39 protein-coding genes (2 of these 39 cut by a window edge) are annotated in these 57,671 nt (G+C 43.7%); 21 read left to right on the forward strand and 18 right to left on the reverse strand.

Going from position 1 to position 57,671, the window contains the following annotated elements; translation table 11 throughout:
• Positions 1 to 707, reverse strand: the 5' portion of a protein-coding gene (recF, locus tag CJD36_RS20495; protein WP_105041073.1) for a DNA replication/repair protein RecF. Its footprint begins 454 nt before the window's first position; the window shows 707 of its 1,161 coding nt (coding positions 1-707); the start codon lies at positions 705 to 707; the stop codon falls past the left edge of the window.
• Between the two features lie 60 nt (positions 708 to 767).
• Here recF and CJD36_RS20500 point away from each other — a divergent pair, with 60 nt between their 5' ends.
• From CJD36_RS20500 to CJD36_RS20520, 5 genes are all read left to right on the forward strand, one after another.
• On the forward strand, positions 768 to 1,952 hold the full coding sequence (locus tag CJD36_RS20500) for a Kelch repeat-containing protein (RefSeq protein ID WP_105041074.1): 1,185 nt from the start codon (positions 768 to 770) through the stop codon (positions 1,950 to 1,952).
• Between the two features lie 186 nt (positions 1,953 to 2,138).
• A complete protein-coding gene (pdhA, locus tag CJD36_RS20505) occupies positions 2,139 to 3,131 on the forward strand; it encodes a pyruvate dehydrogenase (acetyl-transferring) E1 component subunit alpha (RefSeq protein ID WP_105041075.1) in 993 nt (330 codons plus the stop codon).
• Positions 3,132 to 3,290: 159 nt separating this feature from the next.
• Complete coding sequence (locus CJD36_RS20510; RefSeq protein WP_105041076.1) at positions 3,291 to 3,986, forward strand: tetratricopeptide repeat protein; 696 nt, start codon at positions 3,291 to 3,293, stop codon at positions 3,984 to 3,986.
• Between the two features lie 245 nt (positions 3,987 to 4,231).
• Entirely contained in the window at positions 4,232 to 4,891 is a 660-nt protein-coding gene (locus CJD36_RS20515) for a hypothetical protein (RefSeq protein WP_133162738.1), read from the forward strand.
• A 9-nt stretch (positions 4,892 to 4,900) separates the two neighbouring features.
• The gene (locus tag CJD36_RS20520; RefSeq protein ID WP_105041078.1) at positions 4,901 to 5,500 is read left to right on the forward strand and encodes a hypothetical protein; all 600 of its coding nucleotides are present in this window, start codon (positions 4,901 to 4,903) and stop codon (positions 5,498 to 5,500) included.
• Between the two features lie 103 nt (positions 5,501 to 5,603).
• Here CJD36_RS20520 and CJD36_RS20525 read toward each other — a convergent pair whose 3' ends face one another.
• The 7 genes from CJD36_RS20525 to rpsU all read right to left on the reverse strand — a co-directional run bounded on the left by CJD36_RS20525 (position 5,604) and on the right by rpsU (position 28,685).
• Positions 5,604 to 13,715: an FG-GAP-like repeat-containing protein gene (locus CJD36_RS20525; protein ID WP_161499400.1), complete on the reverse strand. Its 8,112-nt coding sequence runs from the start codon at positions 13,713 to 13,715 to the stop codon at positions 5,604 to 5,606.
• 348 nt (positions 13,716 to 14,063) lie between these two features.
• Positions 14,064 to 24,167, reverse strand: a complete 10,104-nt coding sequence (locus CJD36_RS20530) for an FG-GAP-like repeat-containing protein (protein WP_105041080.1) — start codon at positions 24,165 to 24,167, stop codon at positions 14,064 to 14,066.
• A 366-nt stretch (positions 24,168 to 24,533) separates the two neighbouring features.
• Complete coding sequence (locus CJD36_RS20535; protein ID WP_105041081.1) at positions 24,534 to 25,595, reverse strand: prolipoprotein diacylglyceryl transferase; 1,062 nt, start codon at positions 25,593 to 25,595, stop codon at positions 24,534 to 24,536.
• Positions 25,596 to 25,780: 185 nt separating this feature from the next.
• The gene (locus CJD36_RS20540) at positions 25,781 to 26,956 is read right to left on the reverse strand and encodes a PQQ-binding-like beta-propeller repeat protein (protein ID WP_161499401.1); all 1,176 of its coding nucleotides are present in this window, start codon (positions 26,954 to 26,956) and stop codon (positions 25,781 to 25,783) included.
• 154 nt (positions 26,957 to 27,110) lie between these two features.
• A complete protein-coding gene (locus tag CJD36_RS20545) occupies positions 27,111 to 27,419 on the reverse strand; it encodes an HPF/RaiA family ribosome-associated protein (RefSeq protein WP_105041083.1) in 309 nt (102 codons plus the stop codon).
• A gap of 28 nt (positions 27,420 to 27,447) precedes the next feature.
• Entirely contained in the window at positions 27,448 to 28,341 is an 894-nt protein-coding gene (locus CJD36_RS20550; protein ID WP_105041084.1) for a tyrosine-type recombinase/integrase, read from the reverse strand.
• A 92-nt stretch (positions 28,342 to 28,433) separates the two neighbouring features.
• The gene (gene rpsU, locus CJD36_RS20555; RefSeq protein WP_317047180.1) at positions 28,434 to 28,685 is read right to left on the reverse strand and encodes a 30S ribosomal protein S21; all 252 of its coding nucleotides are present in this window, start codon (positions 28,683 to 28,685) and stop codon (positions 28,434 to 28,436) included.
• 210 nt (positions 28,686 to 28,895) lie between these two features.
• Between rpsU and CJD36_RS20560 the strand changes: the two genes are divergently transcribed.
• The 4 genes from CJD36_RS20560 to CJD36_RS20575 all read left to right on the forward strand — a co-directional run bounded on the left by CJD36_RS20560 (position 28,896) and on the right by CJD36_RS20575 (position 32,773).
• Positions 28,896 to 29,450, forward strand: a complete 555-nt coding sequence (locus CJD36_RS20560) for a hypothetical protein (RefSeq protein ID WP_133162739.1) — start codon at positions 28,896 to 28,898, stop codon at positions 29,448 to 29,450.
• A gap of 13 nt (positions 29,451 to 29,463) precedes the next feature.
• Entirely contained in the window at positions 29,464 to 30,075 is a 612-nt protein-coding gene (locus tag CJD36_RS20565) for a riboflavin synthase (protein ID WP_105041086.1), read from the forward strand.
• 223 nt (positions 30,076 to 30,298) lie between these two features.
• The gene (locus tag CJD36_RS20570) at positions 30,299 to 31,678 is read left to right on the forward strand and encodes an NHL domain-containing protein (RefSeq protein ID WP_105041087.1); all 1,380 of its coding nucleotides are present in this window, start codon (positions 30,299 to 30,301) and stop codon (positions 31,676 to 31,678) included.
• 51 nt (positions 31,679 to 31,729) lie between these two features.
• Positions 31,730 to 32,773 (forward strand): T9SS type A sorting domain-containing protein, encoded by a 1,044-nt coding sequence (locus CJD36_RS20575; RefSeq protein WP_105041088.1) that lies wholly within the window; start codon positions 31,730 to 31,732, stop codon positions 32,771 to 32,773.
• Between the two features lie 101 nt (positions 32,774 to 32,874).
• Here CJD36_RS20575 and CJD36_RS20580 read toward each other — a convergent pair whose 3' ends face one another.
• The 4 genes from CJD36_RS20580 to CJD36_RS20595 form a co-directional block, all read right to left on the reverse strand.
• On the reverse strand, positions 32,875 to 33,429 hold the full coding sequence (locus tag CJD36_RS20580; RefSeq protein WP_105041089.1) for a calcium-binding EGF-like domain-containing protein: 555 nt from the start codon (positions 33,427 to 33,429) through the stop codon (positions 32,875 to 32,877).
• 70 nt (positions 33,430 to 33,499) lie between these two features.
• Positions 33,500 to 34,075, reverse strand: a complete 576-nt coding sequence (locus CJD36_RS20585) for a calcium-binding EGF-like domain-containing protein (RefSeq protein ID WP_105041090.1) — start codon at positions 34,073 to 34,075, stop codon at positions 33,500 to 33,502.
• A gap of 70 nt (positions 34,076 to 34,145) precedes the next feature.
• The gene (locus tag CJD36_RS20590) at positions 34,146 to 34,700 is read right to left on the reverse strand and encodes a calcium-binding EGF-like domain-containing protein (RefSeq protein WP_105041091.1); all 555 of its coding nucleotides are present in this window, start codon (positions 34,698 to 34,700) and stop codon (positions 34,146 to 34,148) included.
• A 208-nt stretch (positions 34,701 to 34,908) separates the two neighbouring features.
• Positions 34,909 to 35,757 carry an N-acetylmuramoyl-L-alanine amidase family protein gene (locus CJD36_RS20595; protein WP_105041092.1) on the reverse strand — a complete coding sequence of 283 codons (849 nt, stop codon included), beginning with the start codon at positions 35,755 to 35,757 and terminating at the stop codon, positions 34,909 to 34,911.
• A gap of 110 nt (positions 35,758 to 35,867) precedes the next feature.
• Here CJD36_RS20595 and CJD36_RS20600 point away from each other — a divergent pair, with 110 nt between their 5' ends.
• Both CJD36_RS20600 and ypfJ read left to right on the forward strand, forming a co-directional pair.
• On the forward strand, positions 35,868 to 38,510 hold the full coding sequence (locus tag CJD36_RS20600) for a putative LPS assembly protein LptD (RefSeq protein ID WP_133162740.1): 2,643 nt from the start codon (positions 35,868 to 35,870) through the stop codon (positions 38,508 to 38,510).
• A 175-nt stretch (positions 38,511 to 38,685) separates the two neighbouring features.
• Positions 38,686 to 39,549, forward strand: coding sequence for a KPN_02809 family neutral zinc metallopeptidase (ypfJ, locus tag CJD36_RS20605; protein ID WP_105041094.1), 864 nt, complete (start codon positions 38,686 to 38,688; stop codon positions 39,547 to 39,549).
• Positions 39,550 to 39,599: 50 nt separating this feature from the next.
• On the opposite strand, the gene CJD36_RS20610 is transcribed toward ypfJ, so the two are convergent.
• Positions 39,600 to 40,547: a hypothetical protein gene (locus CJD36_RS20610; protein WP_105041095.1), complete on the reverse strand. Its 948-nt coding sequence runs from the start codon at positions 40,545 to 40,547 to the stop codon at positions 39,600 to 39,602.
• 139 nt (positions 40,548 to 40,686) lie between these two features.
• Positions 40,687 to 41,622, reverse strand: coding sequence for a malate dehydrogenase (gene mdh, locus CJD36_RS20615; protein ID WP_105041135.1), 936 nt, complete (start codon positions 41,620 to 41,622; stop codon positions 40,687 to 40,689).
• Positions 41,623 to 41,802: 180 nt separating this feature from the next.
• On the opposite strand from mdh, the gene CJD36_RS20620 reads away from it, so the two are divergent.
• The 4 genes from CJD36_RS20620 to CJD36_RS20635 all read left to right on the forward strand — a co-directional run bounded on the left by CJD36_RS20620 (position 41,803) and on the right by CJD36_RS20635 (position 47,850).
• A complete protein-coding gene (locus CJD36_RS20620) occupies positions 41,803 to 42,648 on the forward strand; it encodes a dienelactone hydrolase family protein (protein ID WP_105041096.1) in 846 nt (281 codons plus the stop codon).
• Positions 42,649 to 42,821: 173 nt separating this feature from the next.
• Positions 42,822 to 43,043 carry a VF530 family protein gene (locus CJD36_RS20625; RefSeq protein ID WP_105041097.1) on the forward strand — a complete coding sequence of 74 codons (222 nt, stop codon included), beginning with the start codon at positions 42,822 to 42,824 and terminating at the stop codon, positions 43,041 to 43,043.
• Positions 43,044 to 43,531: 488 nt separating this feature from the next.
• Positions 43,532 to 47,026 (forward strand): DUF4175 family protein, encoded by a 3,495-nt coding sequence (locus CJD36_RS20630; protein WP_105041098.1) that lies wholly within the window; start codon positions 43,532 to 43,534, stop codon positions 47,024 to 47,026.
• A gap of 359 nt (positions 47,027 to 47,385) precedes the next feature.
• Positions 47,386 to 47,850 (forward strand): hypothetical protein, encoded by a 465-nt coding sequence (locus CJD36_RS20635; RefSeq protein WP_105041099.1) that lies wholly within the window; start codon positions 47,386 to 47,388, stop codon positions 47,848 to 47,850.
• A gap of 43 nt (positions 47,851 to 47,893) precedes the next feature.
• Here CJD36_RS20635 and CJD36_RS20640 read toward each other — a convergent pair whose 3' ends face one another.
• Both CJD36_RS20640 and CJD36_RS20645 read right to left on the reverse strand, forming a co-directional pair.
• On the reverse strand, positions 47,894 to 48,427 hold the full coding sequence (locus CJD36_RS20640; RefSeq protein ID WP_105041100.1) for a hypothetical protein: 534 nt from the start codon (positions 48,425 to 48,427) through the stop codon (positions 47,894 to 47,896).
• A 14-nt stretch (positions 48,428 to 48,441) separates the two neighbouring features.
• The gene (locus tag CJD36_RS20645; protein ID WP_105041101.1) at positions 48,442 to 49,038 is read right to left on the reverse strand and encodes a hypothetical protein; all 597 of its coding nucleotides are present in this window, start codon (positions 49,036 to 49,038) and stop codon (positions 48,442 to 48,444) included.
• A 179-nt stretch (positions 49,039 to 49,217) separates the two neighbouring features.
• Here CJD36_RS20645 and CJD36_RS20650 point away from each other — a divergent pair, with 179 nt between their 5' ends.
• Positions 49,218 to 50,759 (forward strand): GH3 family domain-containing protein, encoded by a 1,542-nt coding sequence (locus tag CJD36_RS20650; RefSeq protein WP_105041102.1) that lies wholly within the window; start codon positions 49,218 to 49,220, stop codon positions 50,757 to 50,759.
• 57 nt (positions 50,760 to 50,816) lie between these two features.
• Here the strand turns inward: CJD36_RS20650 and surE are convergent, their stop codons facing one another.
• Entirely contained in the window at positions 50,817 to 51,605 is a 789-nt protein-coding gene (gene surE / locus CJD36_RS20655; protein WP_105041103.1) for a 5'/3'-nucleotidase SurE, read from the reverse strand.
• A gap of 232 nt (positions 51,606 to 51,837) precedes the next feature.
• On the opposite strand from surE, the gene CJD36_RS20660 reads away from it, so the two are divergent.
• The 4 genes from CJD36_RS20660 (at position 51,838) to ribH (ending at position 55,121) form a co-directional block, all read left to right on the forward strand.
• The gene (locus tag CJD36_RS20660) at positions 51,838 to 52,569 is read left to right on the forward strand and encodes a type III pantothenate kinase (RefSeq protein WP_105041104.1); all 732 of its coding nucleotides are present in this window, start codon (positions 51,838 to 51,840) and stop codon (positions 52,567 to 52,569) included.
• Positions 52,562 to 53,887, forward strand: coding sequence for a porin family protein (locus CJD36_RS20665; protein ID WP_105041105.1), 1,326 nt, complete (start codon positions 52,562 to 52,564; stop codon positions 53,885 to 53,887). The genes CJD36_RS20660 and CJD36_RS20665 overlap by 8 nt, the downstream gene beginning before the upstream one ends.
• A complete protein-coding gene (lptC, locus tag CJD36_RS20670) occupies positions 53,880 to 54,470 on the forward strand; it encodes an LPS export ABC transporter periplasmic protein LptC (protein WP_161499402.1) in 591 nt (196 codons plus the stop codon). Before CJD36_RS20665 ends, lptC begins: the two co-directional genes overlap by 8 nt.
• A gap of 156 nt (positions 54,471 to 54,626) precedes the next feature.
• Complete coding sequence (gene ribH, locus CJD36_RS20675; protein ID WP_105041107.1) at positions 54,627 to 55,121, forward strand: 6,7-dimethyl-8-ribityllumazine synthase; 495 nt, start codon at positions 54,627 to 54,629, stop codon at positions 55,119 to 55,121.
• A 106-nt stretch (positions 55,122 to 55,227) separates the two neighbouring features.
• On the opposite strand, the gene CJD36_RS20680 is transcribed toward ribH, so the two are convergent.
• Entirely contained in the window at positions 55,228 to 55,842 is a 615-nt protein-coding gene (locus CJD36_RS20680) for a hypothetical protein (RefSeq protein WP_105041108.1), read from the reverse strand.
• Between the two features lie 187 nt (positions 55,843 to 56,029).
• Between CJD36_RS20680 and aspS the strand changes: the two genes are divergently transcribed.
• Positions 56,030 to 57,671, forward strand: the 5' portion of a protein-coding gene (gene aspS / locus CJD36_RS20685) for an aspartate--tRNA ligase (RefSeq protein ID WP_105041109.1). It continues 128 nt past the right edge of the window; only the first 1,642 of its 1,770 coding nucleotides appear in the window; the start codon lies at positions 56,030 to 56,032; its stop codon lies beyond the right edge, outside the window.

A 57,671-nucleotide genomic window follows, 5' to 3' on the forward strand; every position in this document is an offset into this window, starting at 1 on the left:
AGCAAGGGCATAAAATCTATAAGAAATTTGCTCCGTTGCCTGTGGATATAAGTGGCATCGGCAGCTAACTGTTCGTTGTAAAAATCAAGTTCAGAGTAATCAGTCGTTGATTTGAATGCCTGCAACTTCAGCCAGGCATTGCGCTGCAACAATATGCGCTGGTAATGCATCAGCCGTTCCAGGTATTCTTTATCTACCTGTCCGAGAATGCTATCTACCCAACGGCGACGAGGCTCGCTACCACCATTGATGAGCTCTGTATCATCGGGCGCTATCATTACCGCTGAGTAGCGGCCTATGTGGTCGGTAAACTTTTCGTAGGCAACCTCATTCTTAAACACCTCTTTTTTTGCGGCCTTCCATTTGCAGCTGATCGTCTCCAGATCTGCGCCATGCTCAAACTTGCCGGTTACCCTGAAACCGTCCAGACCCATTTGTACACTATTCTGCTGATAGGCACTGAAGTAACTTTTGGTATAGCAGAGATAATAGACCGCATCGAGCAGATTGGTCTTGCCACTGCCATTAGCACCTGTAATACAGGTAACAGGCGCAGCAAACTCAAACACCGAAGAGCTGTAGTTGCGGTACTGTATAAGCTGGATCTTATTAAGTCGGAGGTTGTTGGTCAATGGCTGCAAGTAATACTTTGCAAAAGTAATTGGTATTGCGCAATACTTGTTGGCGACATCACCGACAACGATCAAAAAAACTAAAGTGGATTATATAAAACAATCATCTACATTTGACAAACAAAATTATACACTATGAAGAAGATGTTACTTAGTTGCATTGCAGCAGCAATGTATTTTGGCGCAACCGCGCAAAGCTGGACTGTAAAGGCAGACATGCCGGCCGGCCGAAAATTTTGCGGAGCCGCCGCAGGAAGTGAAGTTATCTATGTAATAGGCGGAATAGACAATATAGGAGTAACAGCAGACAACTTTGCCTACAGCCCATTGGCCAACACATGGAGTAGCAAAGCACCAATGACCTATGCAAGAGGTGAATTTGGCGTGGCCACTGTAAACGGAAAAATTTATGCTATAGGTGGTTATGACGGAGCCGGGATAGTAAATTATGTCGAAGAATACGATCCGGCAACAGATGCCTGGACAACTAAGGCAGCCATGCCTACCGCCCGCTCTCAGTTCTCTCTGGCAGTAGTACAAGGCATAATCTATGTAACCGGCGGTTACCCCGGCAGCTTTACGTCAACGGAAGCCTACAACCCGGCAACCAATACATGGACAACAAAAGCGCCAATGCCATTCGGATTGCTGCAGAACAACGGCGGAGTATGTTTGAACAATAAATTCTATGTATGTGGCGGAAAAAACTTGTCGAGTTCTGTAACCTACAACTCGGTGTATGTATACACCCCGGGAACTGATAGCTGGACCACAGCGGCAGCAATGCCGGCCACAAGGTTTGGCGGAGCAACGGCGGTTCTGCATCATAAGGTGTATTATTTCGGCGGATCGACCAGCGTGCTGCTACCAACATTCAATACAGATTTTTGTTTTGATTCTGTAACTCAAGTATGGACATCTGCTACACCCTTGTTAAGACAGCGCAACAGTAGTGCGGCAGTTACTTACGGAGATGAGATCTACCTGTTTGGCGGAACTGACAGTAATTCTAATGTTATACCCTGGACGCACAAATTTAACCCCGGCACAACCGGCATTAGCGAATTTTCTAATAACGAACATTCAACCATGTCCGTATATCCTAACCCTTCAAACGGAAGTACCGTATACTTACAGGTAAACACTCCTTCTCAGGAGCAGATTTCTGTAACTATTTATAACACTGCGGGGCAATTGGTTAAAACAGTAGCGGTTAATAACAACCAACAGAGTGAAATCACCTTTGATGGACCCGGCATATACTTTATAAAAGCCACGTCAAATAACCTTAGCCTTTCATCTGTTGTTACGATACAATAATAGCAGATTGAGGAGCAAGTAAATTATTGACGCCATACCATTAAAAGGTGTGGCGTTTTTAATTAGTGGTGTTGTCTAAGGCAATGCAATCGATGACGTAAATAATCGGCCGGGGTACCAATATATGTTTAGTATAACAGCGATTAGAAACGAAAGTTTTTATAAATTCGCACAAATTTAATTATAGTGCAAACACCGTTCGATAAGAAAACATACCTGTATTGGTATGAGCTGATGATGCTTATGCGTCGCTTTGAGGAAAAGGCAGGTCAACTGTACGGCATGCAGAAAATACGTGGTTTTTGTCATCTTTATATAGGTCAGGAAGCAGTAGCGGCAGGTATTATGTCTGCTACAAAAGATACTGACAATATGATCACTGCTTACCGCGACCATGGATTGGCAATAGCAAAGGGCATATCGGCTGACGCTTGTATGGCTGAATTATATGGTAAAGCAACAGGATGCACCAAGGGTAAAGGAGGCAGTATGCACTTCTTCTCTAAGGAGAAGAGATTCTTTGGCGGTCATGGTATAGTGGGTGCCCAGATAGGATTGGGTGCCGGTATAGCTTTTGCAGAACAGTACCAGGGTACTGACAATGCTACTATTTGTATGTTTGGTGATGGTGCTGCCCGCCAGGGTATGCTTCATGAAGCATTCAACATGGCTGTACTGTGGAAGCTGCCTGTTATTTTCATTTGTGAGAATAATGGCTACGCTATGGGTACATCAGTAGAGCGTACTTCTAAGGTATTGGATATATACAGATTGGCGGATGCCTACGATATGCCTGGTGACAGTGTAGATGGTATGAGCTGCGAAGAGGTACATAAGGGTATAGAACGTGCTGTGCGCCGTGCGCGTGAAGGTGGCGGACCAACCTTCCTGGAAATAAAGACTTACCGCTACCGTGGCCACTCTATGAGCGACCCTGCAAAGTATCGTAGTAAGGAAGAACTGGAAGAGTATAAGGAGAAAGATCCTATTACAAATGTGTTGAAAACCATTATGGACAACAACTTTGCTACCCAGGAAGAAATAGACGCGATCAACGAAAAAGTAAGAGTGGAAGTAGAAGCTTCTGTAAAATTTGCTGAAGAAAGTCCGTACCCAGATGACAGCGAACTGTACAAAGACATCTATATGGATGAAAATTATCCATTTATAGTTGATTAAAGAAGACAATATTAACTAATGGCTGATCAAAACGACAACCATAAGCAGGTGGACAATCTGTTTATAAAGAAGTTTTGGGTTAATGGTATATATAATTATCTTTGCACACTTCTTAAAATATCACAACTAACATAATTAAACAGATTTTTTAAAATACTCATGGCAACAGAAACAAATACTCCTGAAGTAGATCAACCGCATAATTACGACCTTGACGCAAACCCGCTGGATAGTGTTGTAGTGGCCTATGAAAAGAATAAGAAAATACTAACTACAGCACTTACCGTATTAGTAATAGCTGGTGTAGGTTTCTTTGGTTATCAGAAATGGTACAAGGCTCCTAATGAAGAAAAGGCATCAAGTGCTATGGCTATGCCACAGCTTTACTTCCAGGCAGATTCTCTGAACCTTGCCCTTAATGGCGATGGTAAGAACATTGGTTTTGCCAAGATAGAAAAGAAGTATGATGGTACTGCAGCAGGTAATATGGCCCGCTACTACGAAGGAATCTGCTACATGAGAATGGGTGAATTTGACAAAGCAATCACTGCTTTGAAAGGATTTGATGGCAAAGGCACATTGCTTGCTTACCAGGCATGGGGTTCTATCGGCGTTTCATACATGGAAAAAGGCGACAAGAAAAACGCTATTGAATACCTGAAGAAAGCTACCGGTAATGCAGCTGATGGCATGATCACACCTATGTATCTGTATCAGTTGGGTCTTGCTTATGAAGCAGATAACAATGCAGCTGAAGCAAAGGCAGCATTCCTGCGCATACGTGACGAGTATCCACGTAGTATGGTAGCCCGCGATATGGACAAGGAACTGGCTAAGCTTGGTGTTCTTGATTAATTGACAATTCAGATTTTATTTATAGATCCCCGTTACTTTGTATCGGGGATTTTTTTGTGTCTGAACCAGGATTTTTAAAGGATTAAAGGATTAAAGGATTTTCTTGATGCCAGGTGTTCGATCAGAAAACAGTATCAGTGAAAGCATAAATGTACGTGGGTGACAAATTGACTTCCTATTAGTACATTTATATCATTATACTATCCAAACGCGAGGTGCTTGAGTTAAACAATAAACCATTACCAATGATAAAAGCGATCTTGCTCCTGCTCTGTTGCATGCCTGTCATAACTCTTGCACAGGCAAAGCAGCCCAAAAAGCTGACAAAAGAAAACACTATTAGCCGATACATTGTAAGACAGGTTTCAATAATCGATACATCATATACGCAGCACACCTTTTTATCGAAACTTACCCCCATTGATGATACGTCACTTGGCGAAATGCTGATAAGGAAGGTGCTGAATGGAAAAATAGATGCTTACAATAAAAAGGAAGACCACAATCTTATACCAATAGATATGAGGGAAGTAAGATCATTGGTGGCACCTAGAATTGATACAGTAGAGGTGGAGGATCCCGTAACAGGCAAAATATTTACCCGTGTTGTAAAATCTGACTTTCATTATGAAACAATATGGAAATACAAATTACTGGAGGAATGGAAATATGATAGAAGCACCGGAACTACAGATGTAAAAGTAACTTCAATAGGACTGATGAAAGATGGGTATGGTGATGATGGATCGTACCATGGTGCGCAGGTGCTGCTCTGGCTGAAATACAGTGATGTAGCCGACGTTTTGCAAAAGTATTACAGGTCACATCCGCTTGCCAACATATCCACATCCCTTTGGACAAGTTACTTCACTGAAAACTACCGCGATGGAAGCGGCACCAGATAATTGACACCCATGAACAAGATTATTGTATTTATTTTGACGCTCATATTTACATGTAGTGCATCTATTGGGCAGAGTAAGAAAAAACAGGCTAAAAACACAGCTGCTAACAATACAGCTGCGTGGCATAAGATAGTACTTAGATCTGTTTATATCTATGACACTTCTGACTATTACATACAGGACCATGAAAAACTTGCAACAGAGCCTGATACAACACTTGCTGGCATCCTTACTTCTATGGTTTTTGCCAAACAATTACATGGCTATACACTGGAAGGGGATAGGCTTAAGGATACATTGTCTATGGAAAGGCTAATTCATTTTATGCAGTTCAACAATTTTTCATTTTATCTCGTAACTAAATATAAATTACTTGAGGAATGGAGATATGACCCGGCAACCCTTACCACAAAAATAAAGATCCTTGCAGTAGCACCTGTGTTGGCAGTATTTTCAGAAGATGGAACTTATAGAGGCCCCGTAAGCCTGTATTGGCTGAAATACGATGATGTAAAAGACATAATTGCAAACTATGAAACCAAACATCACAACAAACAGCTCACCAATGCCCTTATGCACAATTATGCAATAGGAACTGAAGGGCAATAGTTACGTGGCAGCAATGTATATACCTGAAATGTATGTGCAATGAGAATAAAAAGGGGCAGGATACTGGTGTACCCTGCCCTTTCTCATGCATTGTAGGTATTGGTTATTCCTTAACCAGTCTCTGTGTTACTTTTTGGTCGCCCTGTGTGAGCTCTACCAGGTAGATGCCTGCTGCAAACTTATTCAGTGGAACACTTACTGTGCCATTCAGCTGCTCGCCGAGGTCTTGTGTATAGATGCTTACTCCGCTGATGTCTGTAACACGTACCGCTACCTTTTCCTTCTTACCCGATGTGAAGCTGATCTTCACGGCATCAGTTGTTGGATTAGGTGACATGCTCACCGCAAGAGGCTTAACAGGAACTGTTGCAGTTGACTTCAGACCTAACTCAAAGCGGTCATTTCCCTGTGATTTAGCATCGCCGGTAATTGAGAACTTATACTCACTTCCGGCAGCCAGTTCTGTACTTCTGTTTAGCCATTTATCGCGAAGAAAAACTGAAGTATTCTCCGGTAAGATCATGTCGTCAGCCCTGATGATAAAATCTTGTTTGTAAGAGCTGGTGATACCCAATGGCACAACCTTGTCTTTTACAAATTGCCTGGCATCTATTGCCATCTTCCTATTATCAGTTGAGATACCATAGAAACTCAGGTCGCCAAAAGCAGGTTTAACAGCATCATACATTGCATCTTCAGCATCTGTAGCAGCTGCATTGAAATTAATGGTGAGCATATCCCACATGTGGTAGGTAGCGTCATAAATATTCAACGAAATATGTTCTTGAGGCTGCTGTTTAAATAAGATAGTGTTCACCGTATCAGACTTCATACTCTCAGTAAACGTCAACTGCTTCAGATCGTCGGCAGCACGCACCTGAACACAGGCATTAGCTTGAATATAATACGAGGTTGAATTTATGGTTACCGGCTGGAACTGACCAGCAACGCCAAGAGATGCATTGTAGACATAAAATGCAGAACCGGTAATATCACCTGTTCCACCTAGTGTTACTGCGCGACCTGCATATATGGCCGCACCTATATTAACAGGTGACGGATAAGGGTTGCCGACCATGTTGAAGTCCTGGTTTGTAGGATCTGTAGCTCCCCTTGATAATGTAACAACCTGCGTGCCCTGATTTACCGGCCCACTCATGGCTACAATATTAGGTGAAGGTGTATAGCTAAATCCGCCAAGGCCTTGTCCTTTTTTGCCTCTCATAAACAAGCGGATACCCTGATATCTCTTCAGTTTATTAGAATCGGCTTCTGTACCATTGATCTTAGTAATGGCCTTCCAACCCGGATCATAAGAGAGCAAAGAGTTCTCTGTATAAGGGTCTAACCTGAAAGCAGACGGTGCATTTGTGCCGGTAGTTGTAAAACCATTAGTGGCACCACCCTGCCCTGTTATATCCATATAGGGCTGTAACTGGCCAAGTGAAATGCTTGTACTGAAAGGGTGTGCCCAGAATCTGAAGCGACGTAAACCACCCTGAATATACTGGTACACCTTTACTTTACCCGTTATAGGCGTACCAGATGCTATTTCAGCGATCCTTGCACTACTATTACTATCGGAATACAATGCAAGGCTATCATTTGTTGCCAGGGTACCTGATGTTATATATAATGTACTGCGTACTGTCATTCTTGAAGCGGTATCAATAGATACACCAGAGGCATTGTCTATTTCAACTTCATTAACTGTCCCCAAGCCCTTTACTAATTGAGCCGAAGATCCATTGAGTGATAACTTACCCGGGCCGGTTATTGCTCCGTTATTTGTCAAATCACCCTTTATATTTAACTGTGCAACTGCGCCAAGAGATATTGAAGCACCACTAACCAGTGTTACTTTTCTTGCTGAGCCTGTAGCCGAGGCAGCTATAGCAGGATACGTTGCCGACGATGGAATTGTTACGTCGTCTGTAACTGTAGGCACTGCACCACAACCCCAGTTTGCCGCTGTGTTCCAATCGGAAGAAATAGCCCCGGTCCACTGCATGGCACCAAAGCTTACGCTGTGAGTGGCATAGGCTGAACCACAGGCAGTAGTAACCGTATAAGAAATAACTGCAGACCCAGTTGAAAGCCCGGTAACGACACCTGACGCTACAGTAGCTACAGATGTATTGCTGCTGCTCCATGTGCCACCTATAACCAGATCAGTAAGTGTTATAGTACCTCCTACACAAGAAGTAGTATCACCGGTTATCGTTCCCGGATCAGGGCTACCGTTGATCGTGATCACCTTAGTAGCAGATGCTGAACCACAAGCAGTGGTAACAGTATAGCTGATAGTATCTGTTCCTGCAATAACGCCGGTAACTACCCCGCCAACTACTGTAGCAGTAGCATTGGATGCACTCCAGCTGCCGCCTACAGCGGCATTGGTCAAAGTAATGGACATCCCTGTGCAAACCGATGAACTGCCCATAATAGTACCCGCATCGGGCGTGGCGTTAACTGTAACAATATGTGTAGCTACAGCAGTGCCGCAACCGTTAGTAACGGTATAACTGATGGTATCTACACCGGCACTAACACCAGTAACTACGCCACCCACAACAGTAGCAGAGCCATTAGAAGCGCTCCAGCTTCCGCCTACGGCAGCATCGGTAAGTGTAATCGCGGCACCGGTACAAACAGAGGAACCACCTGTGATGCTACCAGCATCAGGCAACGGATTAACAGTGACAACATGTGTAGCCACTGCAGTACCACAAGCAGTAGTGACCGTATAACTAATAGTATCTACGCCAGTTGAAACCCCAGTAACTACACCACCTACAACGGTAGCTAAGCCGTTAGAAGCACTCCAGCTACCACCGGGAACGGCATCAGTAAGGGTAATAGCCGCCCCCACGCAAACCGAAGCACTACCGGAAATAGAACCCGCATCGGGCAACGAATTGACAGTAACAACTTTAGTTGCAATGGCTGTACCACACGAGTTGCTAACAGTATAGCTGATGGTATCCACACCTGCGCTCACACCAGTAACAACACCGTCGACAACCGTAGCAAAACCATTAGATGCACTCCAGCTTCCGCCGGGAGCAGCATCGGTGAGTGTAATTGCAGAACCGGTGCAAACAGAAGAACTGCCTGTAATAGTACCTGCATTGGGAGAAGCGATAACTGTGACAACAAAGGAATCGTAACGCGTACCACAAACATTGGTTGCAGAGTAAGTTATCGTATCTACACCTGCTGAAACTCCTGTTACGACACCGTTAACCTGTGTAGCAAAACCATTTGTTGCCCCCCATGTGCCACCTACGGCAGTATTAGAAAGTGTAATAGAATTACCGGTACAAACAGAAGAAGTGCCGGTGATATCTCCAACATCAGCTAGTGGATTGACAGTAATTGGCCAACGAACAAGGCTGGTATCGAAACCTCTAACCATGTAATAGTCTATAGTATCCGCCCCTGCAGCTATTCCGGTAACTACACCTGTAACAGGATCAACAGTAGCTTTAGCAGGCTGCGAGCTAACCCACAAGCCACCTGTAACTGTATTACTAATAGTTATTGTGGCACCTACGCATACCGAAGTCGCTCCGGATGATGTACCAATCAGCGGTAAAGGATAGTTTTTGATGACTGAAACCGTGTTGGTAGTACTATTTCCCACAACAATATCAGGATACCCGTCACGGTCTACATCTCCGGTGGTAACCGTAACCGGAGCCGGGCCCGATGAAAGATCAACCTGTGCTGCAAAAGTTGAACTGTTTATAGTACCTGCGGTTGCAGTGTTTCTCAACACCGACACTGTACCCGCATAAGCGTTAGACACTACAACATCGATCTTTCCATCACCATTAAAATCAGCAACGTTAATACCGGTTGTGCCTGACGCCGCGCTGCCTATTGTAAACACAAACTGAGGATCGAAAGCAATAGTTCCTCCTACAGTAGATATATTTTTGAACACAGATATTGATCCATCATTGATGTTTGTTACCAGCAATTCGGGTAATCGATCGGTATTCCGATCGATATCTGCCGCTACGATGTCGATAGGGCCACTACCTGTAGTTATTGAAACAGATGTACCAAAAGATATGGTTCCCGGAGACGACGCGTTGGGCGCATAAGTCAATGACGAACCGTTATATACTCCTGGAGAGCCCGTTGCTCCTGAATTAGCAGTTGCAATATCAGGCTTACCATCATTATTAAGGTCTGCAAAACAAATACCAGAAGGTGCTGAGCCGGCGGATATAAATACAGGGCTTGCGAATGAGATAGAACCAACTGACGAAGTGTTGCGCAAAATGCCAATAAAACCACCGGGATATGACAGCGCAATATCAGACTTGCCATCTGCATCAAAATCGACAATGGCACTAACCGCAGTAAAGCCAGAAATACTGATAAAAGTAGTCGAGAATGTAGGCGCACCTAAAGTAGATGTATTACGAAGAATAGCCAGGGTAGTGCCACTGGTATGGCTATTTGTTATAACACCATCTAGCTTACCATCACCATCAAGATCGGCGAGTTTAGCATTATTTGCTTTAAATGTAGAACCTAACCCTTGTGCAGTACCGCTGAACGAGGAGGTGGTAAGAGATCCCTGAGCTGTGCTGCTATTCAATAATGCTGTATAAGATGGATTATCGACATTGTTTACCAACAGATCCGGTTTAAGATCGCCATCAATATCACCAATAGCACCGCCATAAGGAGTAAGGGCGCCAGACACGCAAACATAACTTACATATGGTTTAAAATTGACTGTATTGGGATCGAAATAGGAATTAGTAAACTTCAATCTGAACAAACTGTCGGTATACGCAGTGAGATGACTTGCCTTATTTAATACAGAAACCGGACCAGGTGTAGCGCCGTAAGGAATTGTTACAGAAATCAATGTAGTAGACGCACCTGTTACTGTACCCAGCATAGTACCAAAACGAACTAACATATTGGATGAACTATTACTGAACCCAACACCTGTAATAGTGACCGTAGCACCAGGTATTCCTTCGTTTGGCGAAATACCGGATATACTGATAGCAGTACTGGGATCATTACGGAAAACAGAAATCGCCCCTGTTAAAGTATCTGTAGCAACCATGTCTGCCTTACCGTCATTGTCCAGGTCACCAATAGCTATTGCAATTGGATTGGCAGCAGGTGTAAAGTCTGTTTTCGAAAACGAGGTAGTTGCACTAAATGCAGCAGCATCCGTGGCTGTATTGCGCATTACTGTAACAGTAGAGGTTCCGGTATTGGCAACAGCGATATCGGGCTTACCATCGCCATCAAGGTCACCTATTGCCAACGCATTCGGAGTCGTTCCTGTGCCTATTGTAACATCAATTTTGGCAATCATAGTAATGGTACCTACTGTAGAGTTATTGCGGAATAAGGAAACAGTACCTAAGCCCCTATTAGTAACCGCAATATCGGCCTTATTGTCATTATTAAGATCTCCGATAACCAACCCTGTTGGTGTGGTAGTAGTAGTGGCGGTAGTAGCAGTTGCAAAGGTGCTTATATTAATAAAGCCTGCGGTAGCTGTGTTACGGAACAGTGATATTGTAGTAGCTCCGCTATTGGCTACTGCGAGATCAGGCTTAGTGTCCCCGTCAAGGTCACCAACAGCAATGCCTTGCGGAGAGGCCCCTGTTGTAAAATCCTGTTTTGCAGCAAATGAAGCAGACGTGAATGACACATTCTTAAATGACATATTGCGGAATACAGAAATAGAATTTGATCCTGTATTAGATACCGCAATATCGCTTTTGCCATCACCATCAATGTCGGCGATGACTATACCATAAGGATTAGTGGCCGCCGTATAATCAACTTTTGCAGCAAAAGAACCACTTGTGAATGCACCACTTGTGGTAGTGTTACGATAAACAGAGACTGAGTTACCAAAGTAATTTGCAACCGCTATTTCAGGCTTACCGTCACCATCCAGATCACCAATAGCAACACTGTATGGAGTAGCGCCAGTAGCAAAATCTACTTTAGCATCAAAAGACCCTGCTGTAATACTACCAGATGAGCTTGTATTCCTATAGAGTGATACGGTATTACTTACTTTATTTACCACTACCAAATCCGATTTCCCATCACCATCAAGATCACCGATAGCAGTGTAAAACGGGCTGCTGCCTGTACTGAAATCTATTTTATCACTAAGACTTACTACGTCGTGAATATAACCTGCCGTATCAAATTTAGGAAGGAAGGCATACTGTTCGAAACCCGTCAAAGTATCGGCTGCATTTAGCACAGATAGCGGTGCGTAGATGGCCCCCAATGGCACCGTAACAAGGAGCGTAGTAGTGGAACCAGACGAAATGGTTGCTTTAGTTGCGCCAAAATATACTACATGGTTAGCCGAAGTTGCATCAAACCCTGTACCTGTTATGGTAAGTGTTGATGACCCGGCATTAGCAATATTCGTTGACACCCCTGTAATAATAGGTTTTCGAATAACAGGAGATGGTGTAATTTCTCCTGTAGAGAGGATTTGTGCAGGAACCTGACCGCCATTAGGACTTACAAAAAATATGGCGCTCACTTGTGTTGTAAGACCACCTGAAGTAGTTCCGAAAAATATTCTGCCATTTCCCCAATTGGTAATTAGTAACTTCTTTGTGGCAGTCCATGTTGGTGAACCGGTTGCAAATCTAATAGTATGCACTGATGCAGTGCCCAGATCAAGTGTTGAATTTTCATTCAGCATTAAAGTACCAAGAGTGATGGTAGCTGCTGTAGTGATGCCAGTAGTTGTAATATTCCCTCCATTAAGTGTTATGGATGCCGGAATGGTTAAAAGTGTGACCGTATTACCGCTGGTAATTGACGCCCCCGGGTTCAATCTCACTTCTCCCGCATCTATGCGAAGACCACTTAGTGTCACGCTTGTTCCGGTAAACGTTAATGTAGCAGTACCCTTCTTGGCCAAAATTGCTCCTGTTCCACTTATCGCACTGGTCAGGGTATTTACAGCACCCGTGCCGTAAGAACCATTGGAGGTTTGATTTACAGTAAGTGTAGCACCTGACGCTATAAACAGTGTATTTGCTGCTGTACCTGCACTGACACCAAACGAGCTGGATAAGCTACCGACTGAATTGACCGTATTATTAAGAGAAATAGTTGGAGAAACCAGCGTAATTGGCGCAAATGTAAGATCGCCTGAACTAAGTGCAGATGTGGAAAGTACATTAATCTTACCATCTACTATTTTAGTACCACCTGTCCAGGTATTTGTGCTACCAGCCAATATTAGAGTGCCCGGACTGATTTTCACCATCTGCCCAACACCTCTGATGTTTCCGGATAAAGTTAACGTACCACTTGTCAATATAGATATTCCTACACTAGTTGATGCGAGATTTATTGGAGAACTCAATGTATGCGCCACTCCGCTCGCTATCAATGTTCCACCGCCCGTGTAGGTGGAATTATTACCTAAGCTGTTTAAAACAACATCTACGCTACTAATAGCATATGTACCTGCTGCTGAAGAGAGGTATAATGAACTGAATGGATTAACGGTTATGGTGTTGGAAGCACCGTTAGCAATAGAAGTGATTGATGTCAACTCCAGCATTCCACTGTTGGTTATAGTAGAACTGCTACCAACAGTAATGCCTCCATTTATGGTATTTGCCCCACCAAGTCTAAGCAAACCGCCTAAGTTACCTGCAGACCCATCCCAAGTACCGCCACCTAAAAATGTAAGGGGAGCCGTTCCTGAAAGTATCCCTCCGATGCTAATTGTCCCCCCGGTGACTAAGCTTGTACTTCCTCCTCCGGTAATGATATTTTTATTCGTGACGCCACTAATCGGAATTGCTAATGTACTTGCAGGGAAACCAAAAACTATGGTAGTTGATGCATTGGAAAGAATTACATCGCTTGTACCACTTACTGTTGCCCCGTTAAGCGTTAAAGACGCTGTAGCTGAGGGTGTAATATTGAGGTTGGCAGTTCTGGTTGCTGTAACCTCTATTGCTCCTACCGCCTGCGCACCACCAGTAAGGGTAACAGCAGTGCCCGTGCCTACTGTGCTAAACTGCGCCCATGCAGTAGAGTTAGGAACACTGCCACCAGTCCAGTTGCCACCACTATTGTAGGCTAATCCGCTGGGGGAACTCCAGGTAACCTGAGCTCCAACATTTGCCCAAACGAGCAATAAAAAAACGAGGGGTAATAAAGTCTTTTTCATGAGATAATTTTTCATTTTCACTATGGGTATACAAAATAATACCACTCCCTTCGACACAATCACCATTAAACAAACCCGCAATACGAGCACTGACATTAGTTTCCAAAGGAGAGGCGCTAACTACAAATTAATATTTTTATTTAACAAAAAAATATTAATTCATTAACAGAGGTAAAAATATATAAACAATACTGTATCTCGTAATTTCTGCTATTGGAATTGTATAAAATAACAAATTTTAACAAAAACAATAAATCACCAAATTTGCTGCAAACAGCAGTATAACTACAAAAGGTTGCCAATTGGCAACCTTTTGTAGTTATAAAATCAATCAACTAATTATTATTATTAATTGTTACCGGTGATAGTAACCTTGCCTGTGAACTTACCGTGGGGTGTATTGACATTGACAAAGTAAATACCCGCAGCTTTATCCAATTGAAGATCGATCTTACGGTTGGTCACCATATTGGCTTCCAGTACTTTCTGGCCCAATATGTTCGTTACTGTCAATACACCTTGCTCTGTGTAGTCAGAAGTAACATTTACACTGAAGTTACCATTGTTCGGGTTAGGATAGATCTTCACATCTGTAACACCACTATTGGTCACGTTCTTGATGCCGGTTGGCGTCTTGTAGTACGTCTTCTGCATACATCCGTGACGGGTAGTGATAACCCAGTAGTACTTACCCGCAAAATCAGGTGTAGGATTGTAGTAGTTCTGGTTGGTCTCACCCGACAACAAAGTAGAGTCAAGTGTAGACGCATCGTCATAACCCCACTGGTAGCTACCCTCATCACTAGGAGAACATACGAAGTCGGTATTGAAGTACCATACATCAGGATGATCAGAGAAATCATTACTTACAATCACTGCGAATGAATCGCGGCTGGTACAGGTAAAGCCGGTAACATTAGATGTAAGGTAAACCCATGACATACCAGGATTAGTGAAGTTAACCAAGCAATACTGATCGGTAGAGCCCGTAGCCCAAACCTGTGCATTGTAGCTAGACCATACATAGTTAATACCCGGCAATGGCGTCAATCCCGCACCAAAATTCTGATACATTGTTCCTGCACAAAGGTATGGAGGAGACATTGTAGTGATCTGCGGTAGTGTAGGCGGAGCGGGTTCTACATTAGCATGAACAGTTTGCGTATTCACACAACCATTGGCTGTAAGCGTAAAGATGTAGGTAACCGGTATTGTAACCAAGCCGGGAACATTTGTCAAAGTTTCATTGATCACAAATGAACCACTTGCAGTTGTAGGGGTGATACCGGCAACCGCGGGACGATTCCATGCGAAAACTGTGAAATCAGTACCCGTTCTTGCAAAGTACAATATTGGGCTTCCGCTACATACAGTAAATGCGGTATCGCTGGTCAACGTTGGTAATGGATTTACTGTAACGGTGAGGTTCTGTGTATTAGAGCAACCATTAGCAGTAAGAGAATAGATATAGATGACATTTATAGCTACAGAGTCTGTGCTGGTCAATGTTTCATTTATACCACCAACACCATTATTTGCCGGGTTTGTAATATTAGGTACCGCAGCTCTTGTCCATGAATAGGCAGTTCCCGTTGGCGTTGCGGCCGGTATGTAATTTAGCGGTGTTCCGCTACATACTATCTGAGTAAGCGCACTGGTTAGTGCCGGTGTAGGATTAACCACAATAGTATCAACTGCATATGCAGTGCCACAAGAATTAGTAATAGCATAACTGATAATAGCTGTACCCGCACTCAGTGCCGTTGCTACACCTGCCGACGTTATCGTCATTACTGTAGGTGCTGACGTACTCCATATACCACCTATTGCCGGGTCTGTAAGCGTTAGCGATGTGCCGATACAAACGCTATCTACCCCACCGTGAATCGTATCTGCAAATGGTAATGGATTTACATATACCGTATCTGTAGTATCTGCGATACCACAGAAGTTGGTGAATGAATAATGCATTACCACAACTCCCTGCGCAATACCCAATACTGTACCTGTTACAGAATCGATCTTGGCAATGGTTGTGTCGGCACTAGTCCATACACCGCCTGTTGTAAGGTTTGTAAGAACTATTGTAGAATTGACACAAACGCTATCAGGACCCGTAATAACACTTACTGTAGGAGTTGCAATCACTGTAAGTGGATAGATTGCGGTATCCGATCCGCATATGTTAGTGTAGATGTACCTTATTGTATCAGTACCAGCTGATACAGGGAATACGACACCCGATGCATCAATGGTAGCAATTGCAGTATTAACACTGCTCCAAACACCACCTGCCACAGGATCTGTGAGCGCCAATGTAGAACCGATACACATGCTGTCATTAGCACCTGTGATCGTATCTGCGAAAGGAAGCGGATTGACTGTCATAGCAAATGTATCAACAGCAGTACCGCACGTGTTGGTGTAAGAATAGTACACTGTGTCTGCACCTGCGACTACCCCGGCAACCACACCTGTTGATGTGATGGTAGCATTAGCATTTGCTATAGACCATGTGCCTGCACCGGCAGCAGTTGTATTGGCAAGAGACGTTGAAGAACCAACGCAAACAGATGTAGCACCTGTTACCGCACCGGCATTTGGCTGAGGGTTAACAGAGATTGTCAGTGATGCCGTAGCAGTACATCCATTAAGATCTGTACCTGTAACCGTATATGAAGAAGTAGTTAAACCAGTGAACGTTACCGGAGTGCCGGTTGATGCGCTAAGATCAGTTCCCGGGGTCCAGCTGTATGTAGCGGCGCCGGTTGCTGAAAGCGTAGTGTTATCACCAGCACAGATAATGAACGAACCTGCTGTGGCATTAACTGTAGGTAATGGGTTAACAGTTATAGTAGCCGTTGCTATGCTGCTACAACCCGCGCTTGTACCTGTTACAGTGTACGTAGTAGTATTGGTTCCTGAGAACGTAACGGTAGCACCTGTAGATGCACTCAGATCAGTTGATGGTGACCAGCTGTAAGTGGCAGCACCGGTTGCACCGATAGTTGTACTTGTACCCGCGCATATTGGTGTAGTACCCGGCGTAGCTGTAACTGTGGGAACAGGATTAACTGTTACTGTTACAGAAGCTGTGTTTACACAACCATTACCATCAGTACCTGTTACTGTGTAAGTTGATGTAGTTGTACCTGTGAAGTTAACAACAGCACCTGTTGTTGCACTAATGTCGGCAGAAGGAGTCCAGCTATAAGAAGTAGCGCCTGTACCCTGCAGCGTAGTAGTACTGCCGGCACACAAAGGTGATGTTCCGGCTGTAGCTGCAACTATAGGTAATGCATTTACTGTTACCGTTACCGTGTTCGTATTTACGCAACCATTACCATCAGTACCCGTTACGGTATAAGTAGTAGATGTAGTTGGCGTTGCTGTTACAGGAGTGCCAGTTGATGCACTCAGCGTAGCAGATGGTGACCAGACATAACTTACACCACCCGTTGATGACAGTGTAGTTGATGAACCGAAGCACAATGAGGATGTGCCCGATGCTGCTATGATAGCCGGTAAAGCATTAACTGTAATAGTTGCTGTAGCTGTACTGCTACAACCAGCGCTTGTACCTGTTACGGTATACGTAGTAGTATTCGTTCCTGAGAAAGTAACGGTAGCACCTGTAGATGCACTCAGATCGGTAGATGGTGACCAGCTGTAAGTGGTAGCACCGGTTGCGCCGATAGTTGTAGTTGTACCAGCACATATTGGTGTAGTACCCGGTGTAGCAGTAACTGTTGGAACAGGGTTAACTGTCACGGTTACTGATGCTGTGTTTACGCAACCATTACCATCTGTACCTGTTACTGTGTAAGTTGATGTAGTTGTACCCGTGAAGTTAACAATCGCACCCGTTGTTGCGCTGATATCAGTTGAAGGAGTCCAGCTATAAGAAGTAGCGCCTGTACCCTGCAGCGTAGTAGTAGTGCCTGCACACAAAGGCGATGTACCTGCTGCTGCTGTAACCGTAGGCAGAGCATTAACAGTTACAGTTACCGTGTTGGTATTTACACAACCATTGCCATCAGTACCTGTTACTGTATAAGTAGTAGATGTAGTTGGCGTTGCATTTACAGGTGTACCTGTTGATGCACTCAGCGTAGCTGATGGTGACCAAACATAACTTACACCACCTGTTGATGACAAGGTAGTTGATGAACCGAAGCACAATGATGATGTGCCCGATGCGGCTGTGATAGCCGGCAATGCATTAACGGTAATAGTTGCCGTAGCTGTGCTACTACAACCCGCGCTTGTACCTGTTACAGTGTACGTAGTAGTATTGGTTCCTGAGAAAGTAACGGTAGCACCTGTAGATGCACTCAGATCAGTTGATGGTGACCAGCTGTAAGTGGCAGCACCGGTTGCACCGATAGTTGTACTTGTACCCGCGCATATTGGTGTAGTACCCGGCGTAGCTGTAACTGTGGGAACAGGATTAACTGTTACTGTTACAGAAGCTGTGTTTACACAACCATTACCATCTGTACCAGTTACAGTATATGTTGATGTAGTTGTACCTGTGAAGTTAACAATCGCACCTGTTGTTGCGCTGATGTCAGCAGAAGGTGTCCAGCTATAAGAAGTGGCACCTGTACCCTGTAGCGTAGTAGTACTACCTGCACATAAAGGTGATGTACCCGCTGCCGCAGCAACTGTAGGCAATGCATTATAGTTTACAGCAACTGTATTCGTTGCACTACAACCATGAACGTTTGTTCCTGTTACAGTGTAAATAGTATTTGCAGTTGGTGTTGCAATTACCGGAGAACCTGTTGAAGAACTTAATGTTCCAGCAGGTGACCAACTATAAGTAAGAGCGCCGGTTGCAGATAATGTAGTAGATGAACCCGCACAAACAGAGGCCGCACCCGAAGATGCTGTAACAACCGGTACAGGATTAACGAATATTGCATAGACTGCAGAATCACTTCCGCAACTTACAGTGTTTGAAACATAAACTATGGAATCCTGGCCTGTACTTACACCGGTCACCAGGCCTGTTGCCGGGTTAACAGATGCAAACCCAAAACGGCTGTGCCATGCACCACCGGTTACACCTGTAGTAGTCAGCGCGATTGTACCCGCCACGCAAACACTATCTGAAGCTCCGCTTATCACACCCGCGTTAGGAGCAGGATTAACAGTGATCACCACAAATGTATCTACGGTATTACATGGGTAAGCAGCACTGTAAAAAACAGTGTCAGCTCCTGCTGCTATTGAATGAACAACACCAGTAACGGCATCTACTGTAGCCACCGTAACATTGCTTGTAGTCCATGTACCACCTGTTGATGTATTTGCAAGTGCAGATGTATCACCCAGGCAAAGAGTTGTTGTACCTGTTATAGGTGTGTTGGCTGCTGTAGAAGATGATACGGTTACCACATATGTGGCAGTATCACTACCGCAAGAAGGTGTTGATACAGAATAAGATATTGTAGCGTTGCCTACTGCCGCACCTGTTATGGTTGCAGTAGATCCGGCAAATGTGAGCGTGGCAATTGTAGGGTTAGCGTTACTCCATGTGCCACCGGAAACTGAAGCTGTTAATGTAAGTGAAGTACCTACACAAACACCCGGGCCGGAAGCAGTGATCGTCCCGGCATTTGGCAACGGATTAACTGTTACAACATGAGAAGAACTTAATGGTCCGCAGCTAAGTGACTGCGCTGTATAGAATATAGTAGTTGTACCCGCAGCTACCGCGTATACCAAACCTGTTGCCGCATCAACTGTAGCAACACCCGTATTACTGCTGCTCCATACACCACCTGTTACAGTGTTAGATAAAGTAAGCGTAGCATTTACGCACACGGCTGAAAGACCTGTGATATCACCTGTATCTGCCAAAGCCTTAACACTGATAGGGAATTTTACAGAGCTGCTATCTGAAAGATAAACAACTGTATAAACAATAGTATCAGCACCTGCAGCTATACCGGTAACAACACCGGTTGTATCGGTAAGACCGGCAACAACGCTTGCCTTACCTGTAGTAGTACTCCAGAAACCTACAGAGCTATCGCAATGCATGCTATGTAAGGTAATAGTTGCCGTAACGCAAACAGAATCGGTAGCGCCAGCAATTGCAGAGATTAGCGGTGTAGAAATGTTTTTGAAGATCGAAACTGAATTACCAAGGCGATTAGCAATAACTACGTCAGCTTTTTTATCGCCATCAATATCCCCTACTGTAAGTCCTTGTGGTTCGGCGCCAGATGCAATAGAATAAGTAGAACCCGCAGTAAATGAAGTCCCTACGAGAGATCCACCTGAATGAGTATTGCGTAAAACTTCAATCTTTTCTCCTGTAAACTCTCCTAAAATAATATCTACTTTATTATCACCATCTATATCTCCCATACCCAGTGAATAGGGAGAACCTGTAACCGGATATAGGTGAGCAGTAAAGCCTAAGGTACCGGGTGTAGAAGAAGTATTTTCAAAAACTGTTACATTGTTTGAGAAGTAGTTCCCCACAACAATTTCAGGACGGTTATCTCCGTTCACTTCCATTGCCTGTACTTCTGTTGCTGTAGTACCACCCGTTGCAATATCAAAGTGTGCTGCAAAATTTATATTACCTGTACCAGATGAAGTATTGCGGAACACAGAAACGTTATCATCGATAGAGTTACTTACAACTATATCTATTGCACCATCATTATCAAAGTCTGCTGCAAAGATACTACCCGATGATCCTGGATTTGCACCAATAGCAGGTGTACTACCTATTGCAAAAGAATCGAACTGAGTAGGAGTTGCACCAAAGAAAGTCCCGGGGAATGCACCCGAAGGTATAGAAGTCATATTATTACGGAATACCTTAATTGTTGAGGTGCTTCCTGTAACAACAGCTATGTCTAATTTACCATCTCTATCGTAATCTGCAATAGCTACTTCTGAAGGACCTACACCTGGGTTTAGATCTGTCTTCGCACTAAAGCTCATTACTCCTAGGGAAGTTGTGTTCCTAATGCAGGATATACGGCCTGAATTTGATGCCGCTACTATGATATCTAATTTACCATCACCATCAAGATCTGCCAGCTTAACATTTACACCACCATTAGATGACGTACATACAACTGGTGCCGCATATGCAATAGTTCCGGCACTACCTATATTACGGTAAATATTAACGGCACCCTGACCTGCTGTATTTGAGTTATAAGTACAAACTATAAGGTCTGGCTTGCCATCACCGTCCATATCACCGAAATTAGCATGACGTGGACCCGCACCGGCACCCGTGCCAAAAGGACTTGTTACCGCCAGATCGACCCTTGGCCTGAAGGTAGCACTACCCGGTACATAACAGCCATTGTCGTAAGTAGGCAGGAAGAAACCTGATTGATTACATGCAAAAAGGCTGAGTGCATTTAAGTAAGATACGCTGGTGTAGTTGGCACCTATTGGCAGCAAAACAGTAAGTGTTGTACTGCCGCTACCTACTACTGTTCCCTGTACAGGGCCGAAGAATACTATGTTATTTGAAGGAGTACTGGCATCAAAGCCGGTACCCGTTATGGATACTAAAGTTGTCAATGGAATACCCACAACCGGTGTTACCGATGTAATGGTTGGAGCTGTTGGCACCGGAAGAACAGTTATAGCCTGGGTATCTGCAAGTGTACCGCAGCTGTTGCTTACTGCATAAGATATAATCGTTGTACCTAATGCCAAACCGGTAACCACCCCTGCGTTGGTTACTGTAGCTACTGTAGGTACTGTGCTGCTCCAGTTACCACCAACACCTGTAGTAGTTAGTGAAGTAGAGTAACCTGCATAAACGAAGTTTGCACCTGATATTGTACCCGGAACAGGCAATGATATTACATGTACCAAAATAAATGTATCAGCAGTACCACAACCACCATAGCTTACAGTGTAACGAATAGTAGTAGTATCAGTTATTGCGGCACTTATGCCGAAAAGCTCGCCGGTTGATGCGTTAATTGAAGCCACAGCTGCATTAGCTGTAGTCCAGGTGCCACCAGATAAACCATTAGTTAAAAATACAGATGAACCCACACATACATTGGTTGTACCACCTATTGGCAATGATGGAGAAGTTGGTGATGGTGATATAAAGCCCAAGACCTTTGTTGCTGTATCCAGGCACAAGCCATTGTTAACGATGTATAATACCGAATCGCTACCAACCGCTGCACCATTCAAGGTAATGGAAGTAGAAGTAGAACCAGGAGATACTGTAGCAATGGAAGGGTTAGCATTTACCCATGAGCCACCACCAAGGCTGGTAAGTGTTACCGCATTGCCTACACAATTACCAAAAGCACCGCTTATTGTTCCGGCGTTAGGAGTAGGATTGACAGTTACCACATGATGGGCACTCTGGCTACCGCAACTCAATGAAGAGTTAGTATATAATATAGTAGTGCTACCCGCGGTAACACCTGTTACCGTAATGATACCACCTACGGTATCTATTGTAGCATTACCAAGGTTACTGCTTGTCCATACACCACCGATAGCAGTAAGGTTCTGCAGCGTCATTGATGCACCTGTACATACTGCCGAGGGGCCAGTTATGTTACCGGTATCGGCCAATGCCTTTACTGTAAGCACAAACCTTACATAGTTGGTATCAGACAAGTAAGTAACCTTATATATTACAGTATCTATACCTGCGGTTACACCTGTAGCAACACCTGTTACAGGATCAATTGATGCACGGCCAAACTTTGTAGTCCATATACCTGCCTCACCCGAGCAAGGAAGTGTGCTGCTGAAAGTACGTGTAGCACCTACGCATACTGAATCTGCAGAACTTGTTATTGAGGTAGTATCGGGGGTGGCTATGTTCTCGAAGATGGAGATTGAATTTAACCCCTTATTTGCGACTAGTACATCAGGCTTACCATCAAGATCCATATCTCCTACAGTCACTCCCTGAATGTCGGCACCTGCGCCGCCAATCACATAATCCGCTCCAGCTGTAAGTGAACCTGAAGAAATTCCAGCACCGGCAATTGCATGAGTATTTCTAAATATCTTAAGTCTACCGGTCAAATTTTTAGAAAGAGCGACATCTACCTTTCCATCGCCATCAAAATCACCTGATGTAATCGAATAGCCGTATGATCCTGCAGAAAATGATTGACGTGTGAACGCCAACGACCCTAGGTTACCAAAGACTTCAAACCCATCACTAGCAGATCCTGTATAGAAGCCTACTAGCAGATCCGGCAAGTTATCCCCGTTTATTTCCGCAACCTGAATTTCAGTGTAAATGGAACCAAGTCCTACGCCAACATCACTATGTGCAGCAAAATTTATATTGCCTGATCCAGACGAAGTATTCCTAAGGACAGAAATAGTACCGTCATTTGTGTTGCTGGTTACGATATCAAATTTACCGTCCCCGTTAAAATCAGCGGTAACAAGACTTCCTGGCTGTGAACCATCCATTGATGACGTTTTCGGTCCCAAACCACCAACAGGAAATGAAGAGAATGGTGTGAGAGGAGCAGCAACACCAAAAAAAGAGTTGGGGAATGCGCCACCTGGTATTGAGGTCATTTCGTTGTGATAAACCTGAACTCTTGATGTATCGCTATTAATGCTGGCTATGTCTAATTTACCATCACCATCAAAATCTGCAATAGCTACTTCCGGCACTTGGCCCGTACCAGGGTAGATATCAGTTCTTGCTGCGAAGCTCAGACCTGCCATACCAGTACCCGTACTTGTATTTCTGATACACGAAATTCTTCCTGATCCTGATGCTGCGACTATTATATCCAGCTTTCCATCTCCATCAAGATCCGCTAACTTAACATTCACGCCACCATTTGCGGCAGTGCATACGTAAGGTGTAGTATTATAAGACAATACGCCATTAACGGTACTATTATTTAAATATATATTCACAGTGCCCAAACCGGCAAACGTTGGCATAATCGGATCTCCGTAAGTTGATATTACAAGATCTGGCTTACCATCTCCATCCATATCACCAATATTTCCATGACGAGGCTGCGAACTGGTTGAGAACGGGCTATTTACAGGAATATTAACAGCTGTTGAAAAACGCGAAGTACTACCTACTGGGGATATATAACAACTGTTATCATACTTCGGCAGAAATAATCCTTTCTGCATACCTGTTTGCAGACTTGTATTGTTCAGCACGCTTATGCTCGCATATTGTGCTCCTGCAGGTACTGTCACAGTCAAAGAAGTACCACCACCTGCGGTAACTGTTGCTTTAACACCTCCGAAATAGACTGTATTGTCTGCTGCCGTGGCTCCAAAACCTAATCCGGTGATAGTAACAACAGCACCTGGTGCTGCAGTATTTGGAGTAACTGTACTGATAATAGGTTGTGCCACAGTGGTTAATGCAAAACTCCCCAGCAACAATAGGACAGCTATTAATCTCGTGGAGACAGTGTAGATTTTTTTCATATTCGTAAGCGTGTTATACTAATAGTTAACAGAGTGCGAAATTCGCATTTTTTTTCTATTAAATGACCTAATTACTTAGAAAGTAATTAACATTTAATCCTCAAAGTGTGATAGTTGAGGATGCTAATTTATAAAATTAAACTGAATATTTATAATACAATGGTCATGAACGGTGTTTTTTGAGGTGCGAACGTCCGTTTTTGTTGTATTTATTAACAGTGACTCACATATTTAATGTTAGTAATACCCAGTAAGTAACAGCAAATTTGCCATAAAATAACATTGAATTAAAGAAAATAAAGCAATGAAATATTTTATTATAACCGACGGAACTGTAGCATATTAATAAACGGCATTAACTTTTGGTTACACAAACTTTTCCTTTGCCGGTTTGTAAAACAAAAGTAATCCCGCACCTGCTATAAACAGCACCACAGAAATGATCTCGGCCTGTGAGGGATGGATAAAGCCAAGATCATATTTAGAATTCACCCTTACCAGCTCTACAAGAAAGCGCTCTACGCCCGCTAGCACCAGGTATACACCAAACATATGTAAAGGATATTTCAATTTCTTTCTTATAGACCACATAAATGCAAAAAGCAATACACCGGCTATTGCCTCATATATAGGAGTAGGATATACAGCCACAGGCAATACACTGGTATAATCTCCCGTGGCACCGGCAATATGCACACCTTCATTACCCACATTATACGGATAGTTCATACCCACCAACCACCTCGGCACTCCCGCAGGTGCTGTGAACGGAATGCCTGGAGTACCCCTGGTAATATCTGCTATATACTGCGCGTCAGCAGGTGTTGCCGCTCTCAGTGCAGCATCGGCTTGCGTTACATAGGCAGTATTATATATACCCCAATCACCGTCGCCCGAGAACTGGCAGCCCAGCCTGCCAAGGCCATAGGCAAGCATTATGGCAGGCGCGGCCGCATCGCACAGATGCTTGAAACCTATTTTATATTTACGAGCATAATAATACAATACTATAGTAGCCACAATAAATCCACCATAGAAAGTAAGTCCGCTACGCGAAAACAGACTACCAATTGGGTCTTGTATAAAATCGCTCCATGTCTCAAAGGCGTTGAAGATCTTAGCACCTATTATGCCCCCTATTGCCGCAGCGAATACTATCTCGGTAATGAGCATATGCGGATACATCATAGTATCTTTTACTACGGTTACCGTGCTGCCGTCTGCTGCTTTCTCTTTTACCTTTATAGCCTTTTGTATAGGATGCAGCAGGCCCATTTTCTCCTTCCTCTTAAGCTCCATTGTTAATACTCTGGCAGCAGCTATAAAAGCCAGCGCCACAAAAAAGCCAAACGTTTTAAAAATGCCTAACCATGCGGGCATAGGTGTGCCCAGCAAACCTTGAAGCAAATACTGAAAATCGGGATACATGCTGTAAAAGTAAGTCTATACCCCGACAACAGGAAACGTTAAAAGTTAAAAGGAACAAAATGTGTTGGTATCATTATAGAATGCAAGAAGATAATGATCTGAAAAATCAGGCAAAAAAAAGTCCTTGTCGTGGGGACAAGGACTTTTTCTGAGTTATTTGTTATCGACGCAACTTAGCACCATACTTAATTAGTATACCCGCTAACCTGGCTGTTGTAATTATTCTTGCGAGACAGGTCATCCAACACAGGTGAGCACTGCATCTGTCCGTTTACGTTGTTATCCCATTTCATTGTACCGGCAACACTATCAATTGCATAGAAGTGCTTGTCATAGCTACCTATATAAATAGTACCCTTGTAGCAAAGCGGGCTAGACTTAATAAGACCATTTGTAGCAAATTTCCATTTTACACCACCGTTAATGATGTTCAATGCATATAGGTGATAATCATTGCTACCTATGTATACTACCTGTCCGTAAATAACAGGCGAAGAGTTCACGTTACTGTTTGTACTGTCAGACCATATCTTAAGGCCTGTAGAGGTATCTACGCAATATACCTTAAAGTCGTTACTGCCAAAGATACACTTACCTGCTGCTGCTGCCGGTGAACTGTTGATAGCACCACCTGTCTTGAATATCCACTTATTGATACCGGTAGAAGTAGGGCTGGTAAGATACATGCTATACACAGCACTATCACTGCAACCAATGTACAAGAACGGAGGACAGATAGAAGGAGACGAAGTGAATGATTTAGGTGCACCTACCGCATAGCTCCATGTAAGTAAACCGGTTGCCTTATCTACGCAATAGATAGTACCCGCGGTACTTGCAAAGTAAACCTGGCCATTGTAAATGGTAGGTGAAGACTCCAGCGGTCCATCGGCTGTAAATGTCCATGAAACTGCGGCCGAGCCTGTATCTATTGCATACAAATTACTATTGGTTGTAGCCAGGTAAATCAGCTTACCATCGGCTATTGGCGTTGCCTTAATACTAAATGGTGTAGCACCTGCAATAGTCATTTTCTTTATGAGCACACCTGTATTGGCGTTGATTTTATACAAAGTATCACAGTTACCTGCAAAGGGAGGTAACTTGACCGTACCTACGTACAGCATTTCATTGTACAATAATGGAGAAGCATATACCGATGATGGCAACCCAAGCTCCCAGTTCTTAGCGCCTGTAACCGGGTGGTAGGCATAGATCACACCATTGTCACTTCCTATAATAATTGACGGGGAGTATGTTGTTGTTTGCGGATTGTCATCACTTTGCTTCTTACCGCACGCAGCAAGGAGCAATGAAGCAGTACAAACAGACAATACAATTTTAGACCAACGTTGTAGCATAACAGCGAACTGAGTTTTAATAAATTGCAAGATAGTAATTTTAAACAACTTTCTTATAATACGGTAAAGTTTCACAAAAAGGCACATGCAGGCCACAAAAAAAGCCCGTCCTATTGCTAAGACGGGCCTTGTACAACTTTCGTTAGTTATTCGGTTATATATGTGCTATCTGTATTTTTTCCTTTTTGCGCTTTACCTGGTTTACCAGTGAATTGAAAGCGAGATCGAATGATTCTTCAAATGTTTTACTCTGGTGTTTTACAAAATAAGAATGCTTGGGAACATAAACTTTGATCTCAGCAACTTTATCCTTTACCTGATGCGAAAAATTATCGAGCTTTAAATATATCTCTGCACCTATTATCTTATCATGAAACGTATTCAGCTTTTCAATCTTGGCATTCACATGATCTAGTAATTTCTGATCTGCATCAAAGTGCACAGTCTGGATTTGTACATTCATAACATATGTGTTTAGTTGTTAAAATAATTCACCCTCTCGGATGATTTTGCTTATGTATCTCTTTAAGTTTATCAATACTGTTGTGCGTATATATTTGTGTAGCCGCAAGGCTGGAGTGACCCAGCAGGTCTTTTATTGCCTGTATGTTCGCTCCGTTATTCAGCAGGTGTGTAGCAAATGTGTGCCTGAGTACATGCGGACTGCGTTTACTGAGTGTGGTGGTCTGCGTAAGATACTTATTAACTACCCTATACACATAGCCTGCATATAGTGGCTTGCCGCTTGGCACATTCAGTAAGTATTCTTTGTCGTACACCTCTTGCTCTTTCTTTACTGAAAGGTAATCCTTAATTGAATCCAATAATGCAGCTCCGGCAGGTATTAACCTTTCTTTATTACCCTTTCCTAAAACCCTTATTTGCTTCAGGCTCCACTCTATGTCATTTTCTTTCAACTGCAGCAATTCATTGCGCCTCATACCTGTCGCATAAAGCAATTCGCATATGATCCTATCGGTAGCTCCTGCAAATCCTTCCCCAAAATCTATCTCTTCAAATAAATTAATGGTTTCAGACTCTTTCAGGAATACAGGCAGGCGGCCAGGTAGTTTCTGGGCATGGAGCAACTTTACCGGGTTCTTGTCAACAAGGCCCAGGCGAAGCAGGTATTTATAAAATGAATTGAGGCTGGATATCTTCCGGTTAATGGTACGTGGAAGCGATTTCTTTTCTTTCAGGTCGGCCAGCCAGCTACGCACATGAAAGTGAGAGATCAACGCTGGCTCGGCTAACTGAAATGTAATTGCAGAAAACAGAAAAAATTGTTGGAGATCTTGCTGATAAGCAGATATTGTATGGGCTGAATACCTTTTTTCAAATTTAAGGTAATGAATAAAATTTGTCTGTGCCCCACTACTGCCCATAAAAAATCCGTTACTGTAAATTTACAACATTTACAGTAACGGACACAAATATTTTATTAAAATTTTCTTAACGAAAAATTAATACTATTTAACTATTTTTCGAAATCCCCATTTGCTAATTGCAGCTTGTACACCGCTTTCAGAACTTGGGTACGACGCCTGATCGATGGCTTCGTGAATGACTGGCGGTCACGCAGTTGGTTAAGAACGCGTGATTTCTCGTACTTTTTCTTGTACTTCTTGAGCGCTTTGTCTATATTTTCGCAGTCTTTTGAATCTATTATGAGCATATAATAATACCCCCTTTTACTGTTTGGGAATGCAAATGTACGGCTAATTATCATTTCAACAAAAATATTTTACCTTTTTTAAAAAATATTTTTCACCGATTCAGCGATAATTTAAAGGGCCGATACCCGCGTACCAATACAACTGCAATTTTATCTTTTTTTACCACTTAAAATAAATAATTTTGATGAAAATGCGTTGTAGTGATAGCCAATTGGCATATCCGGCAAAATCAAAAGATTGCGCCAACAACCATCAACAAAACAATGAACAAAAGAATAGCTATACTTTTATTGAGCCTTGCTACCCTATCGGCAGTTTCGTGCAAAAAATGGGTAGACCCTGCACCAACTACCGATCCGCGCCTCAACAATCCATATTGTAACGACCCCGAAGCGGTAAATTATAACTGGGGGTTTCCCGGCAAACCGGACAATTCACTATGCTTTTTCCCTTCAGACATATTTAATGGCACTTACTCCTTTGTAGATTCTGTGTACCAGGCATCAACAGGCTTTTTTATCCTCACCCAGACACAGACCATAAACGTAGTAAAACGCAGCCAGAATAAGCTGGAAGTTTTTGGGTTGTGCGGCACTGGAAGCTTGTTCATTACAGCACATAGTAATTTTATAGCCACAATAGATACCACAGTAGGCGATACAACCATCTTCAACCGCGGACAACTGCTTTGCAGAACCCAGGACACGGCAAGTGGCACTATATCTTATAGCAGAATAGACTCCTTACTCCATATATCTATAACTGTTGTCAGCGACACAGGCATCACCACACATACAGGCAAAGCCAAAAAGATCTGATCATCCCCACTTTATGTTTACAGGAATAATTGAAACTACTGCCACTGTTGCAGAAATAACACACGAGGGCACTAACGTACATTTCACCATAGAAAGCCAACTGGCCAATCATTTAAAGATCGATCAGTCGGTAGCTCATAATGGTGTATGTCTTACAGTTGTCAACATTAACGATAATAAGTACACTGTTACCGCAGTACAGGAAACACTCAACAAGACCAATCTTGGCACCTGGAAAACGGGCGACATTATTAATCTGGAACGTGCTCTGAGAGCCGGCGACAGGCTGGATGGTCATTTCGTGCAAGGACATGTAGATACTACAGGAACATGCATAGAAAAGCAAACACTCGAAGGAAGTTGGCTGTACCGCTTCACATTTCCCGATGCTTTTGCGCCACTGATCATTGAGAAAGGTTCTATCTGCATCAATGGTGTAAGCCTTACCTTATTCAATGTGGGCCGCAATGAATTTACTGTCACCATCATCCCTTACACATTTGAGCATACCAATTTCAGTTCATTGAAAGAAGGAGATAAGATCAACCTGGAATTTGATGTATTGGGCAAGTACAGCCTGCGAATGTGGGAACTGAAAGAAGGGAATTTAAAAGAAAGGAAGTAATATTTGGTACATAAAGCAGCCACCTGCTATTTCTACAGATGGATCGACAGATGATAAGTTTCCATTAGCGCGATGTGTGCATCGACGCAACTTCGTTTCAAAAGGCAAACGACTACTGCAAGGCAAATGCGTTAATTCAAGTATATACATCATAACCCAACTATTTCCTGCTTAAAAACCGTCTATAAAGAAAATCATTTACCCCTTATCTGATTCTCTTTCCATGAAACAAAAAAACATAGCCCCAATCAGGGCTTTACGCTATTGTATTACCTGCGCTGCTACCATAGGGTTATTATCCTCAGGATATATCCATTCTGCCAAGGCACAGCAGATCACCACTATCGCAGGTACCGGCAGCAACATATACAATGGCGACGGCATACAAGCTACAACAGCAACTTTACACTCACCAAATGATGTAACGGTAGACGACTCTGGCAACGTGTATATACTTGATGGCAGCAACTACCGCCTCCGTAAAGTCAATGTGGCAGGAGTGATCAGTACTATTGGAGGTAACGGTACTCCAGGGTTTTCCGGTGGTGATAATGGCCCCGCTACCGATGCCGTATTTCAATCAATGACCAATATTGTTACAGATAACCAGGGCAATATTTACATATCAGATTACCTTGCACGCAGGGTACGGAAAATAAACACCGCAGGCATTATCACAACTATCGCGGGCAATGGCTCAACAGGTTTTAGCGGAGATAACGGACCGGCTACTAATGCGGAACTATGCCGCCCCACGGGCATTGCATTAGACAAACATGGTAATCTTTTCATTGCAGACAATGCTAATAACAGAATAAGGAAAGTAGATATTGCCGGCATTATTACCACAGTAGCAGGAAGCGGCTATCCGTTTTACAATGGCGATGGCGTACCGGCAACAGCCGCCGGGCTGTACGACCCCATTGCAATTGCCGTTGACACATCAGACAACTTGTTCATCTCCGGGCATAGCCGAATAAGAAAAGTTGATGCATCGGGCATTATTACTACAATTGCCGGCGATACCGCGGTGGGCTATAGTGGAGATGGTGGGCCGGCAAGTGCAGCACGGTTCCAGTGTTGGGGATTAAGTATTGATAAACGAGGTAATCTTTATATCGGTGACATCAACAACCACGTAGTCAGGAAAATAAATGCAGCAGGCACTATCAGCACGGTTGCAGGCACAGGTGTAGCAGGGTACAACGGCGATAGCATATTACCTACTACAGCTCAGTTAAACGGATCATTTACTGCAAAAGCCGACAAAAACGGTAATGTATTTATAGCAGATGCCAGCAATAACCGCATACGTAAGGTGGACTACAAGACCGTTGTTACAGGCATTGAAAACCCTGAAAATAAAAATATCAATGTGGTGGTCTCACCTAATCCATCAAAAGGACAGTTTACCATTACAACCAATCACCTTACAGGTAATATTACCTGCTCAATTGCAGATATCTCAGGCAGGCTTGTCAAAGCCCCCTTTGCAATTACCAATCCGGAAACAACTGTTCACCTTAGCGCATTGCCGGGAATATATCTTTTGCGCATCACTACCCCTGCCGGAACTAGCACTGAAAAAATAACACTGCAATAACCCGTAATAAACACCATACACAAACGCTGTTTTTCTACAAAAGAGAATACCATGAAAACGCTCTCTATAGCCCTTGTACTTCTTACTGGGCTTATTAACAATTTAAGTGCAGACACAAAAAAGGTACTTTTTCTTGGCAATAGCTATACCTATGTCAATGATCTGCCGGGCATGCTTACCAGTTGTGCCAATTCGGTGGGAGATGTACTAACCTATGACGCTAATACTCCCGGCGGCGTTAGCGTAGGCAATCACCTTTATAGTGCGGTATCTATTGGTAAGATCATGACAGGGGGTTGGGATGTGGTTATATTACAAGGGCAAAGCCTGGAGTTCATTGGAAGTAACCATTACTTACCCGGTTATGCCGATAGCCTCGACGGCATCATCAAACAGTACAACCCTTGCGGAGTTACCATGTTTTATATGACATGGGGCTATAAGAATGGCGATCCGCCATCTTGCCCCGGGTCGCACGTATTCTGCAATTATGAAACAATGGATAGTGCCATTCGCACTACTTATATGGGCATTGCGGACACTAATAAAGCCCTTATTTCTCCCGTAGGCGCGGTACGACACTATATCAGGCACAACTACCCGACTATAGACCTTTATCAGTCCGATGAGCAACATCCTTCGGTTGCCGGAACGTATGCGGCGGCGTGCTGCTTTTATGCTGCGTTATACCACAAAGACCCCGATCTTATCACATTCAACCCAGGGCTGTCAGCAACCGATGCAGCCAACATCCGTAATGCCGCAAGGATCGTTGCATTCGATAGTTTGTATTACTGGAACATAGGTAAATACGATACCATAACTAACCCCGGGTGCAGTACCACTAATATTAACGGCCAACCGCCTACCGCAATCTGGGACATCTACCCTAACCCTGCCGAAGCATCGCTTACCATTAGCACTAAAGACAAACGCACGTACGCTGTAATGCTATACAACTTCTTGGGGCAGCTATACTACACAGGTGAGGTTTCGGGTAAAGCAACTATAGATATCAGCAATCTTCCCCAGGGCGTGTATCTTTTGCGGGCAAATGGAAATAATCAACAGACTTACAAATTCACGAAGCGCTAATTTTGACATTAACAGAGAAGGGCGGACCACGTGGTCCGCCCTTCTTTGTTCGTTTTAAATATTATTGTCTATTCAACCTTCATTGAGTAATCTCCTGATTGTTACTTATTCCACGCTGATGCATCGCTGAAATCAAGTGCAGATTCGTAGCCAAAATCATCCTTCACCAATGTAAGGGTATCCTGTACTATATAGCGCATTGTAATACCGCCATACTGGCCGTAAGTGACATTAGAGTAGATATTCCCTTCACCCCATATCACCTTACCTTCCATCTGCTGGTTAGGAATTATTATCCTGTCCCCACCCACAACATATGCCTTGATAGGACTATGGAAAAAATTGTAAAAATTATTGATGTTTACGTAATTAATACCCTCACCGGCAACCACATTTACCTGGTATTGCTTGGCAAGAGAAGAACTACCTTTTTCAAAAACCGACCAGTTACCGGTAAATTTCTGACGTGTTATTGTTTCACAATTTGTTCCTTCATAACCCGATGGGCAAGTACAAACACCCTTATTGCAGATACCACGATTGGCACAAATGATGGTTTTGCACCTGTCTCTGTTACAAGAAGTGTACAATACCGCTGACATTGCTGACAGAGTTGTGATAGCGGAAATTATTATCGCTTTGATAGTAAACTTCATTGCCCTTGTAAAATTTTATTGATATAAAGATAAGTTATTTTTCAAAAATTGATCGCAGGAGATAGTCTTATTACCTTGTCCATTCTGAAGGTGTGCTTCCATCAAGATCGCTATAGTAGCCAAAGTCATCAACCACCTGCGTTGCGGAATCTATAACTTCATACAACATGGTAAGCGTATTGTTTTCAGTAGCATTGATGTTGGTGGTATGAATATATCCCCTACCAAATATCACCTTACCTTCCAGCTGTTGATTAGGTATAAAGATGGTATCCTTGATCACGTATGCCGATATAGGCGCCTTGAAGTAGTTATAGACATTCTTCAATGTTACATGGTATGCATCTATATTGCTTGTTTCGATAGCCACCTGGTATTCCCTTGCAGGGGTTGTAGTGCCTTTCTCGGCAACCTTCCAACCACCCAGATAGCGGGCGCGTGTAGTTATTTCACAGTTGTTGCCCTCGTAGCCCGATGGGCACACACACTTACCATTAGTACAATTGCCTCCATGTGCACAAGCTATTGCCTGACAATCATTGTCATTACCAGAAGGTGTTTTACCACATGATGTATATAAAACAGCCGAAAACGCTGTCAGGGAAGTAAAAATGGAAATATAAAGTGCCCTTGTTGTAAATTTCATTACTAATAAGTTAGTTGAGTAAAAATAGAAAAATAACGGGAAGGATTGCACTTATACCAAAAAATAAATTCTATTGCTTCGTCCACTCCGATGGATCACTAAAATCAAGGTCGGCGTAATAACCAAAGTCATCTACCAATTGGGTAGCCACATCTATAACCTCATACCTCATGGTAATTGAATTATTGACGCCTGTACCTGTAGAATGAATGTAGCCTTTACCAAATATCACCTTACCCATCAATTGCTGGTTCGGTATGATCAATGTGTCGCCCTGAAGGATGGCGCGCACTTTCTGGGTATTAAAGTAATTGTATAGATTCTTTATCAGTACACCTGTTACCGCGCTATCCGGCTCTATGCTAAGAGGATACTGCCTTAGCGGAGTGACACTTCCTTTTTCCTTTACAGCCCACAAACCGATGAATTTTTTCCTGGTTATGGTTTCACAATTAGAGCCTTCATAGCCCGGCAGGCATTTGCAACTACCTTCATTACAAACACCACCGTATGCGCAAGCTATGGCTTTGCACTTATCGGGTTGACAGCTTGTATATAGTACCGAAAACAATACGCCCAACAAAACTATAGAGGAGTACAGTAACGGCCTGAGCGTATTTTTCATTCTCATCAGAAATTCTAAAAGTGCTTAAAGATAAAAAATATTTGTGAGAACATACTATTATTATGCCCCTACAAAAATAATCGCAAAACCCTAAGAGTCAAAGACTAATAAAATATTGCTTTTAATTAAAGTGGATGACTCATCCAGTTACCCGTTTATTCTTTTCTCCTTATTCATTGAGCCATTAAGCCATTGAGCTATTCAGCCATTACTTCTCGATCTCACTCTTATACGCCTTAATACCTTTATATATAGCCATTGCAACTTCGGTCTGGCCTTTTTCAGAATTAAGATAAGCTTCTTCTTGTGGGTTGTTGATAAATCCGATTTCTACCAGCACCCCGGGCATAGCGCTACCCGCCAATACTTCCAAGCCTTTTTGCTTCACGCCAAGGTCTCCCCTGCCCTGGTTAGAAAATTGCTCCTGTATCTTAGTGCCCAGGCGCACGCTGCGGCTTAAAAATGCCTGTGTATATTGAGCTACAATAATTGCAGTCTGCGGGTCGTTGGCATTCAGCAAACCATTGCTGCTGGTGCTGTCACCTCCTGTAAACTCATCCTGAACCTCACCACCCAGTTGCCCCATGCGGTGTAGTCCCAGTACATATGTTTCAACGCCCATCCGCGATGTCTCGTGGTGGCGGGTACTCTGATAAATCGGTTGCTTTACAGACTTATGGTGGCGTTTTATGGTCTTATACCCAACCAGTTTACGGGTATAAGTATATGGCGTGGAGTTAGCATGTACAGCAATAAATAGATCTGCCTGAGCTTTGTTAGCTATCTCATGCCTTTCTACAAGTGTAGGATAGGCATCTGTAGTGCGGGTGTAGATCACCTGCAGGTTCTTAAGACTGTCAGATAGGATCTTACCCAGCTTCAATGCCACACCCAGAGTAACGTCTTTTTCATAAGAAAAACCACCTTGTGCACCATAATCTTTACCTCCATGTCCGGCATCAACTACTATTTTATTAACTTTCTTTCCTTTGGCATGCAATAAAACTGGCTGTAATAGGGTTAAAACCGATATAAATGTGATTGTTATAATGCGCATAGTAGTTTTATAAAAGATTTAAACAGGCCGCTGATAAAACGTCACACTCAAATAGTATTTTTGCGTCGCTTATGCGCCTGTTCGGTAAATTTATTTTAAATTTTTCATCATTGCATTGCTTTACCCCGTGTATAGCAATCATTTTTATATTCTTTATAACAAATACGGCTTTTTCTCAATCGAAAAATCCGCGCCCCGGCGATGCAATATCCGCTAAAGACAGTGCAAATATAACACCTGTAGTAAAACTATCAGATAGCACAAAAAAATCGAATACAAACGATTCCTCCACAGTTAGCAGACTGGAACAAAAACTGGGCATCAAAATTTCTAAAGATGCCCTGCCTTCGGTAGTAAAAGCCGATGCCGAAGATTCCGCAATAATGGACATGAAGACCAATGTGTCCCGACTATACGGAAAGGTACAGGTCAATTACGAGGATATGCAGGTAAATCATGGTCAGATATTGTTTGACCAGGGTAAGAATAAAGTAGTTGCAGCACCATCGGCCGACCCCTCAAAAGATACCGGCACGCTGAAAAAAGGCTCTTTCTCTCAAGGCAAAGAAAAGTTCACTTACGATTCCATGCAGTATAACTTCAAAAGTAAAAGGGCAATTGTACGCAATGTGCAGACCCAATACGGTGAAGGTTTTGTGCATAGCGAACAGATAAAGCGGAGCCCCGATCAGGTGATCTATGGCGCTCACAGTGTGTACACCACCTGCGCACTCGACACACCTCACTTCGGTATTGTTGCTTATCGCATTAAGGTGGTACCAGACAAGCTCATCGTTTCCGGCCCTGCCAATATTAATATAATGGGTGTGCCTACCCCATTGTTTTTACCCTTTGCGTTATTCCCTATTTCTGCAAAACAGAAATCAGGTTTTGTGATCCCCACTTACAGCGTTGAGCAGGCACGCGGACTAGGTCTGCTCAATGGCGGTTACTATTTCTATCTCAACGACCACATAGATCTTCTGGCACAAACCAACATTTACACTAAAGGTAGCTATGCCTTAAGCGCAGTAAGTAACTACGCGAATATATATAGGTACAGAGGTGGCTTTAACTTGTCATACGCTTTCAATAAGACGGGCGAGAGCTTTGAACCCGGTGCCAGCACGCAGAAAGACTTCATGATCAATTGGCGGCATGCTACCGACGGCAAGGCAAGGCCGGGAGAAACATTTAACGCTTCAGTACAGGTGGGTACATCTTCATTCTATTCCAACAATAGTTATGACCCTAACCAGATCCTACAAAACCAGTATCAGTCTAATATCAGTTGGAGCAAAACCTGGCAGAACAGACCCTTTGGGTTAACAATAAGCGCCCTGCACAACCAAAACACTGCTACCAAGCAAATAGACGTCACCCTACCAGCCCTTAACTTCCACGTTACCCAGTTCAATCCATTCGCAAGCAAGAAAAGAGTTGGCACCCATTGGTTTGATAAGATCACCGCCAGCTATACTGTCGACATGCTGAATAAGGGCACATTTTATGATAGCACATTTAATCTGAATAACCTTTCACTCAATAATTTCCAGACAGGTATCAGGCACACTATTCCGGTAAGCGCCAGTTATACTATCCTCCGCTATATCAACATGTCGTTCTCCGCCAACTACAATGAGTATTGGTTTGGCGAGAAACAAACAAAACAATACAGCTACTCTGATGCCAAGGTAAACGTAGAAAAAGATTACGGATTTTATACTGCCCGCGACTATAACGCCGGGGTCAACTTCACTACGCGTGTTTACGGCATGAAGATGTTCAAGCATGGTAGCCTCAAGGGCATAAGGCACGTAATTACTCCGTCTGTCGGGCTCTCCTATCACCCCGACTTCTCTGCTGCACCTTACACCTATTACTACCAGACCAAACTGGATACTACAGCTAATTATTACCTGCAATCATATTATGCCAACTCCCCTATAGGCCAGCCGGTAGCCGGCAAAGCCGGCCTTGTAAATCTGGGCGTGGGTAACAACCTGCAGATAAAAGTAAGATCAGCAAAAGACACTACAGGAACAGGTACAAAGAACATTACTCTTATAGACGGATTAAGCGCCAATACATCATACAACATGGCTGTTGATTCCTTCCGTTGGAGCAACATAGCACTGGGCTTCCGTACCAATGTATTGGACAAGGTCAACATTAGCTCAAGCGCTGCTTATGACCCTTATGCGCTCGACTACAATACCGGCCGCCGCCGTCAGCAAACTATGCAGGAACTGGGTTATGGAATAGCACGTTTCACTCAGGCAAGCCTTTCATTAGGCGCCAACTTCCACTCTAAGCCAACAGGAGGAAAAGGTGGCCCTACCAATGCCGAGGAATATGCCCGTGTTATGCGCAACGCCGGATACAATGAATATGTAGACTTTAATATACCCTGGAGCCTCAATGTCAACTATACATTGAATGCAGCTAAAAACTTCAGCTACTATTCTCACGCCGACACACTGGTACTCTCTCATAACCTTACGTTCCAGGGAGAATTTCAGTTGACACCAAGGTGGAAAGTATCTATGAATAGTGGCTACAACTTTACTTACAAACAACTAGCGCTTACATCCATCGATGTATTCCGCGATCTCCACTGTTGGGCTATGCACTTGCAGACCTTCCCTTTCGGTCCGCGCAAGAGTTACAACTTCACCCTCAACGTAAAGGCCCAGATCTTACAAGACCTGAAGCTGATGAGAAGAAGAGATTACAGGGATACACCTCTATAAAAAATGGCCCAATTGCTTAATGGCTTAATGGCTCAATACACACCAGATGTATAAATGAGTTTAATGGCTCAATTTTTTATGGTAGGAAATCAGGAGATTTAGATAAGTTTTAGAATTATTCAATAATCCTCATTGAGCAATTGAGCAATTAAGCCATTGAGCAATTCCTTAAAATATGAAATGGTTAGGCGGAAGAGAAAGCGATAACGTAGAATACAGCGGCCGTGGTGGCGGAGGCAAACTGCTTGGTGGTGGTATAGGTGCCGGCATCATTGGGCTGATTATATATCTGGTAACAGGTTATACGCCTGACCAGGTAAACCGTATGGCCGGCAGCAGCGCCAACAACGCGCCAATAGAAACCAACAAACATTTTGAAAGTGGCAGCGCAGGCAATTTCGCTTCTATTGTACTGGCAGAAACAGAAGTAATATGGGATAGCCTGTTCACTGCCAATGGCATGACCTATACGAAACCTCGGTTGAACATCTTCGAGGACGAAGTGAATTCTGCCTGTGGTGGGGCATCTGCCGCAGTAGGGCCTTTCTACTGCCCGTCAGACCAGAAGATATACCTCGATGTATCTTTCTTCAACGAACTTAAAGACCGCTTCGGCGCACCCGGAGATTTTGCCAATGCCTATGTAATTGCACACGAGGTAGGCCATCATATACAATACCTGATGGGCACCACGCAAAAAATGAGCAGGCTTCGCGGCAATGGTGATCGCAGTGGCCCGCACAGCACATCGGTAATGCTGGAACTACAGGCCGATTTTTATGCAGGCGTATGGGCACACTATGCCGAAAAAATGAACAGCAAAGACAATCCAGTAGTAATAGAACCGGGAGATATACAAGCTGCCCTCAATGCAGCCAATGCAGTAGGCGATGACCGCCTGCAAAAGCAAACCCAGGGCCGCGTAGTTCCAGATGCATTCACCCATGGAACATCAAAACAGCGTATGTACTGGTTCAAAAAAGGTTATGAGACCGGTGATATGAGTCAGGGAGATACTTTTAGGGAGCTGGCAAATTAATAACTCACGTTAGTGATATCATGTGAGTTTGCTTTGCTTTATCTCACAACTCAATTATCAAACAATTGCTGCCGTAGTACTTTCAATTCCAATAGATGCCAATCCTTCTTTTCTGAATACATAACATGCTCCCCTTTTGTACAAAACTGGTCGGCATATGCCCCATCTTCCCAATAACTACTCAGGTATAAGGCTTCTGCAATAACTTCATGTAGTACAGGCTGCTTCACATAAGGTTCAAGTAATTGTTTTAATCGCAGTTTCGTCCTCATTTGCAAGGCAACAATAGCGCTTTTCTTCTCCTCGGTAGGCCATGTATTAAGCGCAGTAATAACGGCACTATCTCCCCTCGTAGTAGTATCAACTAATGCAATAGTATTCAAAGCTATATCCCGAACGTAAAAGGACGTGTCATTGAGATGCTTATATAGCGTTGTAACTACACTCTGATGTTCCATATATAGCATAAACGATGGCACCAGCGTCACATCAAACCATTCCCGGTGGCGCATTACTACTTCAAACACCTTGTCAGTTTCTCTTGGAAATAGTTTCATCATCCAGGGGTACAACACTGCTGCATTATCTGCCACACTATTCAGCCCGTCAAACCGTCTCCATAGCTCTTCGTAATAAGTAGTATCCTTGAAAAAGGTGATCAACATATAGCCTGTATTTCGCTGGCTTGGAGTTCCGTTAATGAGTTTTTCAATATTATTCCTGTATATGGGATCATCCTTTAAGGCCAGTGCTTTTGCTAGGGCACTCTTCGATATCTTTATTGTATCTGGTTTGAAATAAATTACCTGTAAGGCAAAAGAGCTCCCTACTCGCAACGGCTCCACTATGTATGAAAAGTATCTCGACTGTACTTCTGTATAATTCGAGTCAAGGCTCTCCACTATTCCCGCCTTAAATGCAGCAATCAATTTATCTTCCTGCGCTACGGCCCCGTAGGTGATCAGTAACAATATTATAGTCGCAACAAAGTTCTTCATAAACAATGCATCAGAAAATAAAGATAATCTTTCCAGCAATGATTCTTTCAATAGGCAGTGACGCAATAAAAAAAGCGCCCCGCAAGGAGGCGCTTTTCAATATCTATCAAGTAAGAAAGACTTATGACTTACTATTGAATTATGCTACCAAAGTATCCAATACCTGGTTCATGTTGCGAACAGCTTCAGCGCTCTTGTTGAATGCTTCCATTTCTTCTGCATTCAGCTTGTAGTCAATGATCTTTTCCCAACCGTTGCTACCTATTACTACAGGTACGCCCAGGCATATATCGTTCTGGCCATACTCACCTTCCAGGCTTACGCAGCAAGGGAATACTTTCTTCTGATTGCGTACGATAGACTCAACCAATGCAGCACCTGCCGCACCCGGAGCATACCATGCACTTGTACCCAACAACTTAGTAAGGGTTGCACCACCTACCATTGTATCTGCAGCTATCTGTTTCAACTTGTCAGCAGCTATCATGTTAGATATTGGCGTGCCATTGATAGTAGCCAGACGTGTAAGAGGTATCATTGTAGTATCACCATGACCGCCAATTACTGTAGCGTGAAGATCGTTAGCAGAGCAATTCAGTTCCTTCTGAATGTAACACTTAAAACGTGCGCTATCCAGTATACCACCCATACCAATGATACGATTCTTTGGCAAACCTGTGCTCTTCAACGCCAGGTAAGTCATAGTATCCATTGGGTTAGATATAACCACGATGATAGTGTTTGGTGAGTGCTCCAAAAGGCTCTTGCATACGTTCTCAACGATACGTGCATTGGTACCTATCAGTTCTTCACGGGTCATACCCGGCTTACGCGGAATACCTGAAGTGATCACACAAACATCAGAATTAGCTGTCTTGCTATAGTCATTGGTAACACCAACTACACGGGTATCAAAACCCAGCAAAGATGCTGTCTGAGAAATATCAAGCGCCTTACCTTCAGCAAAACCTTCCTTGATGTCCAACAATACCAGTTCTTCTGCCAGCTCTCTGCGAGCAATGTTGTCAGCACATGTTGCACCTACGGCACCGGCACCTACTACTGTAATTTTCATCTGATTATATTTTTTGAGTAAAAAATTTTCTTTTTGCAGCGCAAAGATAATTATTTGCGCCATTCACCAACAATGATATTGATTATTGTTTTGCTCAATAAATGTATATCAAAACAAAGATAAAGATGTACCTACATACTTATCTATTTTGTTTAGCTTTGTACTTACAAAATTAAACACATGCGCAAACTACTACTTTTAGCCACCACTGCTATGCTTTTGCAGTCTTCAGTTAGCACTGCCCAAAACTGTTGCCGTAAACGATCAGGAATGCAGGAATTGGCAATGAATATAGATTTTAAGGGTGCGCATGAAGCACCGCTACCCTTCACCTACGAATCTGATAACGGTGAAGATGTGTCATTCACTACTCCCGACAACAGCAAGAGTAAAGCTTTCTATCTACCCTCAAAGGCAACTACGGATAAAGTTGTGATCATTTTCCATGAGTGGTGGGGACTGAACGACTATATAAAGAGAGAAGCAGAGAACATTCAGAAGAAACTGGGTGGCAATGTAGAAGTGTACGCTGTAGACCTCTACGATGGTAATGTAGCCACTACACCCGACGAAGCCGGTAAAATGATGGGTGGCTTGAAACCAGAGCGCGCTATGGCCATCATTAACGGACTGATGCAGAAAATAGGTAAAGACAAAAAGGTAGTGACCCTGGGCTGGTGTATGGGTGGTAGCTGGTCATTTGCAGGTACATTAGCAGCAGGCTCACAAGCCAAAGGTTGTGTTATGTACTATGGCTTCCCGGATGCTGATAAAGACCATATCAAAAACCTGAAGGCCGATGTACTATATATTCGCGGTACAGAAGATGGGTTCATCACCAAAGAATCGGTAGACGAATTTGCAAAAAATGTAAAGTCCCTGACCAAGGTGAAGTACACACAGAAAGACTTCAAAGCCGTTCACGCTTTTGCTAACCCCAGCAACCCTAAATACGATGTAAAGGCCGCAACCGAAGCAATGGATATCTCTATAAAATTCATAAAGGAGCACCTGGGAATAAAGTAAATTGATGAGGTAATAAGTTAAAAAAGGCAAAAGGGTAATTAGTAGCAAACAATACTAATTGCCCTTTTTAATTTTTCTACGTGAGCCTCGTCCGCGTTTGTAACGCGGATGCAATGGCAGGGCGTTTGTAACGCCCGTTATCACATAGCCATTAAATTTCCTAATTTTGCCCCATGGCAGAAACACAGGCAAACAATCCCCTTCACGGCAAAACACTCGAATTTATCCTCACCCGCCTGGTTGAGATATATGGCTGGGAACGCCTGGGCGAAGAAATTCGCATCAACTGCTTTCAAAAAGATCCAAGCATCAAATCTAGCCTCACCTTCCTGCGCAAAACCCAATGGGCGCGTACAAAGGTGGAAAACCTGTATGTAGACAGTTTGCACGAGTAAGCCTGGTGCCCTAACGACAAAATGTGGATATGTATATTTTGAGATATAAATAACCCAATGTAATTTTACACCACTTTAAATAACCTTTTAAAACTATCAAAATGAAAAGCGACTTATCCTTCAGCAGCCTTTGCTCCGTGTCATCCTGACGCTCTCGATGGACAGAAACCCAACCAACTTTCCACCAATTTCCACCAAACACTGCGGAAAATTGCGGAAAAACTGCGGAAAACTGCGGAAAACTGCGGAAACTGGTGGTTTTGCAAATATGATACAAGCCTTTACCACATGAGCATACATAGGAAACTGCCTAAAATAATCTGCCGGAAACGCAAAAAAACCGCCAATTTTCAAAAAATGGCTTTCTTGAGGCTCTCTAGCGCCGGCTATCCACATCAACCGCTTTTTACTTTTCAGTTTTGATTTTTAACTTTTATCTGCCATTCCCTCACAAAATAATCGCCTATATTGCATAGCGAGGATATTCTATGAACAATTACGAGTGGCTGATTGGCAGCCTGGATGCTTTTATCCGCAAATTTTACGCAAATAAGGTTTTGAGGGGAACATTGGTTTTTCTTAGCTGCCTGTTGTTTTATGTGCTTTTGGTAACTGTGGGTGAGTATTACCTGTACCTGCCCGTGGGTGTGCGTATTGGTATAGTATCTGCTTTCCTTTTATTGGGAGGTATCTCACTAGTAGCGTGGGTGATCATACCGCTTACAAAAATGGCAAAGCTGGGCAAGGTCATCAGTCATGAGCAGGCAGCAGAGATCATAGGCAGTCATTTTACCGAGGTGAGCGATAAGCTGCTGAATATTTTACAACTGAAAAGCCAGGTGGCGAGTTCAGAAAGCCGCGAACTGGCCGAAGCCAGTATCAACCAGAAGATCAGCCAGATATCGCTCGTGCCTATGTCATCGGCTATCGATCTGTCAAAGAATAAAAAATACCTGCCGTTTTTATTACCACTTTTGCTCGTTGGTATTTTCCTGCTGGTAGCAGCCCCCAATGTTTTTACCGAGGCGTCTACCCGCTTGTTGCAACCAACAAAGGCATTTGAAAAACCTGCACCGTTCCAGTTCATTATCAAGAATACCAACCTTACTGCCACCCGCAATACAGACTTTATCCTTACTGTTGAAATGAAGGGGAATACCCTGCCGGCAGAGGCATCGGTAGAAATAGGCAGTGAACGTGTGCAGATGCAGCCGCTGGAAAATCATACTTTTCAGTACACCTTTAAGAATCCTACGGCTGCTGTAAAATTCAGAATATTTGCCGCAGGCTTTTACTCTAATGAATTTACGCTGAAGGTTGCTCAGCGCCCTGTTCTGAAATCATTCAAAGTAGACATCAACTACCCTGCGTACATCGGCAAGAAAAACGAAGTACGCAGTAGCCTTGGCGATATGGTATTGCCGGTGGGGACTACCGTTACGTGGGCATTGTTTACAGAACATACCGATGCTGCAAGTATCCGCTTTGGCGAAGCAGGCACCCCGGTGGTACTCAACAGCACCGAAGATATGTATGGCTTCAAGTATCGTTTCATGGCCGACACCGCCTACACCATTACCCTGCGCAATAACCAGAGTGTGGTAGCCGATAGCTACCGCTACCAGGTGCAGGTGATCCCCGACCAATATCCTGTGATACAAACACAGCAGGTGCGCGATACTATTACAGGCAAGCAAATACTGATTACAGGTACCGCAGGCGATGATTATGCAATAACACGCGCTACATTTAACTACGAGATCACTGCCGACAAAAAGAGCCTGATCAAAAAAAGCCTGCCGTTAAAGATCAGCCAGGGCGCACTTACTTCTTTTGAACAATATTTTGATGTCAACTCGCTTAACCTGCAACCGGGTCACAAGGTTACTTACTTCATAGAAGCATGGGACAATGATGGTGTGCACGGCAATAAATCTACCCGAAGCGAGGTAATGAGCTACCAGGCATTTGATGCCAAACAGCTCGATTCTGCTATCAACGAAAACTCTAAAGCGATCAGATCCGGCCTGAGCAAAAGTGCACAGGAAACGAAGCAGATGCAGAGCGACTATAAGGACATGCAGAGCAAGATGCTGCAAAGCGACAAGATGGACTGGGAGCAGCAGCAAGACCTGCAGGAGATGCTGAAGAAGCAGGAGAACCTGAAGACCCAGCTGGAAAATGTAAAGCAGAAATTTGATGAGCAGATACAGCAGAGCGAGCAAAAGAAATATAGCGATGAGGTAAAGGAAAAGCAGAAAGCACTGCAGGAGCAGATGAACAACCTGCTGAACAAAGAACTGCAGGAGCAACTAAAGAAGCTGCAGGAGATGATGCAGAAGCTGAATAAAGATCAGGCAGTAGATGCTATGAAGCAGATGCAGCAGGAGAACAAACTCTTCAACATGGACATGCAGCGTATGCAGGAGCTTATGGCCAAGCTGGAGCAGCAGATGAAGATTGAAGACATGGCCAACAAGGTGGATGAGCTTGCGAAGAAGGAAGACGCGCTGAGCAAAGAAACTGATGCATCGAAAAAGGAGACCGACCAACTGAAGAAGGACCAGGAAGACCTGAAAAAGGAACTGGAAAAGACGATGAAGGAGGACATGAAAGAGATAGAGAAGCTGGCAGAAAAAACAAAAAAGGAAGAGGGACTGAATGATGCCGAGAAGAAGGCAGAGGACGCTAAGAAAGATATGGAACAGAGTGAGCAGGAACTGGATAAAAAGGACAATAAGAAAGCCGGAAAATCTCAGAAAAGTGCCGCTAAGAAATTACAGGATATGGCGCAGGCCATGCGCAAAGGTGCCGAAAGCATGGACGCCGAACAGCTGGATATAGACATACGTGCGGTAAGGCAATTGCTAAGCAACCTTATCCGCTTGTCGTTCGATCAGGAAGCCTTGATGAATGATGTGAAACGCACATCAACAGCAAGCCAGGCATATGTAGAGAACCAGGAAGAGCAACACAGACTGCTGCGCAACTCTATGATGATAAAGGACAGCCTTTTTGCACTGAGCAAGCGCAATGATAAGCTACCCGCACTCATTAACAAGAACACTACCGATCTGGAACATTACATGCAACTATCGGTAGATGCACTGGAGAACAGGAATGTAGGCGGTGCGCTTATGAACCAGCAATATGTGATGACCAAGACCAATGATCTGGCATTGATGCTGAATGAAATGTTGTCGAACCTCATGCAGCAGCAAGACCAGGAAGGTGGCGAAGGCAAATGCATGAAGCCCGGAGGCAAGAAACCAAAGCCCGGCCCCGGTGACCAGATGAAAGACATTATCACCGAACAGGAAAAGCTGGGCAATGCCATGCAACAGATGCAGCGTAGCCAGGCCAACAAGCCGGGCAAGAAACCGGGTGAAAAACCAGGCGATAAACCGGGCGACAAACCAGGACAGAAACCGGGTGATAAACCGGGACAGGGACAAGGCAACAAACCCGGCGGCAAGCAACCCGGACAGCAAGGCAGCGACGGACAAGGTGGTGGCGGCAGTGGAAGCGGCGATAGCGATAATGAAAATGGCGACCCTGAACAGCTGGCAAGACTTGCGGAACAACAAGCGCAGATACGCCGTAAGATACAGGAACTAAGCAGCCTGTTGAACAGTAAAGGCCAGAACGGCAACAGCAAAACATTGCGTGAACTGGAGCAGAAGATGGACAAGAACGAAACTGACATTGTAAACCGCAGGCTCACCGCCGAAATGATACAACGACAGCGCGAGATATTGACACGCCTGCTGGAGGTAGACAAAGCTGTTCGCGAACAGGAGCAGGATGATAAACGCAGCTCTGAAAGCGCAAAGGAGATAAGCCGCCCTATTCCGCCTATGCTGCAAAAGTATCGTACCGATCAGAAACAACTGCTGGATCTTTACAAGACAGTTCCCCCGCAACTGAAACCATACTATAAGAATATGGTGGAGAACTATTTCCACATTATTGGCAATAAGTAAGATACACTCAAGAAAATGATAGTAAATGGCCCCGATCGGGGCCATTTACTAAATAAATTTTTTCTACAAACCATCTCCATGCTTTTTGCTATTCTTTCACTTCTGCCTAAAAGCATTTTATTAACTTTTAATTAAAATACATACAAAACGTTAAAGAAATCAACACTATACGCTATATATGCAATAACCGGAACTAAGCATCGTTATATTAGTAATTAATATCCTGTAGAAATTTCTCGACTGATTAGAATTGGCTTGATTTTTGAGCTATTAAATTCGGGTAATGAAACATTTGAAATTCAGCGAATATTGGTTACCTTTCATATAAATTAGTTCTTAACCGTTTAAAAGCAAAGCGTATGTTTTTTACACGTTCCTTTTCCTACCAATCTTCACTTACAAGAGAAGACCTTAAACGTCGCCTTATCGGCAAACATGTTAAGATCCACAACCTGGACTTCGAGGTAATGGAAGACGAAGAAGCACTAAGCATCATTCCTCATGCCGAACAGGAAGAATCCATTAAAACGCTGCCAATTACATGGGTTCGGTTCAATGAGAATGGCGGCAAAACTAATGTTATGATCAAGTCAGAAATGCGCAAATTTGATCAGGGCGTGCCGCAGTTGGTAATGATTGCCTGCGCTATTATTTTTATTGTAACCGGAGTATTGTACTACGCCAATGAGATGCTGTTTACCTACATCCTTGGCGGGCTGGGCCTGGCTATCTTCATCACCTTCTGGGTGCGTATGCAGAATGGCTACTTCGACTATGTGCGCAAAGTACGTACTTATGTAAAAAGCAAGGAAGCTATGGCATAAAAAATACCCTCCATCCTTATAAAAATATTACCCTGGTGCGGCATCATTGTATATACTGCATCAGGGTATCCATCGAAACGCCACCAGAGTACGTTTTGATCAGTCTTCTATCGCTGTTATAAATATTGATCTGGGGTAATGTCTGGTATAGAAAAGTATTCTTTATAAAGCCCCCGCTATCCACTCCCACCTTTATAACTTCCGGATGCTCGTTTAAGCGAAAAGACCTGATAAAATTGGGCAGGTATATGCCCATCTCCGGCACTACCATCATCACCAGTTTAGATTGCTTAAATACACCTATATTCTTCACCAGCAGTTCCGCCTGATCTTCACAATGACCACATTGCGGATTGAATAGCATCACCAGCAGGTTGGCGCCATTATCTACACTCTTATGGGTAAGCACCTTTGCATTACTATCAACAGACACCACACGCATTAAGGGCATAGGTGAGCCTACATGCTCATAGTCTACTACACGCGCAGCTGTATTGTTAGGCACACTACCCTTCTGTTGCGCATGCGTATAGTACTGGCACAAAACAAGAGCTATAGCCAGTAATTTACGATGCATGCGAGGGTTATTGATTATTGTATGAACTGTGCAAGGGTATCCATAGATACATTACCCGTGTACGTCTTCAGCAGCTTGCGGTCGGCACTATAGATATTGATCTGCGGCAAGGCCTGGTAAAGGAATGTGTTTTTAATAAAGTCTGCGCTATCCACACCCAAGGTAATAACATCGGGATATTGGGCAATGTGGTGATTGGTAGCAAACGCCGGCAGGTAACTCTTCATTCCCAGATTGGCCATAAGCACCAGCTTAGATTTTTTGAACAGTGCAATCTCCTTAATAAATCGGTCCGTCTGGTCTTCGCAATGACCGCAGGTAGGATTGAACATCATAACGATAAGGTTTGCCTTATTGTCAAAATGTTGTTCGGTGTACATTTTAGTGTTGTAGGGAGACAACGTAAAGTCATCCTGCTTCTTATGTTTTCTTCCTTTTGTCTTTACAGCAGTAGCCGTATCATTTGTGAGTAACAGCATAGCAGGCATAGGAGCGCCCATAGCTTCGTAATTGATCTGCTCAACCGGTATACGTGCCGGGCTTTCTTTCTGCTGTCCGTAGGCTGCTGCCTGACAAAATAAAAATGCTGCTATAAGGGTATTGCGTAACATGGCAGCAATTTAGGAAAATAGTATAAGATATTGGAAATCTGCCTGCTGAATTAACAATATTGGAACAGTCGCAAGTGGGGGAATCATATGCGTATCAACAATATTAAATCGTTATAACAATATTAACATAGTAATTTATACTTTTGCGGTTTCACTTTTCAAGTACAATTACAGCATCAATGGCAATATTAGGTAATCTGATAGCTCGCTCATTACAACTACGTAAAAAGTTCAATCTGCCGGTAGCTAGTCCTGAAACCTACCAAAAATATACCTTACGCCAACTCCTGGACAGGGGACAATATACATTATTCGGCAAGCACTATGGCTTTGGCAGCATGCTGAGCAAGGAAATAGACCTGGCTACCAAATTCAGAACTACAGTGCCTGTGCATACCTATGACGATATGTACAACCAATGGTGGCATCTATGCCAGGAGGGAAAGGAAAATGTGTGCTGGCCGGGTAAGGTCAAATACTTCGCATTAAGTTCAGGCACATCAGAATCTGCAAGCAAGCATATACCTGTTACGCAGGATATGATCAAATCTATAAAGAAAGTTGGTTTCAAGCAGTTGTATAGCATGGCCAACTATAAGATACCACCGGTGGCCTTTGAAAAAGGGATACTGATGCTGGGCGGTACTACCTCATTATTTGAAAAAGGCGAATACTACGAAGGGGATATGAGCGGCATAAGTGCCAAGAATATGCCTAAATGGATGAGCAGCCTGCTGTACAAGCCGGGACAAAAGATATCAAAGCGCACCAAATGGGAAGACCGCATACGCCTGATAGTGCTTAATGCAAAGAACTGGGATGTGGGTATTGTATGTGGTGTACCTGCATGGGTGCAGATAGTGCTGGAGCGTGTTATCAAGCATCATGGAGTAAAAGATATTCATGAGATATGGCCTAACCTGAGCGTATATATACACGGTGGCGTGGCTATGGATCCTTATCGTGAGAGCTTTAAAAGGATACTGGGCAAGAAGATGACCTATATAGAAACCTATATGGCATCTGAAGGTTCATTTGGATTCCAGGCAAGGCCGGGCGGTGGTATAAAGCTGGTACTGAATGCGGGTATCTTCTTTGAGTTCATCCCTTTTACCAGCGATCATTTTGATGAAGATGGCAACATAAAGCCCAACCCTAAAACCTTTATGGTGCACGAGGTGAAGCAGGATGTGGAATATGCGGTCTTATTAAGTACCTGCTCAGGCGCATGGCGCTACCTGATAGGTGATGTAATAAAGTTCACCGATGCTAAGGAATATGAGATAGCCATTGTAGGCCGCACCAAGCAGTTCCTCAGCATGTGTGGCGAGCACCTTTCTGTAGACAATATGAACAGGGCTATAGAAACCGTATCTACTCACCTGGGCATTACTATCCGCGAGTTTACTGTTGCGGGTTTCCCCGAAGACAACCGTTTCGCGCATAAGTGGTACCTGGGTTGTGATGATGCCAATGCTAATCCTGAGCAGATAAAGACACTAATAGACGAAGCACTCTGCAAGCTGAACGATGACTACGAAGTAGAGCGCACATCGGCGCTGAAGGAGATATACGTGGAGATACTCCCGAGCAAAACCTTCATCGACTATCTCCGCTTTAAGGGCAAGTATGGTGCAATGAATAAGTTCCCAAGGGTATTGAAAGGTAAACAGCTGGACGACTGGACAGCTTACCTGGAGAAGAGTAAGGTGATTGGGTAAGAAGATAAAAGATCTAGAAATTAGATATGGCACACATTTAAAGTGTGCCATATCTGTTTATATCCCTAAACCATTATCTTTCCACTTGCCTTCCAGCATTGTCTTAGTAGCGTAGTCGGTGAAGTCAATTTTTATGGGCACTACTGATGCATATCCGCGTTCTAGTGCTGCTACATCCGTGTCTGTACCGGTGTCCATATTCAGGAAACTGCCTACCATCCAGTAGTAGTCTTTGCCGCGCGGGTCTATGCGATGGTCAAAGTCTTCTTCCCATTTGGCTTTTGCCTGGCGGCATATCTTCATGCCTTTATAATCGGCAGCGGCTACTACGGGTATATTTACATTGAGTAGTGTATGCTCAGGCATAGGCTCCGCCAGCATTCGTTTTACTATGTCGCGCACCACTGTTTTTGCCAGTGTAAAATCTGCATCAAATTTGAAATCGCAAAGAGAAAAACCTATTGAAGGAATACCTTCTATGGCAGCCTCCATGGCGGCACTCATGGTACCGGAGTAAATTACATTGATCGAATTATTAGCTCCATGATTGATACCACTCAGGCAAAGGTCGGCCTTGGTGTGGAGTATCTTGTCTTTGGCAAGTTTCACACAATCTGCAGGAGTGCCACTGCACTGCCACGATTCTACCCCATCAAACACTTCCACTTTATGTAGTCTCAACGGGCTACCTATGGTTATGGCATGCCCCATACCGCTCTGCGGACTATCGGGCGCTACAACTATCACCTGTCCAAGGTCTTTAACCGCTTCTACCAGCGCGCGTATGCCGGGCGCGGTAATACCATCATCATTAGATATAAGAATTACGGGTTTTCTATCTGTCATAGCACGAAGGTAAGAATGCTACGCGAGAGCGGGAAAGAGTGTAGAAAGCGGTTTTATGTATTTGTATCTGAATAAGATTTGACAACTTTTTAGAAAGTTGTCAAATCTGTCAATGAGCACAGATTACTATATAAGAATTCATTAGCATCCAACACCCTACAATTAAAAAACACCCATATCTACAATAAAATACGAAAAATTACTACTTTGCGGGTGCTCAAAAACAATAGCCATGTCCGTAAATCTCTGCATTGATTGGGGTAACACCAATATCAAGGCCGCAATATTTGAAAACAATTCGATCAGCAAAACATTTGTTTTGACTCATGCCAAGGCAATTGAGGAAATATCTTCGATAATAGATACGCACAAACCTGAGCGGGCTATTGTCAGCTCTGTAACGGGCGAAAGTGCTGAATTTGAGCAGGTACTGGCTTCAAAGATCAAGTCATTCATCAAACTGGATGGTTTTACACGTACCCCTATCAATAATGCCTATGGTACACCCGAAACACTGGGGCCCGACAGGCTAGCTATGGTAGTAGGTGCCAATGCTGCATTCCCGGACAAGAGCAACCTAGTTATTTGCCTGGGCACCTGCATTACTTACAACATGGTATTAAAGACCCGCACTTTCCGCGGTGGCTCTATATCTCCGGGTATGCAAATGAGGCTGCATGCTATGCACCAATTCACCAATAAGCTGCCTGAAGTGAGTATAGACGGCGATGTTGTACTTATGGGCTATGATACAGAGTCGGGCATACGCAGCGGTGCTATATATGGCGTGGCGTGCGAAATAGATGGTATGATAGCCGCATATGAGAAGACCATTACTGATTTTAACGTCATATTAACTGGGGGGGATGCTCCTTTCTTTGTTGACAAATTTAAAAGTCAGATATTTGCTGACCCTGATATCTTGCTGAAAGGGCTAAATGTAATTTTAAACTATAATGTATAAATTCTCCGCTAAGTGCTTCGTCGCATTTCTGTTTGTAGTACTGAGTAATGCGTCATTTGCTCAAACAAGCACTTACAGCAATCCAAATTCGCAAAGAGAGAATAACCCTTATTCCAAATACGGCATTGGTGAGTTGTGGAATGGTAACCCGGACGTACTTAAGGGTATGGGTAACATTACATCGTCTTACCAGGATGCATATGTTGTTAACCCGGATAATCCGGCATCATATTCATGCCTTGCACTAACTACTTTTCAAGGTGGTGGACTTGCCAGCATACGCACTATTACCAATGCAGCAGGAGCATCTTATACTACAGGTACAGCTTCATTAGGCTATCTTAATCTGGGTATCCCTATAAATCAGCGCGGAGGTTTTTCTTTAGGCTTGCGCCCATTCTCCCGCACTTACTACGCTTTGCTTGACACCTCAAAAACTGCAATGGGTACTTCTATCCGTTCTTATGCAGGTGATGGTGGATTGTCTTATGCATATCTTGGCGGATCTTACAGGATCAAAGGGTTGAGCGTTGGTTTCAACCTGGGCTACCTGTTTGGCAACTACCGCAATTTCACTTCTGTATCGTCTGACTCACCTAGTGTAAGCCATGCATACGAAGCGCAGTTTGCGAGATACACACGCCTTGGCGGCCTGTATTGGAAAGGTGGTTTTATCTACGAACACATGGTAGGTCATGACACTGACCTACATTTCAGGATAGGTGGTACATTATCATTGGGACAAAACCTTAATGAACGCGTAAGCAACTACCAGGTGAGCATCTACAACTTCGGCGATACACTGGTGAATGACACATCTAAATCGGTGGTAGAACAAAAAGGCAAATTGAAATTACCGGTGTCTTACAGCATAGGTGTTACTTTAGCACGCTTTGAAAAGTGGAGTGTAGGTGTCGACTACTCTATGAGCGACTGGAGCAAATACAGCAGTTCACCTGATAGCACCTTTAATCTGGGTGTTGGCAAGTCGGCATACAAATTATCTGTAGGTGGAGAATACACTCCTAATATGAATGACATGCGTAACTACTTTTCAAGAGTTACTTATCGCGCAGGTTTTTATTACGGACAGGATTACATCAACCTGAGCAACACAGCATTACCGGTATACGGCTTCACCCTTGGTGGTAGCTTCCCTTATAAAAGGAATACCCGCAGCCATTCAAGGTTGCATACTTCTATAGATGTTGGTCGCATAGGTACACATACCAACAACCTGCTGCAACAGACCTATGTAAGATTCGGACTCGGACTGACATTTAATGAAAAGTGGTTCATTCCAAGAAGATATGATTAATCCATTTTACAGATCGATATTTACAACAATTACCCGGATCATTATTCCGGGTGTTTTGTTTTGTAGCGTTGCCGCCTGTAAGAATGACCCCAAAGAGATACAATCACTGACAGGCAAAAGGAATAATCATGAGGACAGGGCCGAAGATATAACCGGTATCTACAGTAAGAACAGCAAGGTGAAAGCCCGCCTGTTTGCCCATGAATACATAAAAAACGATGCTGCACGCCCGGCGTATACCGACCTGAACACCAAAATAAAAGTAGAGTTTTATAGCGATAGCGGTGTGCTGAACAATACCATTACTGCAGATTCTTGCCGTGGGTATGACCAAACCGGAAACATACTGATGTGGGGCCATGTGCAGATAGTAACTTCTAAGGGTGAGCAGTTGAATACCGAAGAGTTGGTATGGAGCAACGAAACAGCTAAAATATTTACCGAGAAACCAGTGACGATAATGACCGGTGGCGATGTACTGCATGGCAATGGCCTTGAAGCCAACCAGGACTTTACCTGGTATCAGATCACCAATCCAAAGGGATCGGTGTCTGTGAAGAAGGGGGAAATGCCAACGGACTAGTTGGAGAGCGGTGAGTTGGAGGTACATCAAAACGAATACGTCCCGATACTAGATTGCTTCGTTCCTCGCAATGACCCGTTTGTTCTAACCTCAAATAGAACACTTCTCAGAACGAACCCTTTATTTTTTTACTTTTGATTTTTAATTTTAGATACAATGTCTCAACATAATAGCGGATTACTGGATACACACCACCTGGAGAATATGGCTGGCCCAAGGGCAGCAGTAGTCTACACAGAATGGAATGATAAGATAATCCGTGAATTGCTCAATGGCTTTGAAGGCGAGTTCCACAAGTACGATGGTGATATCATAGAGAAGGTGGCAGTACCGGGTTGCTTTGAACTGCCATTTGCTATAAAGCAGCTGTGGGAGCATTACCTGAAACAAGAACACAAACCTGAAGTAATTGTGGCCTTTGGCGCAGTTATACGAGGCGGTACACCGCACTTTGAATATGTAAGCCAGGCCGTAACAGATGGTATACTTCAACTAAACCTAATGCTACCTGTTCCTGTAATATTCGGTGTACTGACGCTCGATAATGAAGATCAGGCCTGGGAACGCCTTGGCGGCACTCATGGCCATAAAGGTGAAGAAGCGGCAATAACGGCTTTGAAGATGATACGGATAGGGAGGTCAAGAATTTGACAATGAGACAATTCGGCAATTTGACAATGTAGAAATGCAAGATTTAGTTTCCAAAGATGTGAGAATTTTTAAAAAGTTACCAAATCTGATCAGTACATTTTGCTTCTTATTTTTTTAGCATCATATCCGCCTGTTTTATGGCTTCATTCTGCTGCTGAAGATAGTGCTCGATAGGCATTATTGAGGGCAGGTCTTCTGTTTGATATTTATGGATAACGGCGAGGGTCTTTACAATTTTCAATGCAACATGGAGGTCTTTCAGGCTTGTCGATTTGGCATCAATAATGTTAAGTAATGCGTCGTGTTTTGCCGTGATAGCATTATAATCTGACACGCTCGACACGATCATATCTTTTACTTTCTTCCGAAGTACGGAATCGATGATCTGACCTGCATGTGAATTGGCAGCCGCGTAGTAGGTAGAATTCTTCTCCGCATAATTATTAAAAGCCGCGGCAGAATCTGTTCTCCCTTCATTCAACATCTGAATGTTTCCTTCAAGCTTTTTTAGCTGTGGGTTTTTCTCTACCATTTCGCTATAAAGCTCATCTACTAAATCAGAAGAACTACGTTTGGAAAATCGGGTATAAGACGGCTCATCGTTCTTTAGTACCTTGGGCGTGTGGGTTGGCGTCTCTGCTTTTGGTTTTGGTAATCGGTCACCACAAGACGATGCAGAAAGCAATAAAACAACTGCGCAGACACTAAGCAATTTATTCATGATGATATGTGTTTTATGTTTGAAAATAAATCTACATATCTACCTACTAATTATCAGTTGCGGTGAAGCAAACATTTGTTAAATCGCTAATCAGGGGTAACCCAATACATTAAACAGCTTTATTTCCCACCATCCCTCCTCCCCTCATTTAATTATTTTATCTTGCAGTGTTTTTCAAACCAATAATATGTATCGTACCAAAAACTGCGGAGAACTGCGCATGCAGCACGCAGGTGAACAAGTAACCCTGGCCGGCTGGGTGCAGACCGTTCGTAAATTCGGAAGTATCACCTTTACCGACCTCAGAGACCGTTATGGAATTACCCAGCTCTTATTTAACGAAGCTCTGAATGCAGAGCTGGACAAAACTCCTCTGGGCCGTGAATTTGTGCTGCAGGTAACCGGCAAGGTCATAGAACGCAGTAGCAAGAATAGCAAGATACCAACAGGTGATATAGAAGTAGAAGTTACGCAATTCACCATACTGAATGCCAGTGATGTACCGCCATTTACAATTGAAGAAAATACAGACGGTGGAGATGAACTACGCATGAAATATCGCTACCTCGATCTGCGCCGCCCTACTCTGCGCCGTAATCTGGAACTGAGATACAAGGTAAACCGCAGTGTGCGCAACTACCTCGATACACTTGGTTTCTGGGATATAGAAACACCTTTCCTTATTAAGTCTACCCCCGAGGGTGCGCGCGATTTCGTAGTGCCATCGAGAATGAACCAGGGTGAGTTTTATGCACTGCCACAGAGTCCGCAGACCTTTAAGCAATTGCTGATGGTGAGCGGCTATGACAGGTATTACCAGATAGTAAAATGTTTCCGCGATGAGGATCTGCGTGCAGACCGCCAGCCGGAGTTCACACAGGTAGACTGCGAAATGAGTTTTGTAGAGCAGGAAGATATCCTAAACACTTTTGAAGGCTTGTTCAAGCATGTATTCAAAGATGTAAAGGGTGTGGAGATCACTGAAGCATTCCCAAGAATGACCTTTGATGATGCTATGTGGCACTATGGTAATGACAAGCCCGACATAAGGTTTGAAATGAAGATTCAGAACCTGAAGGCAACCGGCAATGTACATTGTGCCACGCTGAATGGCGTTGACTTCAAGGTGTTCAATGAAGCAGAAACAATACTGGCCATAGCAGTACCGGGCACAAGCGATTATACACGCAAGCAGATAGATGAGCTTACGGAGTGGGTAAAGCGCCCGCAGATAGGCATGACCGGCGTGATCAACATCAAGTGCAATGCTGATGGTACACTCAAGAGCAGCGTTGACAAGTTCTTTAACGAAGCGCAACTGAAAGAAGTAGCTACCTTCTGCGGTGCTAATGCAGGCGATATGATACTGGTATTAGCAGGTGCTGAAACCCGTACCCGTAAGGCTATGAGCGAGCTGCGTCTGGAAATGGGTAACCGCCTGGGCCTTCGCGATCATGACGTTTACAAGCCACTGTGGGTTATAGACTTCCCGCTGTTTGAGCTAGACGAAGAGAACAACCGCTGGGTAGCAAGACATCATCCGTTCACCTCTCCTAAGCCGGAGCATATTGAATTGATGAAAGATCTGAGCCGTTATGCAGAGATCAAAGCAAACGCTTATGATATAGTATTGAACGGCACCGAAATAGGTGGTGGTTCTATCCGTATCCATCAGCGCGACCTGCAGGAAAAAATGTTTGCTGCATTGGGTATGAGCAAAGAAGAAGCACAGGAGAAATTCGGCTTCTTGCTGGGCGCTTTCGAATACGGCGCACCTCCACATGGCGGTATCGCATTTGGATTCGACAGACTATGCGCATTGCTTGGTG

It is taken from the genome of Flavipsychrobacter stenotrophus (assembly GCF_002954265.1).
GTDB lineage: Bacteria > Bacteroidota > Bacteroidia > Chitinophagales > Chitinophagaceae > Flavipsychrobacter > Flavipsychrobacter stenotrophus.

Bases quoted from the DNA above. Each gene is read 5' to 3' on its own strand.
- CJD36_RS20500 (WP_105041074.1), top strand. From the start codon at position 768: ATGAAGAAGATGTTACTTAGTTGCATTGCAGCAGCAATGTATTTTGGC.
- CJD36_RS20510 (WP_105041076.1), top strand. From the start codon at position 3,291: ATGGCAACAGAAACAAATACTCCTGAAGTAGATCAACCGCATAATTAC.
- CJD36_RS20515 (WP_133162738.1), top strand. From the start codon at position 4,232: ATGATAAAAGCGATCTTGCTCCTGCTCTGTTGCATGCCTGTCATAACT.
- CJD36_RS20520 (WP_105041078.1), top strand. From the start codon at position 4,901: ATGAACAAGATTATTGTATTTATTTTGACGCTCATATTTACATGTAGT.
- CJD36_RS20525 (WP_161499400.1), bottom strand. From the start codon at position 13,715: ATGAAAAAGACTTTATTACCCCTCGTTTTTTTATTGCTCGTTTGGGCA.
- CJD36_RS20530 (WP_105041080.1), bottom strand. From the start codon at position 24,167: ATGAAAAAAATCTACACTGTCTCCACGAGATTAATAGCTGTCCTATTG.
- CJD36_RS20535 (WP_105041081.1), bottom strand. From the start codon at position 25,595: ATGTATCCCGATTTTCAGTATTTGCTTCAAGGTTTGCTGGGCACACCT.
- CJD36_RS20540 (WP_161499401.1), bottom strand. From the start codon at position 26,956: ATGCTACAACGTTGGTCTAAAATTGTATTGTCTGTTTGTACTGCTTCA.
- CJD36_RS20545 (WP_105041083.1), bottom strand. From the start codon at position 27,419: ATGAATGTACAAATCCAGACTGTGCACTTTGATGCAGATCAGAAATTA.
- CJD36_RS20550 (WP_105041084.1), bottom strand. From the start codon at position 28,341: ATGGGCAGTAGTGGGGCACAGACAAATTTTATTCATTACCTTAAATTT.
- rpsU (WP_317047180.1), bottom strand. From the start codon at position 28,685: ATGATAATTAGCCGTACATTTGCATTCCCAAACAGTAAAAGGGGGTAT.
- CJD36_RS20560 (WP_133162739.1), top strand. From the start codon at position 28,896: ATGAACAAAAGAATAGCTATACTTTTATTGAGCCTTGCTACCCTATCG.
- CJD36_RS20565 (WP_105041086.1), top strand. From the start codon at position 29,464: ATGTTTACAGGAATAATTGAAACTACTGCCACTGTTGCAGAAATAACA.
- CJD36_RS20570 (WP_105041087.1), top strand. From the start codon at position 30,299: ATGAAACAAAAAAACATAGCCCCAATCAGGGCTTTACGCTATTGTATT.
- CJD36_RS20575 (WP_105041088.1), top strand. From the start codon at position 31,730: ATGAAAACGCTCTCTATAGCCCTTGTACTTCTTACTGGGCTTATTAAC.
- CJD36_RS20580 (WP_105041089.1), bottom strand. From the start codon at position 33,429: ATGAAGTTTACTATCAAAGCGATAATAATTTCCGCTATCACAACTCTG.
- CJD36_RS20585 (WP_105041090.1), bottom strand. From the start codon at position 34,075: ATGAAATTTACAACAAGGGCACTTTATATTTCCATTTTTACTTCCCTG.
- CJD36_RS20590 (WP_105041091.1), bottom strand. From the start codon at position 34,700: ATGAAAAATACGCTCAGGCCGTTACTGTACTCCTCTATAGTTTTGTTG.
- CJD36_RS20595 (WP_105041092.1), bottom strand. From the start codon at position 35,757: ATGCGCATTATAACAATCACATTTATATCGGTTTTAACCCTATTACAG.
- ypfJ (WP_105041094.1), top strand. From the start codon at position 38,686: ATGAAATGGTTAGGCGGAAGAGAAAGCGATAACGTAGAATACAGCGGC.
- CJD36_RS20610 (WP_105041095.1), bottom strand. From the start codon at position 40,547: ATGAAGAACTTTGTTGCGACTATAATATTGTTACTGATCACCTACGGG.
- mdh (WP_105041135.1), bottom strand. From the start codon at position 41,622: ATGAAAATTACAGTAGTAGGTGCCGGTGCCGTAGGTGCAACATGTGCT.
- CJD36_RS20620 (WP_105041096.1), top strand. From the start codon at position 41,803: ATGCGCAAACTACTACTTTTAGCCACCACTGCTATGCTTTTGCAGTCT.
- CJD36_RS20625 (WP_105041097.1), top strand. From the start codon at position 42,822: ATGGCAGAAACACAGGCAAACAATCCCCTTCACGGCAAAACACTCGAA.
- CJD36_RS20630 (WP_105041098.1), top strand. From the start codon at position 43,532: ATGAACAATTACGAGTGGCTGATTGGCAGCCTGGATGCTTTTATCCGC.
- CJD36_RS20635 (WP_105041099.1), top strand. From the start codon at position 47,386: ATGTTTTTTACACGTTCCTTTTCCTACCAATCTTCACTTACAAGAGAA.
- CJD36_RS20640 (WP_105041100.1), bottom strand. From the start codon at position 48,427: ATGCATCGTAAATTACTGGCTATAGCTCTTGTTTTGTGCCAGTACTAT.
- CJD36_RS20645 (WP_105041101.1), bottom strand. From the start codon at position 49,038: ATGTTACGCAATACCCTTATAGCAGCATTTTTATTTTGTCAGGCAGCA.
- CJD36_RS20650 (WP_105041102.1), top strand. From the start codon at position 49,218: ATGGCAATATTAGGTAATCTGATAGCTCGCTCATTACAACTACGTAAA.
- surE (WP_105041103.1), bottom strand. From the start codon at position 51,605: ATGACAGATAGAAAACCCGTAATTCTTATATCTAATGATGATGGTATT.
- CJD36_RS20660 (WP_105041104.1), top strand. From the start codon at position 51,838: ATGTCCGTAAATCTCTGCATTGATTGGGGTAACACCAATATCAAGGCC.
- CJD36_RS20665 (WP_105041105.1), top strand. From the start codon at position 52,562: ATGTATAAATTCTCCGCTAAGTGCTTCGTCGCATTTCTGTTTGTAGTA.
- lptC (WP_161499402.1), top strand. From the start codon at position 53,880: ATGATTAATCCATTTTACAGATCGATATTTACAACAATTACCCGGATC.
- ribH (WP_105041107.1), top strand. From the start codon at position 54,627: ATGTCTCAACATAATAGCGGATTACTGGATACACACCACCTGGAGAAT.
- CJD36_RS20680 (WP_105041108.1), bottom strand. From the start codon at position 55,842: ATGAATAAATTGCTTAGTGTCTGCGCAGTTGTTTTATTGCTTTCTGCA.